Below are 56,858 nucleotides of genomic sequence, written 5' to 3'. Positions count from 1 at the left end.
AAAAATTGGCTGCTCTGACGCCAAGGTTGGAAATGATCGGGCGCTTCAAATCCCTTTTCGCGCATTGGAGTCGTCGGCTGAGACGGCAGTTGGCCGGCGAGCGCTATCATCCCGAGCTGCACTATATGCGCGGACCGGGGCCGAAGACGAAGGCCAAGTTGGCGAGTAACAAGAGCATCCGCGGATCATGAGCAGCGGCGCGCCACGCGGCGCCAACTCCGCGCCCTCCCAGCAGCCGCTGTCCGACACGCGCGCGCCGAAGGAGGGCGATGGCGTTGACACCTCGCCGAGCGTCTCCGACCGCATCGCCAAGACCACCTGCTACATGTGCGCCTGCCGCTGCGGCATCGACGTCCATATCAAGGACGGCAAGGTGCGCTACATCAACGGCAACAAGGACCACCCGGTGAACCGCGGCGTGATCTGCGGCAAGGGCAGCGCCGGCATCATGCAGCACTATAGCCCGGCGCGGCTGAGGAAGCCGTTGCTGCGCACCGGCCCGCGCGGCTCCGGCGAGTTCCGCGAGATCGAATGGGACGAGGCGTTTGCCATCGCCACCGAACGGCTGTCGGCGATCCGCCGCGCCGATCCGAAAAAGCTCGCCTTCTTCACTGGGCGCGACCAGTCGCAATCGCTGACGGGTTGGTGGGCAAGCCAGTTCGGCACGCCGAATTTCGCCGCCCATGGCGGCTTCTGCTCGGTCAATATGGCGGCCGGCGGCCTCTACACGATCGGCGGCTCGTTCTGGGAGTTCGGCGAGCCCGATTGGGATAATACGAAGTACTTCATGCTGTTCGGCGTCGCCGAGGACCATGATTCCAACCCGATCAAGATCGGCCTCGGCAAGCTCAAGGCGCGCGGCGCCAAGGTGGTGTCGATCAATCCGTGCCGCACCGGCTACAACGCCATCGCCGACGATTGGATCGGCATCCGCCCGGGCACGGACGGATTGTTCGTGCTGGCGCTTGTCCATGAATTGCTCAAGGCCGGCCGCGTCGATCTCGACTATCTGCTGCGCTACACCAACGCGCCGGTGCTGGTCGTGCAGGAGCCCGGGTCCGCCGATGACGGACTGTTCATGCGCGACGACGCCGGCAAGCTGCTGGCTTGGGACAGGGTGTCGAAAGTTTCTGTCGACGCAGCCGACCCCGAAGCGAAGCCGACGCTGACCGGCAGCTACATCGTCAATGGCCGCCGCTGCATGCCGGTGTTCCAGCTCATCGCCGAGCGTTACCTGCATGACAGCTATTCGCCGGATGTTGTTGCGGGGCGCTGCGGGGTGGGCGCCGATACGATCCGCCGCATCGCGGCGGAACTGGCGCATGTCGCCTTCGAGCAGACGATAGAACTGCCGGTTGCGTGGACCGACTGGGCGGGCCGGCGGCACGAGACGATCAAGGGACGGCCCGTCTCGATGCATGCCATGCGCGGCATCTCGGCCCATTCCAACGGTTTCCACACCTGCCGCGCTATCCATCTGCTGCAGGTGCTGCTCGGCACCGTGGATGTGCCCGGCGGCTTCCGTTTCAAGCCGCCCTATCCGCGTTGCGCGCCTCCGGGCCCGAAGCCCGCCGGCAAAAGCGTCCGGCCAATGACGCCGCTCGAGGGCATGCCACTCGGCTTCGTCTCGGGGCCTGACGATCTGCTCGTCGACGATGCCGGCCGGCCGACCCGCATCGACAAGGCCTATTCCTGGGAGGCGCCTTTGGCGGCGCACGGCCTGATGCATAGCGTCATCCGCAATGCCTGGGCCGGCGATCCTTATCCGATCGACACACTGATGATGTACATGTCGAACATGGCGTGGAACTCCTCGATGAACACCGTCGAGACCATTGCCATGCTGACCGACAAGGATCCGTCGGGCGCCTACAAGATCCCCTTCATCATCTATTCCGACGCCTATTATTCCGAGACCGTGCCGTTCGCCGATCTGGTGCTGCCCGACACCACCTATCTCGAGCGGCATGACTGCATCAGCCTGCTCGACCGGCCGATCAGCCATGCCGACGGGCCGGGCGACGCCATCCGCCATCCGGTGGTGCAGCCGGACCGCGACGTGCGGCCGTTCCAGTCGGTGCTGATCGAGCTAGGCGCGCGGCTCAGACTGCCCGGCTTCGTCACCGATGACGGCTCGGCGAAGTACCGCGACTATGCCGACTACATCGTCAACCACGAGCGCGCGCCCGGCGTCGGCCCGCTCGCCGGGTGGCGCGGCAAAAACGGCGGCGCGATCGGCAAGGGCGAGGTCAATCCGGACCAGTTGCAGCGCTACATCGACAATGGCGGCTTCTGGCACCACGATTTTTCCAACGACCAGCGCTACTACAAGATGGGCAATCGCGCCTATCTCGACTTTGCGGTGCAGATGGGATTCATCCCCAAGGCCGAACGAACCGTCTTCCAGCTTTACTCCGAGCCGATGCAGCGCTTTCGCCTCGCCGCACGCGGCCATGGACAGCCGCAGCCGCCGGAGGCCGAGCGCGGCCGCATCGAAGCCTATATGGATCCGCTGCCCTTCTGGTACGCGCCCTTCGAGGAAGAGAGCATCGACCTCCAAAAATATCCGCTGCATGCGCTGACGCAGCGGCCGATGCACATGTACCATTCCTGGGGTTCGCAGAATGCGTGGCTGCGGCAGATCACAAACCAGAACCGGCTGTTCGTGCACAACGAAACGGCCGGTAAGCTCGGCCTTGCCGACGACGACTGGGTGTGGATCGAAAGCGTCAACGGCAAGGTGAAGGGGCAGATCAAGCTGATCGACGGCGTGAACCCGGACACGGTGTGGACCTGGAACGCCATCGGCAAGCGGCGCGGCAGCTGGGGCCTGAAGGACGATGCCGCAGAGAGCAATCGCGGCTTCCTGCTCAACCACATCATCGGGGACCAGACGGCAGCCGACGCCAACGGCAAGCGTTATTCGAATTCCGATCCGGTCACGGGACAGGCGGCGTGGTTCGACATGCGTGTGCGCCTCGTCAAATGCGCACCCGAGGAAGCCGGCTTCAGCGAGCCGCAATTCGAGCGCTTCCGGCAGCCGCCGAATGTCGAGACGCCGCCCGACGTGCTTCGCTTCGGCGCGGCGTTTCGCATGAAGAGGGAAGCCGCCGAATGACCTGCCTTCCCGCTCAAACCGAGAAGAAACTCGGCCTCGTCATCGACCTCGACACTTGCGTCGGCTGCCAGGCCTGCGTCACCGCATGCAAGGAGTGGAACACCGGCGGCCATATGGCGCCGCTGACCGACACCGACCCTTATGGCGGGCATGTCGACGGCGTCTGGTTCAACCGCGTGCACACTTACGAGCACACGACCGAAATGGGCGGCCGCACGGTGAATTTCCCGCGCTCCTGCCTGCACTGCGGGCAGCCCGCCTGCGTCACGGTCTGCCCGACCGGCGCCTCCTACAAGCGCGCCTCGGACGGCATCGTGCTGGTCGACGAGGACAAATGCATCGGCTGCAAGCTGTGCAGTTGGGCTTGCCCCTATGGCGCGCGCGAGTTCGACACCGATGTCGGCGTGATGAAGAAATGCACGCTCTGCGTTGATCGCATCTACAACGATAATCTGGCCGAGGAAGATCGCGTGCCGGCCTGCGTGGCCGCCTGCCCGACCAGCGCCCGGCATTTTGGTGATCTTGGCGATCCGGCCTCGGCCATCTCGCGGCTGGTGGAGGAGCGCGGCGGCGTCGACCTGATGCCCGAGCTTGGCTACAAGCCGACCAACAAATATCTGCCGCCGCGCGCCCGAAGCCAACGCGCGGCGAAGGTCGATGTGCCGGCGCTGGAGCCGATCCGGGCGGAGGGCGGTTTCCTCGGCTGGATCGATCGCATGCTTTCGAATTAGCTTCGCCCCATCATGCATCCCGCTTTCTCGGTCGTCTTCTTCACCACCGCCACCGGCGCCGGCTACGGCCTGCTGGCGCTGCTCGGCGTGCTTGGCGGGCTCGGATTCATCCGGCCTGACCTCTGGCTTGGCCTTGTCGGCATCGCGCTTGCGCTAGGCCTGATCGTCGTCGGCCTGCTCTCCTCCACGGGCCATCTCGGCCGACCCGAGCGCGCCTGGCGCGCCTTCTCGCAGTGGCGCAGTTCCTGGCTGTCGCGCGAAGGGGTGGCGTCGGCCGCGACCTTTATCCCGGCCGGGCTGTTCGGCATCGGCTGGGTGTTCTTCGGCCGAAGCGGCGGCTGGGTTGAGGTTGCTGGCCTGCTGACTTCAGCCGGCGCGATCACCACGGTCGGTACGACGGGCATGATCTACGCCTCGCTGAAGCCGGTCGCGCAGTGGCACAGTCCCTATACGCTGCCGGCCTATCTCATCTTCGCGGGCATGACAGGCGGCGTGCTGCTCAACGCCCTTCTACAGGGTTTCGCCATGGATTCGACGGCGGTGCTGACCGGCGCGCTGCTTGCCACGCTCGCCGGCTGGGCATTGAAGCTCGCGACCTGGCGCTACAACGACCGGCTGAAAATCCCGACCACGGCCAACACGGCGACGGGGCTGGCTGGCGGCACGGTGCGGTCGATCGAATGGCCGCACACCGAAGAAAACTACCTGCTCAAGGAGATGGGTTTCCGCATCGCGCGCAAGCACAGCGCCAAGCTGAGGCGGATCACGCAAGCGCTGGCCTTCGCCGTGCCGGCCATCTTGCTCGTTATCGCCCTCGTGTCACCGCGGCCAGTCGCGGCCATTGCGTCGGTCCTCGCCGCCATTTGCCAACTTGTCGGCATGCTGGTCGAACGCTGGCTGTTCTTCGCAGAGGCGAAGCACACGGTCACGCTCTACTATGGCAGATAGAGCGGCTTTCAGCCGAGCCGCAGCATCGAGCCGGAGATCGCAAAGATGCGCTCGGCGCCGAGCATATAGGCAACGAGCGTTTCCAGGCGGAACAGGCCGGCATAGGCGCGGTCGAGCACGTTGAGCGAGCCGGTATAGGCGCCGAAGGCCGGCATGATCATGCGGCCGCCGTCGCCGGCAAAGCAGCGCCGCCTGACCGAGCGGCCGCGCTGCACGATGCGGGCGCAAGGATGAAGATGGCCGGCGATCTCGCCTTCCACCCGCAGCTTCGAGGGCTCGTGGCGAAAGAGCAGCGAGCCGATGGCGAGTTCCCTCACCGTCTCGCCCGGTAGGTCGGCAGGCGCATCCGGATCGTGGTTGCCGGCGACCCAGAACCAGTCGCGGCCGGCCATCATCGCTTCCAGCCGCTCGCGGAAGCTCAGATGCATGCGCTCGGCGCCGCCGCCGTCGTGAAAGGAGTCGCCGAGGCTGACGACGATCCGCGGCTGATAGTCGGCGATCACCGCCTGCAGTTGGAGCAGGGTGGCGCCCGTATCGTAGGGCGGGATCAGCGCGCCGCGTTTGGCGAAGGACGAGCCCTTTTCGAGATGCAGGTCGGAGACCGCGAGCAGCCTCAGATCGGGGAAATAGAGCACGCCGCGCCGGTCGCAAACCGCGCGCTCGCCGGCGATGCCGACAAGGTCGGCCTCGGCGATCAGCGTTGCGCGCGACAGCGAAAAATTCATCCCCTCTTGGCCCTCTCTCAGCCCGTCACGCTCGGCCGCCCATGGCTTCCTCGACCAGATCGGCGGCTTCCATCAACAGCGTGTCGTTGGCGCCGCCATTAACCGATTCCTTGCCGATCTCCAGCATCACCGGCACCGCCAGCGGCGAGATCCGGTCGAGATGCTTATGCATGATTCGACCGCGCACACGCGAGAGCATCTCCCCAAGTCTGCTGACATCGAGCAATCCGGCCGAAGCGTCGGTGCGCGTCGCCTGCAGCAAGATATGGTCCGGCTCGTGGCTGCGCAGCACGTCGTAGATGAGGTCCGCCGAGACCGTCACCTGGCGCCCGCTCTTTTCCTGGCCGGGATAGCGTTTCTCGATCAAGCCGGCGATGACCGCGCAGGTGCGGAAAGTGCGCTTCAGCATCCAGCTGTCGTTCAGCCAGGCCTCCAGATCGTCGCCCAGCATGTCCTCGTCGAAAAGCGCGGCCAGCGACGGCTTCTTCGCCTTGAACAGCGCCGCCATGTCGTCCAGCGCCCAGACGGCAAGCGAATAGTCGGTGGCGACGAAGCCGAGCGGCCTCGCATGCGCGCGCTCCAGTCGACGCGTGAGCAGCATGCCGAGCGTCTGGTGCGCCAGTCGGCCCTCGAAAGGATAGGCGACCATGTAATGGCGGTTGCCGCGCGGAAAGGTCTCGACCAGAAGGTCGCCGCGCTTCGGCAGCACCGACTTCTCCTTCTGCAGCCGCAGCCAGTCCGCGACCTGCTCGGGCAAGGCTTTCCAGCGGTCGCTGTCGGCCAGCATGCCGCGCACCTGCTCGGCAAGATAGGTCGACAGCGGGAACTTGCCGCCGGCATAGGACGGCACGATGATGTTGGCGCCGGCTCCGTTGGAGACGACGCATTCGTTCTCGCGAATGCCCTCGAAGCGCAGCACCTTTCCGGCGAACAGGAAATTGTCGCCGGGCCGCAGCGTCTCGGCGAAATACTCCTCGATCTTGCCGAGCACCGGCCCGCCGCGACCGGCCATGCCGCGGCCCTGCCGGACATAGCGGATATTGAGCTCCGGCATCTCGACGATGGTGCCGACATTCAGCCGGTATTGCTGAGCGACGCTCGGGTGCGAGATGCGCCAGAGCCCGTCCTTGTTCCTGCGGATGCGGGCATAGCGCTCATAGTTTTTCAGCGCGTAGCCGCCGGTGGCGACGAAGTCGATGACGCGGTCGAAGGTCTCGCGCTCAAGCGCTGCGTAAGGCGCGGCGCCGCGTACTTCCTCGAACAGATGGTCGGCGTCGAACGGGCCGCCGCAGGCGACGCCCAGCACATGCTGCGACAGCACGTCGAGCGCGCCCTTGACCAATGGCGGGGTATCCTGCGCGCCGAGATAATTGGCGTCGAGCGCGGCGCGGCATTCCAGCACCTCGAAACGGTTGGCCGGGATAAGGATCGCCTTCGATGGCTCATCCATGCGGTGGTTGGCGCGGCCGATGCGCTGCGCCAGCCGGCTGGCGCCTTTCGGCGCGCCGACATGCACGACCAGATCGACATCGCCCCAGTCGATGCCGAGGTCGAGGGTGGAGGTGGCGACGATGGCGCGCAGCGCATTGTCGGCCATCGCCTTCTCGACGCGGCGGCGCTGGCCGACATCGAGCGAACCGTGATGCAACGCTATCGGAAGAGAATCCTCGTTCGCCCGCCAAAGCTCCTGGAACAAAAGCTCAGCCTGGCTGCGCGTGTTGACGAAGAGCAGCGTCGTGCGATGCTCTTTGATCGCCTCGTAGATTTCGGGGATGGCATAGCGGGCCGAGTGCCCCGACCACGGCACGCGCTCGCGCGAGTCGAGGATGGAGATGTCGGGCTTGGCGCCGCCAGCGACCGTGATCAGCCCGGCCATGTCGCCTGCAGGATTTTGGCCAACCAGCCAGCGCCGCAATTCGTCCGGCTCGGCGACCGTCGCCGACAGGCCGATGGTCTGCAGCTTGGGAACGAAGCTGCGCAATCGGGCCAGGCCCAGCGCCAAAAGGTGCCCGCGCTTGGAGGTGACGAGCGAATGCAGCTCGTCGAGAACGACGTAGCGCAAGTCTTCGAAGAAGCGCTTGGCGTCGTTCGAGGCGATCAGCAAGGCGAGCTGCTCGGGCGTGGTGAGCAGGATGTCGGGCGGCACGAGCTTCTGCCGCTGGCGCTTGTGCGAGGGCGTGTCGCCGGTGCGCGTCTCGATCGTGACGGGCAGCCCGATCTCATCGACCGGTTTGCCGAGATTGCGCTCGATGTCGACGGCTAAAGCCTTGAGCGGCGAGATGTAGAGCGTGTGGATACCGCGATGCGACTCGCCAGGCTTGCGGCGCGGGCGTTTGGCGAGCTCGGTGAGCGAAGGCAGGAAGCCGGCCAGCGTCTTGCCGGCGCCTGTCGGCGCGATCAGCAGTACCGATTGCCCGGCTTCAGCCTTGGCCAGCAGCTCGAGTTGGTGAACGCGCGGCGACCAACCCTTTGCGGCGAACCACTTGACGAATGGCTCGGGCAGCAGGACGGCGGCATTCTGTTCGGCGAGGCGCGGCTGCTCTGTCACGCGCCAGAGGTAGCGCGACGCAGCGCGCTCGCCAAGAAGAATCGGAACAAAAGGGGATCAAGGCGCGCTTTTCCTTCTCCCCTTGTGGGAGAAGGTGGATTGTCGCGAAGCTGCAAGACGGATGAGGGGTGTTCCAGCGGAGTGGGACGTCGGCATTCCCTGGAACACCCCTCATCCGTCGCCTTCGGCGACACCTTCTCCCACAAGGGGCCCACAAGGGGAGAAGGGAAAGGCTGGCGCTACGGCCTGCGAAACCCCGTGGGGCCGCCATAAAGATAGCCGATGCGCTCGACCGCTTCCTTCAGCCCCTCGCGCGAGACCAGCATGGTGTGGCCGTTGGCGTGGATCATGTCCTTCGCGTCCGTCATGATCGCGACGTGGCCTTTCCAGAAGACGAGGTCGCCGCGCTGGAGCCCGGAGAAGTCGGGGCCTGGTTCGAGCGGCGTGCCGATCGATGCCGCCTGCATGTCGGAATCGCGCAGCACATCCTTGCCGGTCATGCGCATCGCCAGCTGCACGAGGCCGGAACAGTCGATGCCGAAGCCGGAAACACCGCCCCAGAGATAGGGCGTGCCGAGGAAGCTTTCCGCCACCGTGACATAGTCGTCTGCCAGCTCCGCGATCGGTCTGAGATGGCCCGCGATGATCGCCTGGCCGGAAGGCAGCAGCGCGTAATGCGTGCGGCGCGTTTCGGCCGAGCCCGCCACCGTCACCGTCGAGCCCATCGACAGTTGTCCGTCGATCGGAAAGCGCAGGTCGGGGCCTGGATAGAGAAAGGTGCGGGGTACGCACACGATATGGGTCGGGGTTTGCTCACGCGGACCAACCACGTTGTCGGCGACATAGCCGACATAGCCGTCACGCTCGGCCTGCACCCAGGCCCAGCCTTCCGCGTCCTCGAAGACAAGCACATCGTCGCCGAACAGCGCCTGCGTGTTGACGCCGGCATCGGGGCGCGGCGCCTTGCGCAGGTCGGCGATGGCGGCCGTGATCCGCGCCGGGCGGCCGGCGACGAAGCGGTCGGCAGCGACTTCGCCTTTCAGCCTGGCATCGGCAAGGTCGGAACGGAAGGCGTGAAGGCGGGCATCCCTGGCGGTCAAATCGGCAATCCAGTCAACTTTGGTGATCGGTCAAATGGGCAGTTCTTGCGCTTTGGCGACGATACCATCGCCGAAGCGCTCGACAAAGAGCGCGCCTTCGACCGTGCGCCGGATCAGCACATTGCGCTTGTCGGCCTCGTCGCGGTGGCGCGAGACCAGCTTCAGCGCGCCCATCGTGTCGAGCGCCCTGGTGATGACCGGCTTGGTGACGTTGAGTCTGGCGGCCAGGCCGCGCACCGTGTGCGGCGGTGGATCGAGGTAAATGGTGAGCAGGATCGCCGTCTGGCGCATGGTGAGATCGGGCGCGCCGTCGCGCACCTGCGACAGCAACACCTGCTGCCACAGTCGCAAGGCCTGGCTCGGGCGCATCGAAATCGACATCCGCCCAGCATGACGGCAAATTGTTTCGCGTCCGTTTCAGTCCAGGCGTTTTGCCGGCTTTTTCGGCAAGTACCTGTTCTTACGCAATTCCGGACGGAAAACCGCTGCGCACTTTCCCTGGAATTGCTTATCCAAACCGTGTCGCGATGATGCGCTCCAGCGCGCGAATGCCTTGCGCTTCGCCGCCCGTCAGTCCGTGCGGACGATCGGCGGGGTTCCAGGCAAAAATGTCGAAATGCGCCCAGCCGGGCGTTTTTTCCACGAAACGCTTGAGGAAGAGAGCCGCGGTGATCGATCCGGCAAAGCCGTCCGTGGTGACGTTGTTGATGTCGGCGACCTTCGAGGAAAGCTTCGCATCGTAAGGACGCCACAGGGGCATGCGCCACAGCGGATCCTCGGCAGCAAGCGAAGCCGCCGCCAGATCGGACGCCAGCGCCTCGTCGCCGGTGTAGAAGGGTGGCAGGTCAGGGCCAAGCGCGACGCGCGCCGCTCCGGTCAGCGTCGCCATGTCGATCAGCAGGGACGGCTTCTCCTCGTCGGCGAGCGCCAGCGCGTCGGCCAGGACCAGCCGGCCTTCCGCATCGGTGTTGCCGATCTCGACCGTGATGCCCTTGCGGCTCCTCAGAACGTCGCCCGGCCGGAAGGCGTTGCCGGCGATCGAATTCTCGACCGCGGGGATCAGCACGCGCAGCCGGACATTCAGTTTCGCCGCCATGACCATGGAAGCGAGACCCAGCACGTTTGCGGCACCGCCCATATCCTTCTTCATCAACAACATGCCGGACGACGGCTTGATGTCGAGGCCGCCGGTATCGAAGCAGACGCCCTTGCCGACCAGCGTCACCTTCGGCGCATCGCCTGGTCCCCAACTCATGTCGATCAGCCGCGGCGCGCCGGCCGAGGCGCGGCCGACGGCATGGATCATCGGGAAATTCCGCGCCAGAAGATCGTCGCCCTTGACGACAGAGATGTCGGCGCCATGCGCGGCGGCCAAGGTCTGGACGGCCTCCTCCAGCTCACCCGGCCCCATGTCGCTGGTCGGCGTGTTGACGAGGTCGCGCGTCAGGAACACGCCGTCGGCGATGCGGCGGACATGTGCGGCGTCGGCGCCCGGCGGCAGCGCGAAGCGCAATGCCTTGCCGGGCTTCTTGCCGTAACGAGTGAAGACGTAGCCGCCGAGGACGAGCGCAAGCGCCGCAAGATCGGGCGCAGGCAGGTCCTGGGCAAGATACCATTCGCCCTCTGGCAGCGACCGCGCCAAGGCGCCGACGGCAAGCTGGCTCTCGCCGTCGCCGGTGCCGAACAGCGCGCCGGCGAGAGCGCCACCCTCACCGGGCAGGATCAACGTCCGGCCAGCCTCGCCGGAAAAGCCATTGGCTCGCGCCCAAGCGATGACGGACGGCGGAAGGCCCGCGCCGTCGAGACCGTCCTTTCCCAGCAGATAGACTGGCAGGGCGGCTTCCGGCTTCTGGTCAACGAGTTCGACAGGCATTCGATGGTCTCCGAATAGATAAAGCACGTCGCGCAGAAACGGATTTCAGGCGACGCGCTTTAAGCCTTTGTTTTGATGCACGTCGTTGTCCCAGAACCGCTGCACACTTCTGGGCGACCTGCAATGGCGAGTCAGCTTCTTAACGGTCCGTTAGGGTTAACAGAATATTTCTGCGGGAGGGAAGACGGCCAGCCAACGGCCGCACAGGATGGAGACCAGGTGCAAATGCCGATCAATGCGCCGAACGTGAAAAACAAGCGTCTGATGACCACGGCATTAGTGGTGGCGCTGGCGGCCGGCATCGCGGGCTGCAGCAGCACCAGCAAGTTCACCACCGGCTCCATTTCCCGCTCCGACGGCAGGCCGCTGGAAACGATGTCGGCCGGCGAATTGCACAGCGCTACGACCAGACTTGGTGAGTCCTACGCCAGGAACCCGAACGACAAACGCATCGCCACGAATTACGCGGCGGCGCTGCAGATGGATGGCGACGCCGACCAGTCGCTGGCAGTGATGCGCAAGCTCGCCATCGCCTACCCCAAGGACCGGGACGTGCTTGCCGCCTACGGCAAGGCGCTTGCCGCAAACGGGCAGTTCGAGCCGGCGCTCGATGCGGTACGCCGCGCGCAAACGCCGGAATATCCGGACTGGCGCCTGGTGTCGGCGGAAGCCGCCATCCTCGACCAGATGGGACAGCGGGACGAGGCGCGTCAGGATTACCGAAAGGCGCTCGACCTCAAGCCGAACGAACCTTCCATCCTCTCCAATCTCGGCATGTCCTACGTGCTCGAGGGCGATCTGCGCACAGCCGAAACCTATATGCGCTCGGCCGCGCAGCAGCCGAACGCCGACAGCCGCGTGCGGCAGAACCTGGCGCTGGTCGTCGGCCTGCAAGGCCGCTTCGACGAAGCCGAGAAGATTGCCTCGCAGGAGCTTTCGCCGGAACAGGCGCAGGCCAATATCGCTTATCTGCGCCAGATGCTGGCCCAGCAGAATGCCTGGAGCCAGCTCAAGGCTCAGGACAAGGACAAGGCGAAAGTCGCGACCAATTGACCGCGCTGCGCCGCGTCAAGCGCCGCGCCAGACAAGGAAAAGCCGCGCGGCGCCCGCCACGCGGCTTTGTCCTGACCTCGACAGGTCCGCCTATTGACCGCTGGAGCTGTGCTGGTCGCCGAAGATGCCGCGTTGGCTGACCTGGATGCCGGCCGGACCCAGGATGATGGCGAACAGAACCGGCAGGAAGAACAGGATCATCGGCACGGTGAGCTTCGGCGGCAGCGCGGCGGCCTTCTTCTCTGCAGCGTTCATGCGCATGTCGCGGCTTTCCGAGGCCAGCACGCGCAGCGCATGCGCCACAGGCGTGCCATAGCGTTCCGCCTGAACCAGGGCCTGGGATACCGACTTCACCGATTCCAGGCCGGTCCGGCTCGCCAGGTTCTCGTAGGCTACCTTGCGATCCTGCAGATAGGAGAGTTCGGCATTGGTGAGAACGAATTCCTCGGCGAGCGCCACGGACTGGGCGCCGATCTCGTCGGCGACCTTGCGAAGCGCCGCCTCCACTGACATGCCGGACTCCACGCAGATCAGCAACAGGTCGAGCGCGTCCGGCCATGCCAGTTGGATCGACTGCTTGCGCTTGGTCGCGCGGTTGTTGACGTAGAGGATCGGCGCATAGAAGCCGCCATAGGCGACAAGAACGCAGACGAACAGCTTGATGAAAGCCGGCTGCTGCGCCAGACCGCCGAGCAGGAACAGGTAGATCGCCGCAAGTGCAAATCCGATGAAGGGCAGGATCAGGCGGAAGAACAGGAAGCGCGTCAGCGGGTTCTGGCCGCGGAAGCCCGCCACCTTGAGCTTCTGCAGCGTGCCTTCGTCGGCAAGCGCGCGCTTGAGATCCAGTCGCTCGACGATGTTGCGCATGCCGATCGACTGCTCCTCGCGCAGCCCCTTGCGGCGGTCGGCCTCGTTGGCAAGACGCGCACGCTGCTTCGAGCGCAGCTCGTCGCGTTCGAGCGCCACGGTTTTCATGCGCGCCTTGAGCTGATCGCCGCCGAGCGCGGGCATGAGCGTGAAGACGGTCGCAAAAACCGCGATGCCGACCAGGAGCGCGATAAGGAATGAAGGATCGGTTAGCGTCTTGACGACCTGGTCTGTCATTGGATCCGCGTCCCTACACTTCGAAATTCATCATCTTGCGCATCACCACGATGCCGATCGACATCCACACGCCGGAACAGCCGAGGATCAGATTGCCGACACTGGTCGTGAACAGCGGCATGATGTAGTTCGGGCTCGAAAGATAGACGAGAAAGGCGACGACGAACGGCAAGGCGCCGATGATGACGGCGGACGCTTTCGCTTCCATCGACAGCGCCTGCACCTTGGCCTTCATCTTCTTGCGATCGCGCAGCACACGCGAAAGGTTGCCAAGCGCCTCGGAGAGATTGCCGCCTGCCTGCGACTGGATCTGGATGACGATGCCGAAGAAGCCGGCCTCGGTGCATGGCATGGTCTCGGACATGCGCAGCGTGGCATCCGGGATCGAAAGGCCCATCTGCTGGGAATCGACGATGCGGCGGAACTCGGAGCGGACCGGCTCCGGAGATTCGTTGGCGATCAGGCGGATCGCATCGTTCAGCGGCAGACCGGACTTCACCGCGCGCACAATGATGTCGAGTGCGTTCGGGAACTCCTCCAGGAAGGCCTTCACCCGGCGCGTGCGGCGAAACGAAACGAACCAGCGCGGCAGGCCGAATGCCCCGGCCAAGAGCGCGCCGGGCAGGACGAGCCACGGCGCACCGGCGAGATAGGCAAGCAAGGTCAGTGCGATGCCGCAGATCACCGAGTAGATGTAGAAGCGCTCGATAGGAACCGTCATGCCGGCCTGGCGGATCTGGGCCTTCAGCGGCGGCTTCTTGATGTTGCGGTCGCTGGTTTTCTGCTTCTCGTCGAGCTGCTTGAGCGAATCCTGAAGGGTCTTGCGCCGCCTGACCGCTTCCGCGGCCCGGTCGCGCGAAGCCTTCACCACCGACCGGTCGGTCTCTGCCGTCTTGATTGTTTCAAGCCGCTTGCCGGCCTGCTTTTCGTTGTCGATGCGGGTGAACAGGAAAGCATAGGCCATCGCGCCGGCGCTGAGGCCGGCAAGCACGACGAAAGCCAGAACCGTGGTGTCAATTCCGAACATCAACCTTGGCCCCTACGCCTCCAGATGCACTAGAGCGGTTCAGCTTTCGTAGAATCGCTGACCCGCTCTAACTATTTGTTTTGACGCAATTCCGGACGGAAAACCGCGACGCACTTTTCCTGGAATTGCTTTAGTCAGCACGTTTCTCCATGGCCTCGAGCGCATTGGCGAGACGCTGCTCCTCGCCGTAGTAGCGGGCACGATCCCAGAAATGCGGCCGGCCGATGCCGGTGGAGACATGTTCGCCGATCAGACGGCCGTTCGCGTCTTCGCCCTTGATGTTGTAGAGGACGAGATCCTGGGTGATGATGACGTCGCCTTCCATGCCGATCACCTCTGTGATGTGGGTGATGCGGCGCGAGCCGTCGCGCAGGCGAGCCGCCTGGATGATGACATCGACCGAGCCGACGACGATCTCGCGCACCGTTCTCTGCGGAAGCGAATAGCCGCCCATGGCGATCATCGATTCAATACGGTTCAAGCATTCGCGCGGACTGTTGGAGTGGATGGTTCCCATCGAACCGTCATGGCCGGTGTTCATCGCCTGCAGCAGGTCGAACACTTCCGGCCCGCGCACCTCGCCGACGATGATCCGTTCGGGCCGCATGCGCAGGCAGTTCTTGACGAGGTCGCGCATGGTCACCTCGCCCTCGCCTTCGAGATTGGGCGGCCTGGTTTCCAAACGAACCACGTGCGGCTGCTGCAGCTGCAACTCGGCCGAGTCCTCGCAGGTGATGACCCGTTCCTCGCGATCGATGTAGTTGGTCAGGCAGTTGAGCAGCGTCGTCTTGCCCGAGCCGGTGCCGCCCGAGATGACGACATTGCAACGGACGCGGCCGATGATCTTGAGGATCTCGGCGCCTTGTGGCGAGATGGCGCCGAACTTGACCAATTGGTCGAGCGTCAGCTTGTCCTTCTTGAACTTGCGGATGGTGAGCGCGGTGCCGTCGAGCGAGAGCGGCGGCGCGATCACATTGACGCGCGAGCCGTCGGGAAGGCGCGCGTCGCAGATCGGGCTCGATTCGTCGACGCGGCGGCCGACCTGACTGACGATGCGCTGGCAGATGTTGAGCAGCTGCTGGTTATCGCGGAAGCGGATGCTGGTCGGTTCGACCTTGCCGTTGACCTCGATGTAGACGTTCTTGGAGCCGTTGACCATGATGTCAGCGATGTCGTCGCGGGCGAGCAGCGGTTCCAGCGGTCCGTAGCCGAGCACGTCGTTGCAGATGTCCTCGAGCAGCTCTTCCTGCTCGGAGATCGACATCACGAAATTCTTGATCGCGATGATGTCGTTGACGATGTCGCGGATTTCCTCGCGCGCGCTTTCCGGATCGAGCTTGGCGAGCTGCGACAGGTCGATGGTGTCGATCAGCGCGGAAAACACCTGGCTCTTGGTGTCGTAGTAGGTTTCGCTGCGCTCGCGCTGGATCCTTCTCGGCGGCTCGGGCGCCATCGGCGGCGCCTCCACCGGACGGCGGGCCGGCGACGGGGCAGGCATGCCGGGCACCGACGCGGCCGACCGATCGAGAGCCATCGTCCCGGTCGGACCGGGAGCGGCGGGAGGAGGTGCTGGCGGACGGAATTCGGGAGCTACCCGGCTGCCGTCGTCTGTGCCTCGTTTACCAAACATGATCGACTACCCGATGCCGCTCTGCCAGCGTCACTTCTTGTTGCGCGAAAGCTTGCCGAGGATGGAGCCCAGGCCTGCCCTCTTCTTCGCCTTGATCTCGCTGCGCCCGGTCAGCACATGCGCGATTTCATTGATCGTGCCCACGATCGGACTCTTGGCGTCCATCTCGCCAAGCATGCGGCCGTTGTTGGCCGCGTTGCCGAACAGCAGCGGCTCGAAATTGATCACCGCCATCGGCGTGATGCCGAGCGGTTCGGAAAAATCCGATGCGGCGATCTCCGGCCGTTTCGGAACGCCTGCCTGGTTGATGATCAGCTTCGGCGGCGAGTCGTTCGGACGCAGCCGCTTCAGCATGTCCACCATATTCTTGGTGTTGCGAAGATTTGCCAGCTCGGGCGTGGCCGTGATGACGATCTCGTCGGCCTTGATCAGCGTGCTCTTCGTCCAACCGCTCCAGATATGCGGAACGTCGAGCACGAGCAAAGGTGCGCTGCGCTGCGCCGTTTCGATGACCTGGGAGAAAGCGTCCGGATCGAAATCGTAGACGCGCTCGAGCGTGGAGGGTGCCGCCAGCAGGGACAAATGCTCGGCGCACTGTGCGAGCAGGCGGTCGAGATAGACTTCGTCGACGCGCTCGGGCGAAAACACCGCCTCGGCGATACCCTGAGCGGGGTCCTGGTCGAAATTGATGTTGGCGGTGCCGAAGGCGAGGTCGAGATCGGCGACCACGACCTCCGATTTGAACAGTGACGATATCGCCCAGGCGACATTGTGGGCGATCGTCGAGGAGCCGACGCCGCCCTTGGCGCCGATGAAGGCGATGGAGCGGCCGATCGGATCGGACTCGGGATCGACGAAGATCGACGACACGACGCTGACAATGTCGGTCATCGATACAGGCGCGATGACATATTCGGAAATGCCGGAGCGGATAAGCTCACGGTAGAGGCCGACATCGTTGTAATGGCCGATGACCACGACCTTCGAGGAAGGATCGCAATACTCCGCGAGCTGAGTGAGCTGCTCGAGCAGCTGTTTCGGCTCACTGCGCGATTCCAGCATGATCAGGTTGGGTGTCGGCGCCGACTGGTAGAATTCGATCGCGGTGGCGATACCGCCCATATGGACCTTGAGATGGGCCTTGGCCATGCGGCGATCCTCGCCGGCACGCTCGATGGGATTGGCGACACCGTCGGTCTCGCAGAAGGCCTGGATCGAAATGCGCGGCACCGGGCGCAGCGCCTGCATGGCGGCGATGTCTTGTTGCGAGAGATCGCCGGTATCCGAGGGCGTGTCGTAGGCAAGATTGCTCATCGTCATGCTCTTTCCGCCATCCGGCGCGGCTCAGTACGTCACTTCCGAATTGCCGAGGAACTCGTCCGAAATGCCTCTGGCGCGATAGACGTCGATCACATTGCTGCGATTTTCGGCGTCGATGTCGGACTGCTTGCGCGGCCCCAGCAGATCGTTGGGATTGGCCATCTGGGCGGCAAGGTTGTTCTGATAGGAACAGCCGAAATCGGCGTAATGCTTGTTCTCCGACGTTTCCGTTAGGTCGTTCGGCCAACGCCCGCATTTGTCGGTCTGAGCTTGCACGGCGACGAAGGCGACGCGGACAGGCGCCGAGGCTTCAGGCACGGCCGACTGGTAAGACGTCATGACGATCCGGTTGCGCTTCACACCGGCAGCCATGGCAAGCCGGGCAAAGTCGCGGCTGGCCGCCTGGGCGGCAAGCTGGTTGGCAGATCCGACCGGAACCGCAATCGTCAGTGCCGGGGCAGCGCTCCTGTCGTAACCGTCGAGGAAGCCGAGCAGCGCGTCGCGTTGCGAACCGGTCATGCCGCGATCGCCGGCGCCGACCGGAAGGTCGATCTTCTGGTTCTTCTCGGCGATGACGATCGGATGATTGGTGCGGTAGTCGTCGGGAATGGAGCCCACCGTAATGCTGTCGCGATGGAAGTTGGCGCATCCGGCGAGCGATGCCGCAAGGGCGATCGCCAGGACAGGGGCCGCCCGACGGAAACGTCCGCGGCCAGATGTTGCCGCCGCGATCGTCATGGCCTTCGATGCTGACTGAGACATGTCCGCTTTCCCGCTCATTTGTAGATGAAGCCGACGACGCCGTGGTAACGGCCGGCCGGCCTGTCTGTCTGCATGGTGCCGTAGACGCGATTGACGCGGCCGAGGAACATGCCGGCGCCGTCGCTCGGCGGATTGAAATTGTCGTCGGGCTTGGCCAATTCATTGCGTGCCACCGGCCGCGCCAGATAGGGCGTGATGATGATGACGAGCTCGCTCTCGTTGCGCACGAAGTCGCGGCTGCGGAACAGAGTGCCGAGCACGGGAATTTTCGTTAGCCCCGGCAGACCATCTACCGCCTGTCTGATGTCGTCCCGGACGAGGCCGGCGATCATCATGGATCCGCCAGAGGGCAGTTCCACTGTGGTGTCAGCCAAGCGCTTGCGGAGTGACAATATATTCGTGTCGCCCAGCGCGAACGATCCTTCGGTTGTCGGCTCGGAAACTGATGTCCTGACCTTTAGGCTAATACGACCTGGCGACAATACCACGGGCTGGAACTCAAGACCGATGCCGTATTCGATCTTCTCGGCCGACCAAAGCCTGTCGGCGTTCTGATTGTCACTCGACTTTGCGTTCGAGACATTGCTCACCATGTTGTATTCGCCGCCGACTTTGAAGGTCGCCTTCTCGCCCGAGACGGCTGTCAATGTCGGCTCAGCCAGCGTTTTCATGACGCCCGACTGCTCCATTGCGTTGACATAACCCCGCAAAGTCGAAGTGGCGAAGTTGACGCCCGAGTCAGACAACGGTTTGCCCAGACCTGGATAGGTCTGACTGGTCGCGCTGAAAGAAATACCGTCGCTGCCGCCGCTGCCGACCATGTTGACGCCAAGCTGCTTCATCACCGAGCGGCTGACTTCGGCCACGGTCACCTTCAGCGTGACCTGATCGTCGCCGATGATCTGCAGCAGATTGACGATCTTAGAGACCCGGCGCTCCTGGTCGGGGTTGTTGATGTCGACACCGCCATTGACCGATCCGCCGGCGGCCGTCTGCGAATATTGGCCGGTGGTGGCTTCACCGCCCGAGACGAAGATGGTCGCAAGATCGACGGCGCGCTTGGCGTCGAGCGGCGTGTCCACCGTGCCGGTGAGGATAACGTTGTCGTTCAGCAGCTCGACCTTGATTTCCGATGTCGGCAGGAAGCGCTTGAGATAGTCTTCCAGTCCGGCGACGTCGCGCTCGACCGCCAGGTCGAGGCTGGCGATCTGCTCGCCGTTGGGGCCGAAGACGAAGATGTTGGTCTCGCCGACCGCCTTGCCGAACAGATAGATGCGGCGCGCCGTGCGCGTCACCGCGTCGGCGACCGCGGGATTGGCGACGAGGATGTCGTAGGCGTCGTTCGGCAGATCGATGACCACCGACTTGTTGAGACCGAGCTTGACGCGCTGCGTGGCAACCGAGGCCGTCACGCCCGCCGCCCTATTCGCGGCCTTGGCCTCGACGAGGCCTGGCGCATTGGTGCCGAGCAGGAGCAGGCCTATTGCCGCTGCCGCCAAGAAGGGCAGTTTGCCGTTTAGCCTCATTTCCTTGCTCCCACTTCGGAAACTTCGCCCGACTTGATCAGCCGTACCGTGCCGCGCCGGCCGTTGCCGTTCACCAGATAGTCGGCCTCGCCCAGGTTCTTCTCATTCGTGTCCACGATCGGACGCAGCGCCAATGTCAGGCGGTCCGCCATCTGCTGCGCCACCGTGATGATTTCCGCCTGCTGCGGCGTCAGTTCCAGCGTCGCGGTCTGGCCGACCCTGGTCTTCTTGCCTTCTTCGTCTTCCTGGATGGTCTGGTCGATGGCCAGGACGCGGATGTTCTTGAGGATGGTCTCGGTGTTGAAGCCGCTGCCGCCGTTACCGGTGTCGGCGCGCCGGGTCATGATGACGTCGACGAAATCATTGGGCAGGATGAAGCCGCCCGCCGACGTGTCGGCCGATATGGCGGTCGCGACGGCGCGCATGCCGGACGGCAGGATCGACGACATGAAGCTCTGCCCTTCGCCGACCAGCTTGGAGCGCCGCAACGGCTCGCCGGTATACATGGCCACGCGCGCCACCGAGCCCTTGAGCTTTTCGGCCGCGTCAGGTTCGGCGGCACGGGTGATGAAATTGGCGTTGACGCCGCTGGCCGGCCACTGCTCCCAGTTGATGTTGTCGCCGAGCTGGCTGCCCATCGCGACATCGCCGGAAAGCACCAAGACGTCCTGAAGCGCGATCGCCGGTTGCTTGGGAGCGTCGACAACGACCCGAGGCGGCGGCGCCACCACCATGTTCTTTGCGACATAACCCGCGCCGCCCGCCGCGGCCACTGCCACGCCCAGAATAATCAGTCGGGATGCTGGCATTCGTCCGAACCCTTCGCCTCAAGGCAAACCACCTCGCCAGGCCGGACTTTGCAGCCGCAATCGTCAAAACAAGGTTAATGTAATGCTTACGATCGTGATTAATTTAAGGTTTACTCAAATTAGACGGAACCGCCTGCCGTTAACGAAAAAGGCGGGCCAAGCCGCCTCGAAAAGCGCGCTTAAGCGCGTCGCGCTGAAACGGCGACGCGCTTTAAATCCTTGTTTTGATGCATGTCTCCCAAACCGCTGCGACATGCATTAATCAAGAAATGAGTTATGTGGTGAGCCTATCCAGCGCCCAGACCATCAGCGGAGAATCCGGGAAGGTGAGAAGCCCGCCGAGACCAAGTGCCACGCCATAGGGAATGCCTGCGCGCTCGTCTGCGAAATGGCGCAGGAAACGGTTATGGCCGGTGTAGGCCGCGAGCGGCGATTTCCGGTAAGCCAGAATGGCAATCGTCAGCAGGCCGCCGATCAACGTCGAGGTTACCAGGTAGCCGATGAGATTGATGTTGAGCCCCATCCATACCGCGGTCGCCGCCAGCAGCTTGGCGTCGCCGCCGCCCATGCCGCCGAGCGCGAACAAACCGAAAGTCACCGCCAGAACCAGGGCACCGGCCGCGAAATGCCCGCCATAGGTTGCCCAGTCCATCCCGGTCAACGGAGCCACCAGAGCGAACGTCGCCAGAAGCAGGACAGGCACGCGGTTGGCGATCGTCATGGACAGCGTGTCGGAGATCGCCGCAAACAGCATGCAGAAAGGAAAGACGACGAAGATCGCGGCTTCAAGCATGGACGACGGACCCGCACGAAAATCGACGCCAGCCTAGACTCGGCGAATTAACGATTGATGAGACCGGACACTCAAATCGTCCGGCTGCATAGAAAAGGGCCGCCCAAGGGCAGCCCTTTTTCCTTTCGAAACGCGCGATTTTATCAACCACGCGACTTGCCAGCGTCTTAGTTGCCGGCGCCTTCAAGCTTGTTTGCAATGGCGATGAACTTGCTGTTCAGGGCACTGCCGAGCTGGCCGGCGCCGACCATGATGGCGAGCGCGATGAGAGCGGCGATCAGACCGTATTCGATGGCGGTCGCGCCGGATTCGTCCTTCGCGAAACGTGCAATGAGGTTAGACATTCGAGAGCTCCTACTCCACGTGTTACAGCACTTCCGTCAACTTCTCTTGCCGGTTGATCGGATGTTGCGAATTTAGGGAGAAGCCCTTTCAATCGGCTTAATAAATACCCTTACCGATTCCTTTCCGGGGGCGAACCCGTTGCTTGGTTAACCGTGACCTAAGCGTCGAAAGGCGGACCGACGGGAAGGAAAAGCGCGGAGATCCGGCCACGCGCTGCTTTGCTAAAACAGCATATGCTGCTGGCTCATGGCTCTCGAGTCGACCAATCCTTATCGCAGCCATGCAGCGTTTAACCGTCGGTTCACCAATTTCGTTCATGTTCCGTTGAACAGTCTGCCGCTCCGGAGCGCCTCAATGACCTTGTCGAGATCGCCATTTCCAGTCGTCGCGCTGCTGGCAGTTGCCGCTTTCGTCGTGCCGGCCAAGGCCGGCGCCGGCATCGAGGTCACCATGAACCAGGCAAAGATCGTCAAGTTGTCGCGCGCCGCCGATACGATCGTCATAGGCAATCCGGCAATCGCCGACGCCGCAGTTCAAGACGCCTCGACGGTCGTCCTCACCGGCAAGGGTTTCGGCGTCACCAATCTGGTCGTGCTCGACTCCGATGGCAGCCCGATCATCGACGAGCAGGTGACGGTCGTGCGGCAAGCCGCGTCATCGGTGCGCATCTACAGGCGTGCCGAAGTCCAGACAATGTCCTGCACGCCCTATTGTGAAAGCTCGTACAAGAGCGAGGCTGAGAAAACATCCGAAACCGAAATGAACGCCGGCCATTGAGGGCCGACGCCGACAAGCGCCGCGACGTTAATGGCGGGTTAAAGGTCGTCCGGCGAATTTAACGCTCATCCAAACCGGGCCTCAATGGGTTTTTCGCTATGTTGCCGCCGGCATTGCAAGGGATCGGCAGGAACGGGACATGAGCAAGGATCCGACACCCGAGGGCGGCATGGACGGCAAGGTGCGGGCAAAGTCCCGCCATGGCTTTTTCAGCGACAGGCGCGGCAGCACAGTCATAGAATTCGCGCTGCTTGCCATGCCGTTCGCCCTGCTAGTCTTCGCCATCCTCGAAAGCTGCATCTCGTTCGCCGGCCAGGAGGTGATGGCCAACATCACCGATGACGTCGCGCGCCAGCTCAGGACCGGGCAGCTCAAGAAGGCAAATGTGACCGAAGCCTCGATCAAGCAGCTGATCTGCGACGGGATGGCCATCATCGTCACCGGCAACTGTCTTGAACGCCTGCAGGTGGACCTGCGCGAATATCCGACCTTTGCCGACGCCGCTACGGCGAGCTTCAAGATCGTGAACGGCCAGATCGTGCTGACGCAAGGCACGAACTCAATGCCTTTCGGGGTGTCACCCGGGCTGGCGGAAACGAAGAACATGCTGCGTGTCTTCTACAAATGGCCGGTCATGACCGATTTCCTGGCAAAGCAGATGGCCAATATAGACGGCGACACGCTGCATTTCGCGTCCGTGACCTGGCAGAACGAACCATTCGACAATTGAGACTGCTCGGCGGCTGAGACTGCGGCGGGTGGAGGTAAAATGTACCGTGCGGGGGCACACTGGGGAATTTGGGCCATTGCGGCGCGGTTTTGCCGCGATCGCCGCGGCGTCGCGGCAATCGAGTTTGCGTTCATCGCGCCGGTGCTGCTCATCATGTATTTCATCACGATGGAAGCCTCGCAGGCGATCGAGACCAGCAAGAAGGTCAGTCGCATCGGCAGCATGGTGGCGGACCTGGTCACGCAGCAGACAACGGTCGCGAAAGCGGATCTCGATGCGATCATGAAGATCGGCACCTCGACGCTGCAGCCCTACAACCGCTCGACGCCGACGATCATCATCACCGGCATCCAGATCAGCGACGAGGCCTCGCCCAAGGCGACGGTGGCATGGTCGCGCAAGCTGGTGGGCACTACCTATAGCGCCGACGCGGCGAAGAACAGCATCACCACCGTTCCGTCGACGCTGAATATCCGCAACACCTTCCTCGTGCGGGTGGAAAGCGACCTCGGCTACGAGGCGATGATCACCTGGTCGGCCGACGAATCGAAGGCGCTTGGATTGACCTCGGTCTTCAACCACATACCGATGGGCGAGACATACTATCTGCGACCGCGCCGCAGCCCCACTGTCCCCTGCAGCGACTGCTGAGGGAACTAATCCCGGCCAGCTTCCCGTCGCACGATGGCCAGTGCCGTTGCATAGTCCTTCGACACGGCCAGCTCGAATCCGCCGGAATGCGTCGATTCCAAAAGATCGTAGACGTCCGGCGTCAGCGACTTGAGATTGGTCAGGAACACGGCGAGCCGACGCTTCGCTTCGGCATCGAGATCGTGGCGCACGGCGTGAGGTCCGTATCGCAGCGGAGCCGAGGTCCATAACACCCGAAGCGATGTCTTCGGAACGCCGGCGGCCTCGAGGCGCATGATGGTGCCGCCCGTGTTGGTGGGCTGGCCGTCGGCGCCGACAGGTTCCCAACCGAACAGGCCGTCGGCTTCACCGTCGCCGAGCATCGCCTCGGCCGCGGTTGCCGAAGGAGCGCGCGCCAGGAAGGGTGAGTCCTCCGCAATCTTCGCGCCTTGGCCTGAGAGCCCGGTCAGCGGCAGCAGGGAACCGCCGATATTGTCGGCGGGCGCGATCGCGATCCGGTGCGAGGCCATCGCCGCGAGGTCCGGCACTTTGCCGTCGCGCGTCAGCAGCACAGAACGAATGCCGACGGCACCATCGGTGTCGACCGGCGCCACCAGCGGCTCGACACAACCGCAGCGCTCCGAAGCCGCGGCATAGGCGAGCGCCGAATAGACCGCATATTGCACGCGGCCACTCGCCTGCGCCTGGATCAGCGCCGCATAGTCGCGGGCAACCACGAACTCCACCTTCATGCCGAGAGCGTTCGTATAGGCATCCGTCAAACGTGCCAGACCGGGAACCGTGTTGCCGCCTCCGGGCTCGGCGACGATGCCTATGCGAAACGTGCCGATGTCGTCGCGCCAGTCGGCGCGCGCCGGCAAGGTCCCCGAGAGCACCGCGAGAGCCGCCGCGCACGTCCTCAACGCCCGGCTTGCCGCGGATTTCCCAGCCTTGCCCATGCCTGCCGCTCTCCTGCCGGCGCTTCGCCCGATTTGCATGACTATGGCGCCAAGCCGTTGCGGTTTGGTTTCCGATTTGCCAACGCCGCCGCGGAACCTTATGTCTGGCTGCCGGAGCATGATCGCGAAAAGTTGCAGACTTTTCGGAGACGATCATGCTTCAAAAGCAAATCCTAGGGTGAGATGGCACTTCATGGCGCGGGCTTTCCTGTTCGTTCTCGATTCCTTCGGCATCGGCGGAGCGGCTGATGCAGAACGCTATGGCGATGCCGGCGCCAACACGTTCGGACATATCGCCCAGGTCTGCGCGGACGGCCGCGCCAATCGTGAAGGCTTGCGCAGCGGGCCGCTCGCCGTGCCCAACATGATCTCGCTCGGGCTTGCTCGCGCGGCGCATACGGCAACCGGACTGCAGCTCGACGCCGACACGCCGCTGCTTGGCTCGTCCTTCCATGGCGCTGCCCAGGAGGTTTCGAGCGGCAAGGACACGCCGTCGGGCCACTGGGAGATTGCCGGCCTGCCCGTGCGTTTCGACTGGGGCTATTTTCCCGACACCTTGCCGGCCTTCCCGGCAGGGCTGACCGACGCGATCGTCCGCGAAGGCAAGGTGCCGGGCATCCTCGGCAACTGTCACGCGCCCGGAACCGAGATCATCGAGCGCTTCGGCGAGGAGCACATCCGTACCGGCGAGCCGATCTGCTACACCTCGGTGGACTCCGTGTTGCAGATCGCCGCGCACGAGACGCATTTCGGCCTGCAGCGACTCTACGAGCTTTGCCTGACGGTGCGCCGTCTGGTCGATCCGCTCAAGATCGGGCGGGTGATCGCGCGACCCTTCGTCGGCGAGACAAGGGCCACCTTCCAGCGTACCCACAACCGCCGCGACTATGCCGTGCCGCCGCCGGAGCCGACCCTGCTCGACCGGCTGACGGAGCGAGGCAGCAGGGTCATCGCCGTCGGCAAGATCGGCGATATCTTCGCCCATCGCGGCATCTCGGAAGTGCGCAAGGCAGGCGGCAACATGGCCATGTTCGACAAGGCGCTAGGCGCGATGGACGACACCGGCGAAGGCGACCTGGTCTTTGCCAATTTCGTCGATTTCGACACCGAGTTCGGCCACCGACGCGATGTTGCCGGCTATGCCTGGGCGCTCGAGGCCTTCGACCGCCGGCTGCCGGAAGCGCTGTCCCGCATCGAGCCGGGCGACCTGCTCATCCTCACCGCCGACCACGGCAATGATCCGACCTGGCGCGGCACCGATCACACGCGCGAACGCGTTCCTGTGATCGGCATCGGGCCCGGGCTGAAGGGCGGCGACATCGGGCTCAGGCTGACCTTCGCCGATATCGGCGAAACCGTCGCGGATCACCTCGGCCTTGCGCCCGGCCGCCACGGCACCTCTTTCCTTGCAACGATAGGCGGCCATGCCAGAACTGCCTGAGGTCGAGACGGTCCGGCGCGGCCTGCAACCGGTTCTGGAAGGGGCGCGGCTCGTCAGCGTCGAGGCGCGCAGGCCCGACCTTCGCTTTCCTTTTCCAGAGCGGTTTTCGGAGAGGCTTGCCGGCAAGACCGTGACGGCGCTTGGCAGGCGCGCCAAATATCTGACGATGCATATCGAGAACGGTCCGATCCTGATCTGCCATCTCGGCATGTCGGGATCGTTCCGCGTCGAAACCGCCGAGGGCAGCGGCACCCCCGGCACCTTCCATCACGAGCGCTCGAAGAACGGCGCGCACGACCATGTCGTGTTCGATGTCCAGTCGCCGAAGGGCGAGCGGTCGCGCGTGATCTTCAACGACCCGCGCCGTTTCGGCTTCATGCTGTTTGCCGAAGGGGCGCCGGACACGCATCCGATGCTGGCCGGGCTGGGCATCGAGCCTACCGGCAATGCGCTCGACGGCCCCCTGCTCGCCTCGCTGCTCAAGGGCCGCAGGTCGCCGCTCAAAGCAGCACTGCTCGACCAGCGGCTGATCGCCGGGCTCGGCAATATATATGTGTCGGAGGCGCTGTGGCGCGCCGGCCTGTCGCCGTTGCGCGAAGCCGGTACCATCGCCGGCTCCGGCAAGAAAGCGAAAGAGCAGTGCGAACGCCTGGCCGAGGCGATTCGCTCGGTCATCGCCGACGCGATCGCCGCCGGCGGATCCTCGCTGCGCGACTATGTCCAGACAGACGGGTCGCTTGGCTATTTCCAGCATTCCTTCGCGGTCTATGACCGTGAAAGCGAGCCATGTCCGAAACCGCGCTGCAGCGGCCATATCGAGCGCACCGTGCAAAGCGGCCGCTCGACCTTCTATTGCCGGACCTGTCAACGGTGAGCTAGACCGGTCTCCGCAACCGAAGCGAGGAGACGATGCCATGGCCTATGAAACCATTCTCGTGGAAACACGCGGCAAGGTCGGGCTGATCACGCTGAACCGGCCGAAGGCGCTGAACGCGCTGAATTCGCAGGTGTTGGCGGAGATCGTGGCCGCGGTGAACGCGTTCGACGCCGATGCCGGTATCGGCGCGATGGTCCTTACAGGCTCGGAGAAGGCCTTCGCGGCCGGTGCCGACATCAAGGAAATGCAGGCGATCTCCTTCGTCGACGCTTATACGCAGGATTTCTTCGCCGGCTGGGAGGAATTCACGCGTGCGCGCAAACCGATCATCGCGGCGGTGGCCGGCTATGCGCTTGGCGGCGGCTGCGAGCTGGCGATGATGTGCGACTTCATCATCGCAGCCGACAATGCAAAATTCGGCCAGCCCGAAATCACGCTCGGCGTCATGCCGGGCATGGGCGGATCGCAGCGGCTGACCCGCTTCGTCGGCAAGTCGAAGGCGATGGACATGTGCCTGACCGGGCGCATGATGGATGCCGCCGAAGCCGAGCGCTGCGGACTGGTTTCACGGGTGGTGCCGGCCGCCGAGCTCGTCGAGGAAGCGCTAACGGCGGCGGCGAAGATCGCCGAGTTTTCACTGCCATCCGTGATGATGACAAAGGAAGCCGTCAATCGGGCCTATGAAACGACACTTACCGAAGGACTGCGCTTCGAGCGCCGACTGTTCCATTCGCTGTTTGCGCTCGACGACCAGAAGGAAGGCATGGCCGCCTTCGTCGAGAAGCGGAAGCCGAATTTCACCAACCGCTGATGCGTGTCCCCCCAAGATGCGTGGGCGGTTGGGAAACGACATGTATAAGACAAGGCCCCAGAGAGCGTCGTGCGTTTCGACGCGACGCGCTCCAGGCCGCCAAAAAGACCGCGAAGCGGCGTTGACGCGCCGGAAAAGCTGAATTATAAGCCGCACCAACCGAGGCGGCCCCGTGGCTGCCCGTTTGTTTTTTTGCGCCCTGTGGCACCCCGCTGGCGCCCACCAGATCAGAAGAGAGGCATCATGGCCAATACGTCTTCGGCCAAAAAGGCAACGCGCAAGATCGCCCGCCGCGCGGCGATCAACAAGAACCGCCGGTCGCGCGTCCGCACCTATGTCCGCCAGGTCGAAGAGGCGCTCGCCGCCGGCGACAAGGCCGCGGCACTGGAGGCCTTCAAGGCCGCGGAGCCGGAATTGATGCGCGCCGCAACCAAGGGCGTCATCCACAAGAACACGGCTTCCCGCAAGGTTTCGCGGCTGGCCCAGCGGGTCAAGGTGCTGTCGGCCTGACCGACTTCCATTTAGAACCGTTATCCTTGAACCCGGCCGCACAGGCCGGGTTTTTTCGTTTGCCGGCAAGTACTTAAAAAGAACGCGTGTACAACGACGCTCAGGCCGAATTTCGAAGTTGCGAATGTTTTGCCGGCATATACATAATCGCTGATATCGACGCCCGCTGAATGCGGCTATCGCCGTAAATTAGCCTGTCAAAAATTCCTGATATCTTTCAATAAGTTACAGACAGTCATCCACAGCTTGTTCAAGCCGCGGAGGGGCGGCGGGGGACAAGTAGCTGTCAAGAGAATTATTTCAGAAAATTTCCGAAGGTGTGGCCTTTTTCACATTCGCCGGAAAAGGGTTTGAATCACAATGGCTTTATCAAAATGTGCCGCGACGGCACCTGCTTCGAACACGTCTCCGGTAACCAGATTCGTTAAAAATCAGTTAGACGTGGCCTTGCCCTATCCACAGCGATTTCGGTAATGTCCATTCATCGAAGGGACGGGCACTTGCCCTTGACCCAGCCTGAATCGGCCAGCAAAAAATGGCGGAATTCATGACGCGGAGCAATTCCGCGTGCGGCTTGGTTTGTCTCTTCGGTGGGTAGGGGACTGGCGTAATTGTACATGGCAGTCGACGTTGGGCCGGCATTTTCGCCGGACGGTGCTCTATTGCCTTGGCATGATCAAGCCGGCTTGCAAGAGCCAGCATAGGTCCCTTGCGCAACGTCGCGACGATATCGCCGGCGGCGGCGATGAAGACGCGGCGGAAAACGTCGCCGGACCCAGGGTGCAGGAGGCGCACTCCCGGCGGAAAAGGGTACGAGAAGACAAGGAACTTGATCATGCAGAGCGGCATCGAAAGGGAGATAGCGGGCGAACTCCCATTCCCAGCAACTATCGTCGGAGGGGACGGCATGGCGGCATCCAGCGACGCTGAACAGAAGTTCGAGCGGGTCAAGGCCCAGTTGAAGGCGCGTCTGGGAGCCGAGGTCTATTCGAGCTGGTTCGGCCGCATGAAGGTTGCCGAGGCGTCACGCGGCATTGTCCGTATCTCCGTGCCCACAGCCTTCCTGCGGTCGTGGATCAACGGCCACTATCTCGACCTCATCGCCGAACTCTGGAGGCATGAGGATTCCGACGTTCTCAAGATCGAGATCGTCGTGCGGACCGCCACGCGGCAGGGTCGCAACAACGTCGAGCCGGAGATCGCACCGGCGCGCAAGATGACCAAGCAGACGCAGACCGCGCTTGCCGCCGGCATCGCGAACGCCGGCCGGGTGGAGCGGGCGCCGGCGCCTCGCCAAGGCGTACCGGCGGAGACCGAGTTCCGCCACAACGTGCTGGGGTCGCCGCTCGACCCGCGCTACACTTTCGCTTCCTTCATCGAAGGGCCCTCGAACCGGGTGGCGTTCGCGGCGGCCAAGGCGGTGGCGGAATCGCAGTCGAGCGCGGTGCGCTTCAACCCGCTCTTCCTTCATGCGACCGTCGGATTGGGCAAGACGCACCTGTTGCAGGCGATCGCGGCGGAATCGCTGCGCCACAACCCGAAATCGCGCGTGGTCTATCTGACGGCGGAATATTTCATGTGGCGCTTCGCCACCGCGATCCGCGACAACAATGCACTCACCCTCAAGGAGCAACTGCGCGACATCGATCTTCTGATCATCGACGACATGCAGTTCCTGCAGGGCAAGTCTATCCAGCATGAATTCTGCCATCTCATCAACATGCTGCTCGACAGCGCCAAGCAGGTGGTGGTCGCCGCCGACCGGCCGCCGTCGGAACTGGAATCGCTGGAGCCGCGCGTGCGGTCGCGCCTCAATGGCGGCGTGGCGCTCGAAATGTCGGCGCCGGATTTCGCCATGCGCCTCGGCATGTTGAAGCTGCGCCTTGCCACGGCCAAGATCGACGATGCCTCGCTCGACATCTCGGACGAGATTCTCGACCACGTTGCCCGTACGGTGACCGGCAGCGGACGCGAACTCGAAGGCGCCTTCAACCAACTTCTCTTCCGCCAGTCCTTCGAGCCGCAGATCACTCTCGACCGCATCGACGAGATCCTCGGCCACATCTACCGCTCGGGCGAGCCGAAGCGGGTGCGCATCGAGGACATCCAGCGCATCGTGGCGCGCCACTACAACGTGTCGAAGACGGAGCTGCTCTCCAACCGACGCACGCGAACCATCGTCAAGCCGCGGCAGGTGGCGATGTACCTGTCGAAGGTGATGACGCCGCGCTCGCTGCCGGAGATCGGACGGCGTTTCGGCGGCCGCGACCACACGACGGTGCTGCATGCCGTGCGCAAGATCGAGGACCTTTCCGGTGCCGACAACACGCTGGCGCAGGAGCTCGAACTGCTCAGAAGGCTGATCAACGAGCAGGCCTGAGCGCTTCACCGGCTTTATCCCCAGAAAGCCCGCGCAACCGGCCGGAACCGGTGCCGCGGGCTTGCGTTTGCAGGGTTTTTACTGTCAGCTTACATAGATTCTGAGCTTTTCGGAGCTTTCGCGGGACGCCGCTCCCTGGTGACCCGCTCATTCATTGAAGCGAGCCTGTTTCGTCATGCGTGTTATCCTGGAACGGTCCAACCTCCTGAAGTCCCTCAACCACGTTCATCGCGTGGTGGAGCGGCGCAACACCATACCGATCCTGTCGAATGTGCTGCTCAGCGCCGAAGGCGCCAGCCTCGAAATGAAAGCGACCGACCTCGACCTCGAAGTGACGGAAGCCACGCCCGCTAAGGTCGAGCGCGGCGGCGCGACGACGGTCCCGGCGCACCTGCTCTACGACATCGTGCGCAAGCTCGCCGACGGCGCCGAGGTGATGCTGAAGACCGACGAGGACGGCAATGCCATGACGGTGACGTCGGGTCGGTCCAGCTTCCGCCTGCAGTGCCTGCCGCAGTCGGACTTCCCGGAGCTTTCGGCCGGTTCCTTCTCGCACATCTTCCGGCTCGATTCGGTGGCGCTCAAGGGCCTGATCGAGAAGACCCAGTTCGCCATTTCGACCGAAGAGACGCGCTACTATCTCAACGGCATCTTCCTGCACACGCATGAAGCTGGCGGCAAGCTGAAGCTGCGCTCGGTCGCGACCGACGGGCACCGCCTGGCGCGCGCCGAGATCGACGCGCCGGCGGGCTCCGAAGGCATGCCCGGCATCATCATCCCGCGCAAGACTGTGAGCGAGTTGCAGAAGCTGGTCGACGATCCGGATGTGGCGGTGACGACGGAGCTGTCGGATACCAAGATCCGCTTCACCATCGGCAGCGTCATCCTGACCTCGAAGCTGATCGACGGCACCTTCCCCGACTATCAGCGCGTCATCCCGACCGGCAACGACAAGAAGCTGATCATCGACCGTCAGAGCTTCGCCGCCGCCGTCGACCGCGTCTCGACCATTTCGTCTGAGCGCGGCCGCGCGGTGAAAATGTCGATCAACGACGGCCAGCTCACGCTCGCCGTCAACAATCCGGATTCGGGCAGCGCCACCGAGGAGCTCGCGGCCGACTATTCGTCGGACCCGATCGAGATCGGCTTCAACGCCAAGTACCTGCTCGATGTCGCGGCCCAGCTCACCGGCTCGGAAGCGAAGTTCATGCTGGCGGATGCCGGGTCCCCGACGCTGATCCACGACATGGCCGACGAGACCGCGCTCTATGTGCTGATGCCTATGCGGGTCTAGGGTTTATGTTCTGACGCAATTCCGGACGGAAAACCGCCATGCACTTTTCCTGGAATTGCTCTAGAGCGTTTCATCGTTTCACGGAAACGCTGAACCGCTCTAACTATTTGTTTTTAGGCAATTCCGGGCGGAGAACCGCTACACACTTTTCCTGGAATTGCTCTAACGAGCCTGACATGTCGCCGTGACCGAGGATGCCAGACAGCTTCGGCAGCAAAGCTATATAAGTAAGCTGACACTTACAAATTTCCGCAACTATGCAGGACTTTCGCTCGAGCTCGGCCCCGGCGCCGTGGTGCTGTCGGGCGACAACGGTGCCGGCAAGACCAATCTGCTCGAAGCCATCTCGCTGCTGACGCCGGGACGCGGGCTTCGCCGTGCGCCCTATGCTGACGTGGCGCGCGAAGGCGGCGATGGCGGCTTTGCCTTGCATGCCCGCGTCGAGGGACCGCAAGGCCAAGTCGAAATCGGCACCGGCATTTCCGGCGGCGACGCTGCTGGAGAAGGCGGCAGACGCGTTCGCATCAACGGCGCGCCGGCAAAGTCGGCGGAGGATATGCTGGAATGGCTGAGGGTCATCTGGCTGACACCGGCGATGGACGGCTTGTTTCCAGGACCGGCCGCCGACCGCCGCCGCTTTCTCGACCGGCTTGTGCTGGCGATCGACCCCAGCCACGGCCAGCGGGCGCTGGATTATGAAAAGGCGATGCGCGGCCGTAACCGTTTGCTTACGGATGGTTCTCGCGACCGCGGTTGGTTCGACGCGATCGAGACGCAGATGGCCGAAACTGGGGTGGCGATCGCGGCGGCGCGGGCGGAACTGGTGCGGCTGCTTGCCGCCATGATCGAAAAGCTGCCCGGCAGCGGCCCGTTTCCGCAGGCCGACATAAGCCTCTCCGGCGACTTGGAGACCGAAATCGCCGTCGCGCCGGCGGTCGACGTCGAGGAGCGGTTCCGGGCGATGCTCGCCAATGGCCGCGAGCGCGACCGCGCCGCCGGCCGCACGCTCGACGGACCGCATCGCTCGGACCTCGTGGTCCGGCACAGGCCGAAGTCGACGCCGGCCGAATTGTGCTCGACCGGCGAGCAGAAGGCGCTGCTGGTCGGCATCGTGCTGTCACACGCAAGGCTGACCGGCGAGATGTCGGGACTGACGCCGATCCTGCTGCTCGACGAGATCGCCGCGCATCTCGACGGCGGACGGCGCGCTGCGCTGTTTTCCATCCTCGAGGAGTTGAACTGCCAGGCCTTCATGACCGGCACCGACGCGGCGCTGTTTTCCAGCCTCGCCGGACGGGCGCAATTCCTGACGGTCGATCACGGCAGCGTCAGGCCGACCGGCTGACCTTGAAGGACCCAACGGGCGTCGGCGCCGGCCTTCGGGACAAGGCATCGCTTTGCGCGTGCTTGCCCTGCGGGACAAGGCTTCGCCTCGCCCGTACATGACAAGGCTTTGCACCAGCTATAAGGTCCGGCCATGACCAATGCCGCCCTGACCGACGAAGAACTCGAACGCTATGCCCGCCACATCGTGCTGCCCGAAATCGGCGGCGCCGGCCAGCAGAAGCTGAAGCGGGCGCGAGTGCTGGTGATCGGCGCCGGCGGATTGGGGGCGCCTGTGCTCGAATATCTTGCCGCAGCCGGCGTCGGCACGCTTGGCATCGTCGACGACGACACGGTCTCGCTTTCCAACCTGCAGCGGCAGGTGATCCATGATACCGACACGATCGGCATGGCGAAGACCGACAGCGCCTCGGCCGCGATCATGCGCATCAACCCCAATGTCGCGGTGGAACCGCATCGCCTCAGGCTGACGGAGCAAAACGCCACTGCCCTCGTCGCGCACTACGATGTCGTCGTCGACGGTTCCGACAATTTCGAGACACGCTATGCGCTCGCCGATGCGTGCGCCGTGGAAAAGAAACCGCTGGTCACCGCCGCCGTCGGCCGCTTCGACGGCTCGGTGACGGTGCTGAAGCCGTACGAAACGGGCGCCGACGGCAAGCGCAACCCAAGTTACCGCGACCTTTTCCCGGAAGCGCCACCCGAAGGGCTGGTGCCATCCTGCGCCGTTGCCGGCATCGTCGGCGCGCTGACGGGCGTCGTCGGTACCCTGGAGGCGATGGAAGCGATAAAGCTGATCGCCGGGATCGGTGAGCCATTGGTCGGCCGACTGCTGCTTTACGACGGCCTCACCGCCCGCTTCGACACAGTCCGCTACAAGACGGCCTGAACCGATGGACCAGCCCGCCGCTCTCCTCGTCACCGAGCTTCCGCCGGATTTCGCGCGGTGGGACGAATTGCTGGCGCTGATCCTGCGCGCCTTCGCCTATATGGACGACGCGATCGATCCGCCGTCCTCGGCGCATCTGCTGACGCCGGAGGGCCTCAGGCGCAAGGCGGGGCAGGAGACGGCGTTCCTGGCCGTGGAGAACGGCCATATCGTCGGTTGCGTGTTCGCGCTGGAGCGGGCGAAGGATTTCTATGTCGGCAAGCTTGCCGTCGAGCCCAGCCTTCAAGGGCGGGGCATAGGGGGACGGCTGATGCAGGCCGTGGAGGATCTTGCCCGCCGGCACGGCAAATACGCCATCGAGCTGCAGACCCGCATCGAGCTCATCGCAAACCAGGCGGCATTCGCCCGGCTCGGCTTTCGCGAGACCGGGCGCACGGCGCATGCGGGATACGACAGGCCAACCTCGATCACCATGCGCAAGGTGCTGTCTTGAGCCTCGCTCTCAGCCCCGAGGAACAGGCAATAGCCGCCGGCAAGGACGGCGCGGGAACGGCGATGCGCATCGTTGCCGAGAGCGCGCGGCTGCTCGGGGCGCAGCGGCTGATCCCAATCGCTTCGGCACATATCGACGGCGCGCTCTATCACGGCGATTCCGGCACGCTGTTCGCCGAGCGGCTGGTCGAAGGCGGCGCCAGGGTCGCGGTGCGCTCGACGCTCAATGTCGGAGCGCTCGACCTGATGGGCTGCTCGCGCATTCGCCTGGAGGAGCCGCAACGCGGCATGGCGCGACGGATGATGGACGCCTATCGCAAGCTCGGCTGCGAGCAGAGCTGGACCTGCGCGCCCTACCAAGCCGGACACAGACCGGCGCAGGGCAGCGATGTCGCCTGGGGCGAATCCAATGCGGTGGTGTTCTGCAACTCGGTGCTGGGCGCCCGCACGAACCGCTACGGCGACTTCCTCGACATTGCCTGCGCCATCACCGGCCGGGCGCCGGACTATGGCCTGCACAGGCCGGAGAACCGCAGGGCGCGGCTGGTGTTCGACGTCTCCGGCCTTTCCCCTTCCTTCCTCGCTTCTGAGATTGCCTGGCCGGTGCTGGGCAGCCTCTACGGCCGCGAGGTCGGCAATGCGATCGGCGTCGTCGCCGGTATCGCCAATCACCCCGGCGAGGACGCGCTGAAAGCCTTCGGCGCGGCGACCGCGTCATCCGGCGCGGTCGGGTTGTTCCACATTGCAGGCGTCACGCCCGAGGCGCCTGATGTCGGAGCCATTCTGGCCGAACCGAAGCCGGACGCGATTATCCGCGTCACATCCGAGATGGTGGCGAAAGCGCGCGCCGGCCTGTCGACCGCAGCGGCAGCCAGGACGATCGACGCGGTCGCGATCGGCAGCCCGCACCTGTCGGATACCGAGTTCGCCATGCTGGAGCGGCTGATCGCAGGAAGACGGCTCGCCGTGCCGATCTACGCCTGCACCGGCCGGCATGTTCTCGCCTCGCTGGAACAGGGCGGGCGACGGAAGCGGCTCGAAGCTAGCGGGGTCGTCATCGTCGCCGACACTTGCGTGGTGGTGACGCCGATCATGCCGGAGCTGGCAGGCGGCGTGCTGATGACCAATTCGGGCAAGTTCGCGCACTACGCTCCGGGCAATACCGGCTATGCGGTGCTCTATGCCTCGCTCGCCGATTGCGTCGAAAGCGCGATCGCCGGCAAGCCGCGCTTCACGGATATCGCCGCATGAGCGCCGCCGCCGAAATCCTAGTGCCGGGCAAGGCCGGCGAAGGCGAAGCGCTGGTGCTGACGGCGCCGATCAGTTTCTGGGGCGGTGTCGACCCGAAGACCGGCCGCATCGCCGATGTCCGCCACCCGCAGCATGGCGAGGTGATTTCCGGCCGCGTGCTGTTCCTACCGGGAACGATCGGCTCGTCATCCGCTTCGGCGGTGCTGATGGAACTGGTCCACAATGGCCGCGCGCCGGCGGCCCTGGTGCTGCACGAGCCGGACGCCATCCTCCTGCTCGGCCTGATCGTCGCCCGGGAAATGGGCTGGGCGACGCCGATGGCGGTACGGCTCGGACGTGCTGTGTTCGACACCTATCGCGGAGCCATGATGAAAGTCGCCGGAGACGGCGCCGTTATCGTCGCCGCCTGATCAGCCGCGACGACTTAAAGCACGTCGCGCTGAAATGGATTCAGGCGACGCGCTTTAAGCCTTTGTCTTCACGCATATCGTTTTCCCAAAACCGCTGGACACTTTTGGGCAACATGCGTCAGGTCCTTAGCGGCAGCACGCGGTCCGGCGGGCGGTGGCCGTCGAAGAAGGCGCGGATGTTGATGATCACCTTCTCGCCCATGTCTATGCGGCCTTCGAGCGTGGCCGAGCCCATATGCGGCAGAAGAACGACCTTGCCCCTGGTGGCGAGTTTCAGGAGCTTGCTGTTCAGCGCCGGCTCATGCTCGTAGACGTCAAGGCCGGCGCCGGCGATCTTGCCGTCCTGGATCAGCTTGACCAGCGATTCCTCGTCGATGATGTCGCCGCGCGCGGTGTTGACGATGTAGGCCGAGGGCTGCATCAGCGCCAGGCGCCGGGCGGACAAGAGATGGAAGGTCGCCGGCGTCGATGGGCAGTTGACCGAGATGATGTCCATGCGGGCGAGCATCTGGTCGAGGCTTTCCCAATAGGTCGCTTCCAGCTCTTCCTCGACCGCAGGCAGCACGCGGTGGCGATTGTGGTAGTGGATGGACAGGCCGAAGGCCTTGGCGCGCCTTGCAACCGCCGTGCCAATGCGGCCCATGCCAACGATGCCGAGGCGTTTGCCCCAGATGCGGCGGCCGAGCATCCAGGTCGGCGACCAGCCGGCCCATTTCTTCTCGCCGGTGAGCACATTGGCGCCTTCGGCCAGTCGCCGCGGCACGGCAAGCATCAGCGCCATGGTCATGTCGGCGGTGTCTTCGGTAAGCACATTCGGCGTGTTGGTGACGGTGATGCCTTTCTTGGCCGCGGCGGCGACATCGATCTTGTCGACGCCGTTGCCGAAATTGGCGATCAGCTTGAGGTTCTCGCCGGCCTGGGCGATCAACGCGGCATCGATATGGTCGGTGATGGTCGGGACCAGCACGTCGGCTTCCTTCACCGCCGCGACCAGTTCCGGCTGGGTCATCGGCCGGTCCTCGACATTGAGGCGCGCGTCGAACAGCTCGCGCATGCGGGTTTCGACCGGATCGGGCAGCTTGCGCGTGATGACGACGAGGGGCCGTTTTTTGCCTGCCATTGTATCCCCGAAGCTTCCTCGAAACCGATCTCGTTGAGACCTCTTTAACCAAGACCGGCGAAACTTGTAGCCGATCGCGGTATCAGCCCACTCCTGTAACAAGCGGTGCCGCCGAAGACAAAGAAAAAGGGGCGCTCATCCCGACGGACGGGCGCCGAAAGGAATGAAAGTGTCTGGTTTCGCGTCGCTTCGCTTGGCTTTCAGCGCAGCCGTTCTCGGCGCCCTGCTTGGTGCTCCGCAGGCATCCGCGCAGAGCGCGGCGGCACCGGCGCAAACGGTGACGCTCGGGCCAAGCGGCCTGCCGCTGCCGCGCTTCGTCAGCCTTAAGCCAGCTCGCGTCAACTCGCGCGTCGGCCCCGGCGCCAACTATTCCGTCAACTGGATGTACATGAAGGCCGGGCTGCCGATGGAAGTCATCCAGGAATTCGACACCTGGCGCCGCGTGCGCGATGCCGACGGCTCGGAGGGCTGGATCAACCAGTCGCTGTTGTCGGGCCGCCGCACGGCGATCGTCGCCCCCTGGCAGCGCGGCAAGGGCGGGCGAATCAATTTGCTCGACGATCCCAACAAGGATGCCAACGTCATCGCCATCATCGAGCCGGGGGTGATCGGCTCGATCAAGAAATGCGACGGCCAATGGTGCGAAATGACCTTTGACGGCCATACCGGCTGGATGGCCCAGTCGCAGGTCTGGGGCGCCTATCCGGGCGAGAAGTTCAAGAATTGACCTGAGCGCGTCACCGGGAGCCAGGCCCCGCCGAAGGCAGCCCATGTCTGCGATCACAACAATCCAGAGTGCGTGCGCTAAACTTGCCGTTCCGCCTTCGATCCGGGACTGCTTTGCCCCAGGCGAGGCTCTGTCCCGTCCAGCAGGCGCTGAATATTGGCGCGATGGCGCACAATCACGTAGATGCCACCAGCAATCACCAGCAACCGGTAGGGCAGCGGTTGTTCCAGGCCGCAGACGAGAGCGATCGCGGTCAACGCCGCCAGCATCGAACCAAGCGAAACAATCCGGGAAATAGCCAGCACAACGGCAAAAACCGTGGCAGCACCCAAGCCTACCGGCCAAGACATTGCCAGCAACACGCCGAGCCCTGTCGCGGCGGATTTGCCGCCTGTGAAATTCAGCCAGATCGAACGGCCATGGCCCAACAACACGGCAAGCCCGGCCAGGCAGACAGCCCAAGGCACAAAGGTTTGCAGGTCAAGCGCTTGCGATGGCGTGACGGCCGGCAATGCGTAGAGCCAAGGATAAAACCAGCGGGCAAAGACGATCGCTGCCACACCTTTGAGCACATCTACCAGAAGCACCGCTGAAGCGGGCAATTTCCCCAGGGTTCGCAACACGTTCGTCGCGCCGGTGGACTTGGACCCATGCTCGCGGACATCGATACCCTTGAGCAGTTTCCCCGCCAGATAACCCGTAGGCGTAGAGCCGAGGAGATAAGCGACCGCTAGTCCAATCGCGCTCGCTATCCAGAAAGCCATGGAACTGACCTCGAGACTCTAGCCGGCCGCGCCGCTCTGGTCGCGCCCGATGCGGCCGAGATGCGTGTCCTGAAAGCCGGTGGACAGTTTCAGGCCGTAGCCCAGGGCGCGGTCGATGGCGATGTGTGCGATCCAGATGAGCGCCACCGCAGTTGCGATGGGACCGGCAAACAGCACGCCCGCAAGCACCAGCACGAGCGGAGCTATCAGGATGTGCAGAGCGTTATAGGCGACGGCGCCGACCCGCGGCCCGGCGAGATAGCCCAGCATCGACAGGTCCGGCGCCAGGATGAGCAGCGCAAACAGCCACCAGGACACGCCCGTCATTGCGTAGACGATGACTGCCGCCACTGCGGCCGCGGCCCATTCCAGGCGGATCGCGAGATCGACGGGCCGCATCGCCAGGGATCAATCAACGCGCTTTGGGCGCAGCCTCACGACGATGTCGACATTGGCGATCTCCATGCCTTCCGGAGGCTCCGGCAGGTTGGATACGCTCACAGGGCCGCTGGCGATGTCGAAGATCCGGTTCTCGCCTTCGACATAGAAGTGATGGTGATCCGAGGTGTTGGTGTCGAAATAGGTTTTGGAGCCCTCGACCGCGAGGATGCGCAACAGCCCGGCCTCGGTGAACTGGTGCAGCGCATTGTAGACGGTCGCCAGCGAAACCGGCACGCCGGCAGCGATCGCCTCTTCATGCAGTTCCTCGGCCGAGAGATGACGGTCGCCCTTGGCGAAAAGCAGATCGGCCAGCGCGATGCGCTGGCGCGTCGGCCTCAGGCCGGCTTCGCGAACCCGCTTGTCCACAGCGACACTTTCCTTCCGGCAGTCCGAATCCATCTATCCCGTCGAAGCTCGTGGCTCAGCCCCATAGACAGGTCCAGAATGGCAAAAAGACGTCATCGCCAAAAACTGGACACCTCCCGACATATATTCTGTCGTCCAAATGCGATCAATAGCGCGCATTGACCCAGGCAGGCGCACGGGTTAAGCGCAAACGCCGGTTTCCGGCCACAAACAGAGTGTGTTAGGAAACCAACGACCGAGGGCGCCCTGCCGCCCGGAACGAAAACGGGGACGGAAGTTTATGGCGGGTCAAAAGTCCAGCTACGATTACGAGGAACTGCTTGCCTGCGCCCGCGGCGAGCTGTTCGGACCGGGAAACGCCCAGCTGCCCTATCCGCCGATGCTGATGTTCGACCGGATCACCGAGATCAGCGAGACCGGCGGCGCCTTCGATAAGGGTTTCATCCGCGCCGAATTCGACATCAAGCCGGATCTTTGGTTTTTCGCCTGCCATTTCATCGGCAATCCGATCATGCCTGGCTGCCTCGGCCTCGACGCCATGTGGCAATTGACCGGATTCTATCTCGGCTGGCTCGGCGAGCCCGGCAAGGGCATGGCGCTGTCGACCGGCGAGGTGAAGTTCAAGGGCATGGTGACGCCGTCGGTCAAGAAGGTCGAATATGGCGTCGACTTCAAGCGCGTGATGCGCGGCCGCCTCGTGCTCGGCATCGCCGATGGCTGGCTCAAGGCGGATGGCGAACCCATATACGCGGCAACGGATCTGAAGGTCGGCCTGTCCAAGCAGTCGGCCGCCTGATCGCCATCGCCACGGGGCCTCGCGCGTCCGCCGGATGCGCAAGGACACCGCGGCAGTTTATTTTGCGTATGATCAAAGGCGAAAACCGGCTAGGTTTTTCGCCAAAATACGCCGGAAGGAGTTGCGAATGAGACGTGTCGTAGTGACAGGCCTCGGCATTGTGTCGTCGATCGGCAACAATGCCAATGAGGTGCAGGCCTCGCTTTACGATGCCAAGTCCGGCATCAGCTTTTCCAATTCCTTCGCAGAGCATGGCTTCCGCTGCCAGGTGTGGGGCGCGCCGACGCTCGACCCCTCGGCAATGATCGACCGCCGCGCCATGCGTTTCCTGAGCCAAGGTGCAGCCTGGAACCATGTCGCCATGGATCAGGCGATCGCGGACGCCGGCTTGAGCGAAAGCGACATCACCAACGAGCGGACCGGCATCGTCATGGGCTCGGGCGGACCGTCGACCAGGACCATCGTGGAAGCCGCCGAAACCACGCTCAAGAACGGCAGCCCGAAGCGCATCGGCCCGTTCGCGGTGCCGAAGGCGATGTCGTCGACTGCTTCGGCCACTCTTGCCACCTGGTTCAAGATCCATGGCGTCAACTACTCGATCTCTTCGGCCTGCTCGACTTCGGCGCACTGCATCGGCAATGCCTATGAGCTGATCCAGTGGGGCAAGCAGGACATGATGTTCGCCGGCGGCCACGAGGATCTCGACTGGACCATGTCGGACCTGTTCGACGCCATGGGCGCCATGTCGTCGAAATTCAACGACAAAGCATCGACCGCTTCCCGCGCTTATGACGTCAACCGCGACGGCTTCGTCATCGCCGGCGGCGCGGGCGTGCTGGTGCTGGAAGAGCTGGAGCACGCCAAGGCGCGCGGCGCCAAGATCTATGCCGAGGTCGTCGGATACGGCGCGACTTCCGACGGCTACGACATGGTTGCTCCTTCGGGAGAAGGCGCGGTGCGCTGCATGCGGCAGGCGCTTGCCACGATCACGACGCCGGTCGACTACATCAACACGCACGGCACCTCGACGCCGGTCGGCGATTCCAAGGAAATGGGCGCCATCCGCGAGGTGTTCGGCGACAAGATGCCTTACATCACCTCGACCAAGTCCCTCACCGGCCATTCGCTCGGTGCAGCCGGTGTCCAGGAATCGATCTACTCGATCCTGATGTTGCAGGGCGGCTTCATCGGCGAGAGCGCCCATATCGAGGAGCTCGATCCGGAATTCGAGGGCATGCCGATCGTGCGCAAGCGCATCGACAACGCCAAGATCGACACCGTTTTGTCCAACTCCTTCGGCTTCGGTGGCACCAACGCAACGCTGATTTTCCAGCGCTATTCCGCATAAGGATTGCCTGATATGGACGGGCTGATGAAGGGCAAGCGCGGGCTTGTCATGGGTGTCGCCAACGATCATTCGATCGCCTGGGGCATCGCCAGGAAATTGTCCGAGCACGGAGCGGAGCTTGCTTTCACCTACCAGGGCGATGCCTTTGGGCGGCGAGTCAAGCCGCTTGCCGAAAAGCTCGGCGCTCCGCTGGTCGTGCCTTGCGACGTCGAGGACAGCGCCTCCGTCACCGCCACCTTCGAGACGCTTCGCGAAGCCTGGGGCGGGCTGGATTTCGTCGTCCACGCCATCGGCTTCTCCGACAAGAACGAACTCAAGGGCCTCTACGCCGACACCAGCCGCGACAATTTCGTCCGCACCATGGTGATCTCATGCTATTCCTTCACCGAGATCGCCCGCAATGCCGCCGCCCTGATGACGAACGGCGGCTCGATGATCACGCTGACCTATGCCGGGTCGGTGCGGGTCATGCCCAACTACAACGTCATGGGCGTCGCCAAGGCCGGCCTCGAGGCAAGCGTGCGCTATCTCGCAAACGACTACGGCCCGCGCGGCATCCGCGTGAACGGCATCTCGGCGGGGCCGGTGCGGACGCTCGCCGGTTCCGGCGTGTCCGATGCGCGCCATATGTTCTCCTATCAGCAGCGCAATTCGCCGCTGCGCCGCACGGTGACCATAGACGAGGTCGGCGGCTCGGCGCTCTACCTGCTGTCGGATCTGTCTTCGGGGGTCACCGGCGAAATCCACTATGTCGATTCCGGCTACCACATCGTGTCCATGCCGGCGCTCGAGGAACTGAAGCAGAACGACGGCGGCCGCGAATAATTCGCTAACGCAAAAAGTACTTCCAGTAAAATTGGATGCATTGGCGGAAACCCATTTTAAGGAGGTATCCGCTAAAAGGCCCTGCAGTTCAGGGACCTTGCATGTCTACAGTCCGCAACCCGAAGCGAACACCGCTGTTCCGGCTTATCACCATCGCCAGCTCGGGCATGGGCAGTTTCATCCTCGGGCTCTGGGGACTGCGGTTCGGCTTTGGCGATGGCCTGGCCGGCATGCCTGCGGAGACGATGGCGGGTATCATCGCCGCGCTCTGCGCCCTTTCCGCCGGTGGCGCCGCCCTGTCCTTCTTCGCGGGCGTCGATGAATCGGCCGAATACGTCTTCAAGGAAACGCATTTCGACAAGATGACCGGCCTGCTGTCGCGCCCGGCCATCGTCGGCAAGGTCGCAGCCGCCGCGTCGGAAACGATCGAGACCGGCGAACCGGTCTATCTGATCGATATCGACATCGACCGCTTCAAACAGATCAACGATGCCATAGGCTACAGCCATGGCGACGAGCTGATCCGCGCCTTCACCAAAAGGCTGAAGGAAACCATGCCGGAAGTTGCCGTGATCGGACGGCTCGGCGCCGGCGAATTCGCCGTGCTCTTGCCCGACCGCGAGATCCGAGGATCGCTCGAACGGTTCCTCGAAGCGTTTATCAACCGGATGTTGGAACCCTACCAGCTGCAGACACACCTGCAGTCGGTCAGCATGTCCGTCGGTATAGTGGCGATGCCGAAGGACGGCGTCGATCCTGTGCTCGTCCTTCGCCGCTCGAACCTGGCGCTGCAGAATGCGCGCGCAAGCGGCGTCGGCAACTGGTCGGTCTTCCACGCCGATATGGGACGGGTGGCGGACTACCGGCAATGGATCGAATCCGAGCTGAAGACCGCGTTCGACCGCGGCGACTTCAGCCTCCACTATCAGCCGCAATTCGACATGCCGACCGGCCGCGTGGTCGGTTACGAGGCGCTGATCCGCTGGAAGCATCCGGAGCGCGGCATGATCCCGCCGATGGAGTTCATTCCGATCGCCGAGGAGACCGGCATGATCAATCCGATCGGCGAATGGGTGCTGCGCAAGGCCTGCAGCGACGCTCAATATCTGCCGGAGGATTGCTTCGTCGCCGTCAACATCTCGCCGGTCCAGTTCATGACCAAGGACTTTGTCGGCATCGTGCGCGAGACCATGGCATCGACCGGCATCAAGCCGTCGCGGCTTGAGCTCGAAGTCACCGAGACGGCGATGATGCAGGACCGTGACCGTGCGGCCGTCATCCTGCAGCAGCTCGCCGACATGGGTATCTCGGTGGCCGTCGATGATTTCGGCACCGGTTATTCCAATCTGAGCTACCTGATCGACTTCTCGTTCGGCAAGCTCAAGATCGACCGCTCCTTCGTCAGCCGCATCGACACCGATTCCAGTTCGGGTGCAGTCGTCTCGACCATCGTCGGACTGTCGCGGGCGCTCGGCGTCGGCATCATCGCCGAAGGCGTCGAGACCGAGAACCAGGCAACGCTGCTGAGGGCCGCCGGCTGCGAGGTGGTGCAGGGCTATCTGTACGGCCGGCCAGCGCCGCTCAAGATCGAGCTCGGCCAGGCGCGGCCCGTCTTTAGCACGCGCGAGCCGGCACGCATCGTCAGCCTGCAGTAGCGCGCGGATCGCGTTGGCGCGGTACGCTGAACCGCTCCAACTATTTGTTTTAGGCAATTCCGAACGGAAACCGCTGCGCAGTTTTCCTGGAATTGCTCTTTTTCTTTGTCGCAAATCCGAACGGAAAACCGCTGCGCACTTTTCCTGAAATTGCTCTTTTTCTTTGTCGCAATTCCGAACGGAAAACCGCTGCGCACTTTTCCTGGAATTGCTCTTACCGTCGCGCTGAAAACACCTTGAACATGCCATCGCTCGCGACCTCGGCGTGGCTGGAGAAGGTGGCCGCCAGCATCTGCTCGTAAGGAAGCTGGCGATTGGCGACCATGAACAGGCGTCCACCTGGTTTCAGCGCCTTCGATGCCGCCCGGATCATGCCGGCGCCGATGCCCGGCTCCGCCGCCCGGCCGGTGTGGAAAGGCGGGTTCATGACGATCGCGTCATAGCGTCGTTCGACCGTTTCGGTCAGCAGATCGGTCCAGAAGAAACGTGGCTCGACGGCACCGCGGACATTGAGCCTGGCTGCTTCCAGGGCTTCGAAATCCGCTTCGTAGAGATCCAGAGCGGAGAGCCCCGTCGAGCGTTCCGCCACTTTCGCCGCCAGGTAGCCCCAGCCGGCGCAGAAATCGGCGGCGTTGCCCGCAAGACCCTGCGGCAGGCTATCCAGCAGAAGCTTCGACCCCGCGTCGACGCGATCGAAGGAGAACATGCCCGGCGCGGTACGAAAGCGGCCTTCCACAACCAGATCGGGGTTGGAGATACGAAGCGCCTCGGCCGCCTCCGCTCCGGCCCGGCGGAACCAGAAGGCGACGCCGTGATGTTTCGGCAGATGCGCTTCGAGCGGGACCAGCCCATCGATGCGTTTGCGCAGGCTGTCGACGCCGTCCTCCTTGCCGCCCGCGACGACAATCAGCCCGCCCGGAGACACGCGCTCGATCGCCTCGGCGATGCGCAGCTCGTTCTGGCCGCGATGCCGGCCACAGAGCACCAGGGCGGCGTCGAAGGCAGAACCTTCCGCCCGCGGCGTGACCGTGTAGCCTGACGCCTGCAGGGCGCGGAAATGCGGCCGGAAGCCTTGCACGAGATGCAGCGCCGCATCGAAGCCGTCGGGCAGCCGGAAGCCCGGCTCCGCGCCCAGGAACAGAACGTGGGCCTGTTTTTGCGGCAAAGGCAGCGCCTCGGCCTCAAAGGGATGAAACAGGGTCTTCAGCGGCTCGGCGGCCATCGCCTTCAAACTCTAAACAAAAACGGGCGCGACCTCGCGGCGCGCCCGTCCTGATTATCAGGTCCAGCCGATCAGGCGGCGTCTTCCTCGCCTTCCGGCTTCTTCTTCTCCTGAACGATTTCCTTGCCGGTCGCCTGGTCGACGACCTTCATCGACAGGCGGACCTTGCCGCGCTCGTCGAAGCCCATCAGCTTGACCCAAACCTTGTCGCCTTCCTTGACGACGTCGGAGGTCTTGGCGACGCGCTCATTGGCGAGCTGCGAGATGTGGACGAGGCCGTCGCGCGGGCCGAAGAAGTTGACGAAGGCGCCGAAGTCGGCCGTCTTCACGACCGTGCCTTCGTAGATCTCGCCGACTTCCGGCTCGGCAACGATGGTGTGGATCCACTTGCGCGCCGCCTCGATCTCCTTGGCGTTGGCCGAAGCGATCTTGACCGTGCCGTCGTCCTCGATGTTGATCTTGGCGCCGGTCTTCTCGACGATCTCGCGGATCACCTTGCCGCCCGAGCCGATGACGTCGCGGATCTTGTCGGTCGGGATGTGCATGACCTCGATGCGCGGCGCGAACTCGCCAAGCTCGGCGCGCGAAGACGAGATTGCATGCGCCATCTCGCCGAGGATGTGCAGGCGGCCGTCCTTGGCCTGGCCGAGCGCGATGCCCATGATCTCCTCGGTGATGCCGTCGATCTTGATGTCCATCTGCAGCGAGGTGACGCCATTGGCGGTGCCGGCGACCTTGAAGTCCATGTCACCGAGGTGGTCCTCGTCGCCGAGGATGTCGGAAAGCACCGCGAAGCGTTCGCCTTCCTTGATCAGGCCCATGGCGATGCCGGCGACGGGCTTGGCGATCGGCACGCCGGCATCCATCAGCGCCAGCGAGGTGCCGCAGACGGTCGCCATCGAGGACGAGCCGTTGGACTCGGTGATCTCGGAGACGACGCGCAGCGTGTAGGGGAACTGGTCGGCGGAGGGCAGCATCGGGCGGATGGCGCGCCACGCCAGCTTGCCGTGGCCGATCTCGCGACGGCCCGGCGAGCCCATGCGGCCGGTTTCACCGACCGAATAGGGCGGGAAGTTGTAGTGGAGGAGGAACTTCTCCTTGTACATGCCGGTGAGCGAGTCGACATACTGCTCGTCCTCGCCGGTGCCGAGCGTGGCCACGACCAGCGCCTGGGTCTCGCCGCGGGTGAACAGCGCCGAACCATGGGTACGCGGCAGGACGCCGACCTCGGAGACGATCTTGCGGACGGTCTTCAGGTCACGGCCGTCGATGCGCGAACCGGTATCGAGGATGTTCCAGCGCACGACCTTGGCCTGGAGCTCCTTGAAGACGGTGCCGATCTGCTCGGAGGCGTACTTGGCCTCCTCGCCCTCAGCCGGAGCGAACGCTGCCTTGACCTTCGCCTTGACGGCGTCGACGGCGGCGTAACGCGACTGCTTGTCAGTGATCTTGTAAGCCTCGCGCAACTCGTCGCCGACGATCTTCAGCATCTCGGCCTCGAGCTCGGAATAGTCCGGAGCGGTGAAGTCGCGCGGCTCCTTGGCGGCGACCTCGGCCAGCTTGATGATCGCGTCGATCACCGGCTGGAAGCTCTTGTGGCCGAACATGACGGCGCCGAGCATCAGGTCTTCCGAGAGCTCCTTGGCCTCGGATTCGACCATCAGCACGGCGTCGGCTGTGCCGGCGACGACGAGGTCGAGCTTCGATTCCTCCATCTCGTCGAGATGCGGGTTGAGCACGTACTCGCCGTTGATATAGCCGACGCGTGCGCCGCCGATCGGGCCCATGAAAGGCACGCCGGAGAGCGTGAGCGCGGCCGAGGTGGCGACGATCGACAGGATGTCCGGATCGTTCTCGAGGTCATGCTGGACGACGGTGACGACGATCTGGGTGTCGTTCTTGTAGCCGTCGGCGAAGAGCGGACGGATCGGGCGGTCGATCAGGCGGGAAACCAGCGTTTCCTTCTCGCTCGGACGGCCCTCGCGCTTGAAGTAGCCGCCCGGGATCTTGCCGGCGGCATAGGTCTTTTCCTGGTAGTTGACGGTGAGCGGGAAGAAATCGAGGCCGGGCTTCGGTTCCTTCATCGAAACGACGGTGGCAAGCACCACGGTCTCGCCATAGGTGGCGAGCACCGCGCCGTCGGCCTGGCGGGCGATCTTGCCGGTTTCCAGGATGAGCGGACGGCCGCCCCACTCGATTTCCACTTTGTGCTGATTGAACATATCTTGTCCTTCATATGCGGAAAGGGCCGCGCCGTCTCAACGGTCGCATCCCTTCCCTGGCTTCCTTCGGGCAGCCACGGGCAAGACAACGGGAAGCTCGATAAGTCCGACCCCACAAGCCGAGCGAGCATCCTGCAATCCTGCCCCATGACCGTCCACGGGCGGTTCCGAATGGCCCTTTGCACTTCCGGAACCGGTCTGGCCGACCGGTCGGCCAGCCTTGCGCGTGACGTCGAAAACCCCTGTTTCCGAGACGCGCCACGCGCGAAGTTCCCGGAGCGTATTCGCTCCATTTCAGCATCGAAACACCGGACCATCCGATGCGCCAATGCGCGACCGGCGGACTCTCCGGAGAGAGCCCGCCGGTCAATTCGTCAACGACGCAGACCGAGCTTGTCGATCAACGTCTGATAGCGCGCGTCGTCCTTGCGCTTGAGGTAATCAAGCAAGCTGCGGCGCTGGGAAACGAGAGCAAGCAGGCCACGGCGGGAATGGTTATCCTTCTTGTGGTCCTTGAAGTGCTCCGTCAGGTTCTTAATGCGCTCGGAAAGGATGGCAACCTGGACTTCCGGGGATCCGGTATCGCCCTTCGCGGTTGCGAATTCAGTCATCAGTTCCTTCTTGCGCTCGGCAGTAATCGACATCGTGTTTTTCCTTATCTGTTCGAGGAAACGGGACGCCCACAGCCGGGATGTCGTCCAGCAGGGGCCGGTGCAAGCAACGCGTCAGGGCGCGAAGCTGCGGCGCATATAGTGCAATTCCGGGCAAAACACCAGCCCAATTGTCAGGCCGGCTTGTCGCAGGTTCTTGCCGCAAAAACATAGGGTTCAGCCGCTACAGCCACTTCTTCCATTTGAAGAAGGCAACGAGCCCGACAGCGACGATCAACATGAACACCAGTGCTGCCGGGTAGCCGTAGTAAGCCTTCAGCTCCGGCATGTTCCAGGGCGAGCTTTCCGGCTCGAAGTTCATGCCCCAGACACCGACGAGGAAAGTGAGCGGCATGAAGATAACCGACACGATCGTCAGATAGGAGATGACATCGTTGGTGCGAGCCTGGGTCAGCGACAGGTGCATCTCTATCAGGCCGGTCAGCATGTCGCGCTGGTTTTCGACCAGCTCGATCAGCCGCAGCGAATGGTCGAGCGTGTCGTTGAAGAAGATCTTGGTCTCGGCCTTCACAAAGGGCACGTCGTTGCGGATCAGCGTCGCCAGCGCATCGCGCATCGGCCACAACACGCCCTTCAGCACGTTGGCATCGCGCCGCAACTCATGCAACTGCCGCATCTGATGCTTGTGCGGCGTGTTCAGCATCTGATCCTCGATGCCGTCGACCAATTCGCTCGCCGTTTCGATCGGCGGGAAATAGCTGTCGACGATGGCATCGATCAGCGCATAGGCAAGGTAGTCGGCGCCGCGCGAGCGCAGGCGATTGGGCATGGCCGCCGCGATACGCTTGCGCACAGGGTCGAACGGATCGCCCTCACGTTCCTGGAAGGTGACGACGAAGTTCCTGCCGAAGAACACCGCGATCTGCTCGTAGCGATGGGCGGTGACATCGTCGATCATGCGCATGACGACGAAGGCGTGATCCTCGAAGAAATCCACCTTGGGTCGCTGGCCGGTGTTGACGACATCCTCCAGCGCCAGCGGGTGCAGATTGAAAATCCGCCCGATCTCCTCGATCAGTTGGATGTTGGCGAGGCCGGTGCAGTCCAGCCAGACGACCGGCCAGCGGTCGCAATGGGTATTGAGCTCGTCGATGCTGGCATTGTCGATGGTCTTGAATTTCTCGGGCGAGATCAGTGTCAGCCGAAGCTCGCTGCGCCGCGCCGCCGGATCGGCGATGAGCGTGCCCGGCGACGCCCCGACCGGCGGTCGGCGGATGTTGAGCGGCGCCCGTTTCCTGACGGTATCAGCCTTTGCCATGAGCTCCTCGGGCGCGAAATCGAAACCGAAACTACTTTACGCAATTCCAGGCCGAGAACCGTACGCGCTTTTCCTGGAATTGATCCAGCCGAGCGCCGTCAACCGGTAAAGACCCGCTTGGGCTTGAACATGCCCTGCTCGATGGCGCCGATGGCGACGAGCTTGCCGCGCGCCGTGGCGCATGCCTCGTCGGCCTCGACCGGCGCATCGCGGCCGCGAATGATGACGGGATTGCCGAGGCGGATCTTGGTCGCCGCGTCGTCGCTGACGGCGACCTGGGGCAGGCAATCGAGCGCGACAGCGGTATCGACCAGCAACGCGTCGATGGCGCTGAAATCGATCGGCGCCCCGGCCTCGTCCTGGCCTTCATCAGTTTTGCCGCTGAAGCGCGCCGCTTCGAGCTCGGCGACGGTGACGAAATCCTCCGCCGTGAACGGCTCGACCTCGACGCGGCGCAATTCGGCTATATGGCCGAAGCAGCCCAGATCGCGGCCCATGTCGCGCGCCAGCGAGCGTACGTAAGTGCCCTTGCCGCATTCGACCTCGAAGACGCTGCGGTCGCCACCATGCTCGACGAGATCGAGACGTCCGATCTCGATCTCGCGCGCAGGGATATCGACCGTCTCGCCGTCGCGGGCGAGGTCGTAGGCGCGTTCGCCGGCGATCTTGATGGCCGAGAATTGCGGCGGCGTCTGCATGATGACACCCGTGTATTTCGGCAGCAGCGCTCTCACCTCGGCCTCGGCCGGGCGCTGGCCGGAACTGTTCGTCACCGGGCCTTCGAGGTCGTCGGTCGAGCGTTCCTCGCCCCATGCAACGGTGAAGCGGTAGACCTTGGCACCGTCCTGAACGTAAGGCACGGTCTTCGTCGCCTCGCCGAGCGCGATCGGCAGCATGCCGGAGGCCAGCGGATCGAGCGTGCCGGCATGGCCGGCCTTCTCCGCCTGGAACAGCCATTTGATCTTCGAGACCGCCTCGGTCGAGCCCATGCCGACCGGCTTGTCCAGCACCACCCAGCCGGAAACCGGCCGGCCCTTCCTCTTGCCGCGACGCGCCACTTAGCCCTCGTCCTTGTCGTTGTTCTCATTCTGGTCATCGAGATCGCGCGCGACTTCGGGCGACTTCAGCAACTCGTTGATCCTGGCGAAATTGTCGAAGGAAGTATCGAGCCGGAAGCGGATCTCCGGCATGTACTTCATCTGCCGCAGCGCGCCGGTGATGCGGCCGCGGATGAATTTCGCATGCTTGTTGAGGGCGCCCACCACGGAATCGGCGTCACCGACGCCCAGCGGTGAAACGAAGGCGGTAGCGATCTTGAGGTCGGGCGACATGCGCACCTCGGAGACCGAGACGACGGTGTTCTCGATCACCGGGTCGATGATCTCGCCGCGCTGCAAGGTCTCGGAGAGGGCATGGCGCACCTGCTCGCCGACGCGCAGCATGCGCTGGGAGGGGCCTGATGTTGTTGGACGGGACATTTCTTCAATCCTGAAATCGTGAAGCGCGGGATGGGACCGCGCCACATGTCTCAAATACGAATAAGGTCTGGGCGGCAGCCTTTCGGCCGCCGCCCGGGTCATTCCGGCTAGTATATCCGAATTTAGAGCGTCCTGCTCACCATCTCGACGCGGAAGCACTCGATGACGTCACCGACACGCATGTCCTCGTAGTTCTGGAAGGCCATGCCGCATTCCTGGCCGACCGGCACTTCCGGAACCTCGTCCTTGAAGCGCTTGAGTGTCTTCAACGTGCCTTCGTGGACGACGACGTTGTCGCGGATCAGGCGGACGCCCGCGCCACGTTCGACCTTGCCTTCGGTGACGCGGCAGCCGGCGATCTTGCCGACCTTCGAGATGTCGAAGATCTCGAGGATCTCGGCATTGCCGATGAAGGTCTCGCGCCGCTCCGGCGAGAGCATGCCGGAGAGCGCCGCCTTCACATCGTCGACCAGGTTGTAGATGATCGAGTAGTAGCGGATCTCGATGCCCGCGGCGGTCGCCGCGGCACGCGCCTGCGCATTGGCTCGGACGTTGAAGCCGATGATCGCGGCACCCGAGGTTTCGGCCAGCGACACGTCGCTTTCGGTGATGCCGCCAGCGCCGGCGTGCACGATGCGCGCGCGCACCTCGTCGTTGCCGAGCTTTTCGAGCGCGGCATTGATCGCCTCGATCGAGCCCTGCACGTCGCCCTTGATGACCAGCGGGAATTCCTTAAGCCCGCTCGTCTGCAACTGCGACATCATCTGCTCGAGCGAACCGCGCTGGCCGGCGTGCTTGGCCACCGCCTTCTCGCGCGCCAGGCGCTGACGGTACTCGGTGATTTCACGCGCGCGCGCCTCGTTGTTGACGACGGCGAAGCGGTCGCCCGCCTGCGGCGTGCCCTGCAGGCCGAGCACCTCGACCGGCATCGCCGGCGGCGCTTCCGGCACATGCTCGCCGCGATCGTTGACGAGTGCGCGGACACGGCCCCATTCGTTGCCGGCGACGAGAATGTCGCCCGGCATCAGCGTGCCGGTCTGGACCAGAACGGTGGCAACGGGACCACGACCCTTGTCGAGCTTGGCCTCGATGACCGCGCCTTCGGCGGTGCGGTCGGGGTTGGCCTTGAGGTCGAGGATTTCGGCCTGCAGCAGGATCGCCTCGAGCAGCTTGTCGATGTTGGTGCCCTTGGTCGCCGACACTTCGACGTCCAGCACTTCGCCGCCCATCGATTCGACGAACACTTCATGGCGCAGGAGTTCGGCGCGCACCTTTTGCGGGTCGGCGTCGCGCTTGTCGATCTTGTTGATCGCCACGATGATCGGGACGCCGGCTGCCTTGGCGTGATTGATCGATTCGATCGTCTGCGGCATCACGCTGTCGTCGGCCGCCACCACCAGCACGGCGATGTCTGTGACCTGGGCGCCGCGGGCGCGCATGGCCGTGAAGGCGGCGTGGCCGGGCGTGTCGATGAAGGTGATCTTCTGACCATTCTTCTCGACCTGATAGGCGCCGATGTGCTGGGTGATGCCGCCGGCCTCGCCGGAAACGACATTGGCGTTGCGGATTGCATCGAGCAACGAGGTCTTGCCGTGGTCGACATGGCCCATGATCGTCACGACGGGCGGACGCGACACCAGGTCTTCCGGACGGTCGGCGATGTTGAACAGGCCTTCCTCGATGTCGGACTCGGCAACGCGGCGAACCGTGTGGCCGAATTCCGAAGCAACCAGTTCGGCCGTGTCGGCGTCGATGACGTCGCCCGGCTTCAAGATCTGGCCCTGCTTCATGAAGAACTTGACCACGTCCACGGCGCGCTCGGACATGCGCTGCGCCAGTTCCTGGATGGTGATGGTTTCGGGCAGGATCACTTCACGCATGACTTTCTCGCGCGGCTCGTTGTGCAGCGCGCGTTTGAACTTCTCCTGGCGGCGTCGCATCGACGACAGCGAACGGCCGCGCGCATCCTCGTCGGAAAGCGCCGAATTCAGCGTCAGCTTGCCGCGGCGGCGGTCTTCCTCGCCCTTAGTGGGCTTGGCCGGACGCGCCACCTCGGGCGTGGCGAGACGGCGAGCGGGCGCACCGGCACCACCGCCGCCAGCACCGGCACGCCTCGGCTTGACCTCCTCGTCGTCATCGGCCGTGGCAACGTCCGCGGCCTGCGGCGCGCGGCGGCGGGCCTCTTCCTCGGCACGACGGCGGGACTCGGCCTCGGCCTGGAGACGCGCCTCTTCCTCGGCCTGACGGCGCGCGGATTCCTCGCGCTCGCGCTTGCGGCGTTCTTCTTCCTCGGCGCGGCGCTTGGCCTCTTCCTGAGCGCGCTGGCGGTCCTCGATCTCGCGGGCCTTGGAGCCTTCGAGCGCCCTGCGGCGCGCTTCCATCTCGCCACGCGACAACTCATTCAGCACCATGCCCGAGCGTTCCGGCTGCGGCGGCGCCTTCGGCGCTTCCTGCACGGCAGGTGCCGGCGCCGCTGCAGCTGTGGGCTTGGGCGTGAAGACGGACGGCGCCACCGGCTCCGGCTTGTCGCCAGGCAGCGAGAACTTGCGCTTCTTGGTCTCGACCACGACCGACTTGGTGCGGCCGTGCGAGAAATTCTGGCGCACGGTGCCCTGCTCGAGGCCGGGGCGCTTCAGCGTCAAGGTCTTCTTCGGCGTAACGCTCAACGTCTTGTCGTCGCCCGATTTCGTATCACTCATTCCATATCCTCTGCGGCATCATCTTCGTCGGCAACGGCCGCAAGCATTGCCAAATCGTCCGGGGTCCCGCCCCGATACCGGTCGAGCGCGACCATGCGCTTCTCGACCGCTTTTCCTGCGTCCTGCGCGAGGACGGCAGCATGTATCACATTTGTGCCCCCCAATGCCAAGCTCAACTCGGCCTCGGGGAAAAGTTTGTAGGCAAGGATGGCGGGGCCGCCGAGATGAACGGTTGCCCGCCGTGCCTGGCTGATCTTGCGGACGCCGTCGTCCGAGGCCTCAGCCGCGTGCAGCACGAAGAGTGCCTGCCCGTCACGCACGGCAGCCTCTACCTTGGCGGCGCCGAGAACGACCGCTCCAGCCTTGCGAGCAAGACCCAGCATGCCCAGGGCGGATCGGGAAAGCAGCCCGTCGACCATGTCGCCGAGATCGGCCGGAACCGCGACCTGCGCCTTGAAGGCGCGGCCAAACAGGTTCTTCGCCGCTGCCTTCTCGATATGTAGGCGATCAGCGGTGACCCAGCAACCGCGGCCGGGCAGATTTCTCTTGATGTCCGGAACGACGGCCGAATCCGGGCCGACGACGAAGCGGATCAGCTCATCCGCTTCGGCCTGCCTGCGCGTAACGATGCAGGTGCGATCGTTCATCTCGTCCACGGGCCTTGCGACTGGTGGTCACCTCACGCACCGACGGTTTCGCCGGCCGATTCTTCCTCAGCGGCCAGTTCTTCCTCGGATATCCAGCCGGCCTTCTTGCGCGCGGCCAGCACCATCTGCTCGGCATCGGCGCGCGAGACGCCGTGATCGGCGAGCACGCCGGGATAGACCTTGGTCTCGCCGTCCTTGCGCTCCTTCCAGCCGATCAGATCATCGGCGGCGTAGCCGGCGAAGTCCTCGATCGTCTTCACGCCATCCTCGCCAAGCGTCACCATCATGGCCGTAGTGATGCCGGGAATCTCGCGCAACTCGTCCTGGACGCCGAGCGCCTTGCGCTTCTCGTCGTGCTCGGCCTCGATCTTCTCCAGATATTCGCGGGCGCGCGACTGGATTTCCGACGCGGTGTCCTCGTCGAAGCCGTCGATCGAGGAGATCTCACCTGAGTCGACATAGGCGACTTCCTCGACGCTGGTGAAGCCTTCGGAGGCGAGCACCTGGCCGACCATCTCGTCGACGTCGAGGGCTTCCATGAAGAGTGCCGAGCGCTCGACGAATTCCTTCTGGCGACGCTCGCTCTCTTCCTGCTCGGTCAGGATGTCGATGTCCCAGCCGGTGAGCTGCGAGGCGAGGCGCACGTTCTGACCGCGGCGGCCGATGGCCAGCGACAGCTGGTCGTCCGGCACCACCACCTCGATGCGCTCGGCATCCTCGTCGAGCACCACCTTGGCGACCTCCGCCGGCTGCAAGGCGTTGACGATGAAGGAAGCGGCCGAAGGCGACCACGGAATGATGTCGATCTTCTCGCCCTGCAATTCGCCGACCACCGCCTGGACGCGGCTGCCGCGCATGCCGACGCAGGCGCCGACCGGATCGATCGAAGAATCGCGCGAGATGACTGCGATCTTGGCACGCGAGCCCGGATCGCGGGCGACCGACTTGATCTCGATGATGCCGTCGTAGATTTCCGGCACTTCCATGGTGAAGAGCTTGGCCATGAACTGCGGATGGGTACGCGACAGGAATATCTGCGGACCGCGCTGCTCGCGGCGCACGTCGTAGACATAGGCGCGGACGCGGTCGCCGTACTTGTAGTTCTCGCGCGGGATCAGCTCGTCGCGGCGGATGATCGCCTCGCCGCGGCCAAGGTCGACGATGACGTTGCCGTATTCGACGCGCTTGACGGTGCCGTTGACGATCTCGCCGATGCGGTCCTTGTACTCGTCATACTGACGATCACGCTCGGCCTCTCGCACCTTCTGCACGATGACCTGCTTGGCCGACTGGGCGGCGATGCGGCCGAAATCCATCGGCGGCAGCTGCTCGGCGATGAAATCGCCGATCTGGGCATCGGGATTGCGCTCGCGCGCCGTGGAAAGTGCGATCTGCGTCGCGTAGTCCTCGACTTTCTCGACCACCTCCATCAGCCGCTGGAGCTTCATCTCGCCCGTATTGGGATTGATGTCGGCGCGGATGTTGGTTTCCTGACCGTAGCGCGAGCGCGCCGCCTTCTGGATCGCATCGGCCATGGCGGCGATGACGATCTGCTTGTCGATCGACTTTTCACGCGCGACCGCATCGGCGATCTGCAGCAGTTCGAGCCTGTTGGCGCTTACAACCATTGTCTTTCTCCCGACTTCGCACCGGGCACACGGCCCGAAAGCTCAATCAACTTTCCTGTTCTGTTTCGTTTCCTTCGCCGGCGACGGCATCTTCCGCTTCACCCCGGCGTTTCTTTGCTTCCTTGCGGGCCCGGTTGTCCTTCGACAGGGCCTCGCGGATGAGGTCGTCGGTCAGCACGAGCCGCGCCTCGGAAATCGCATCAAAGGGCACGCGCACCGTCGGCTCTTCGCCGTAGGCCGCCTTATCGCGCTCCAGCAGGATGCCGTCGGCGTCCGCCTCGGCGATCTTGCCCTTGAAGCGCTTGCGGTCGCCAATGAGGACCGAGGTCTCCATCTTGACCAGATGGCCGGTCCAGGTGGCGAAATCCGACTTGCGCACCAGCGGCCGGTCGATGCCGGGCGATGACACTTCGAGATGATACGCCTTTTCGATCGGATCCTCGACATCAAGTGCGGGCGAAACCGCGCGGCTGACCTCTTCGCAATCCTCGACGGTCATGGTGCCGTCCTCGCGCTCGGCCATGATCTGCAGCGTCAGCCCGTTCTGTCCGGTCAGTTGCACCCGCACCAGGCGAAAGCCGATGGCTTTGAGCACCGGCTGCACGATCAGCGCAATGCGCGCATCAATGCCGCTTTCGCGGATGATACGGTCGTCGGCTTCGCTTGCCGCTGCGGTCATTGGATCCCTGTCGCTTTGTCGCTCCGGCCGGCAGGTAATAAAAAAGAGCGGGACCGGGTGGACCCACTCTTCGTCATACCGACCAAGAATTTGAAGCCGATATAG

General features: G+C 63.8%; 52 protein-coding genes. 23 read left to right on the top strand and 29 right to left on the bottom strand.

Annotation, left to right across the window (positions count from 1 at the left end):
* Window positions 1–187: 187 nt before the first annotated feature.
* Genes P9236_RS19670 through P9236_RS19660 form a run of 3 tightly spaced genes read left to right on the top strand, consistent with a single transcriptional unit; the run spans window position 188 to window position 4,797 of the window.
* On the top strand, window positions 188–3,118 hold the full coding sequence (locus P9236_RS19670) for a molybdopterin oxidoreductase family protein (RefSeq protein WP_278076144.1): 2,931 nt from the start codon (window positions 188–190) through the stop codon (window positions 3,116–3,118).
* A complete protein-coding gene (locus tag P9236_RS19665; protein WP_278076143.1) occupies window positions 3,115–3,849 on the top strand; it encodes a 4Fe-4S dicluster domain-containing protein in 735 nt (244 codons plus the stop codon). Before P9236_RS19670 ends, P9236_RS19665 begins: the two co-directional genes overlap by 4 nt.
* Before the next feature lie 12 nt (window positions 3,850–3,861).
* Window positions 3,862–4,797 (top strand): DmsC/YnfH family molybdoenzyme membrane anchor subunit, encoded by a 936-nt coding sequence (locus P9236_RS19660; RefSeq protein WP_278076142.1) that lies wholly within the window; start codon window positions 3,862–3,864, stop codon window positions 4,795–4,797.
* A gap of 8 nt (window positions 4,798–4,805) precedes the next feature.
* On the opposite strand, the gene pdeM is transcribed toward P9236_RS19660, so the two are convergent.
* From pdeM to P9236_RS19635, 5 genes are all read right to left on the bottom strand, one after another.
* Window positions 4,806–5,522 carry a ligase-associated DNA damage response endonuclease PdeM gene (gene pdeM / locus P9236_RS19655; RefSeq protein WP_278076141.1) on the bottom strand — a complete coding sequence of 239 codons (717 nt, stop codon included), beginning with the start codon at window positions 5,520–5,522 and terminating at the stop codon, window positions 4,806–4,808.
* Between the two features lie 25 nt (window positions 5,523–5,547).
* Window positions 5,548–8,070 carry a ligase-associated DNA damage response DEXH box helicase gene (locus tag P9236_RS19650; protein ID WP_278076140.1) on the bottom strand — a complete coding sequence of 841 codons (2,523 nt, stop codon included), beginning with the start codon at window positions 8,068–8,070 and terminating at the stop codon, window positions 5,548–5,550.
* A 239-nt stretch (window positions 8,071–8,309) separates the two neighbouring features.
* Complete coding sequence (locus tag P9236_RS19645) at window positions 8,310–9,170, bottom strand: NlpC/P60 family protein (protein ID WP_278076139.1); 861 nt, start codon at window positions 9,168–9,170, stop codon at window positions 8,310–8,312.
* Window positions 9,171–9,200: 30 nt separating this feature from the next.
* Window positions 9,201–9,551, bottom strand: coding sequence for a MarR family winged helix-turn-helix transcriptional regulator (locus tag P9236_RS19640; protein ID WP_278076138.1), 351 nt, complete (start codon window positions 9,549–9,551; stop codon window positions 9,201–9,203).
* A gap of 127 nt (window positions 9,552–9,678) precedes the next feature.
* The gene (locus P9236_RS19635) at window positions 9,679–11,043 is read right to left on the bottom strand and encodes a leucyl aminopeptidase family protein (RefSeq protein WP_278076137.1); all 1,365 of its coding nucleotides are present in this window, start codon (window positions 11,041–11,043) and stop codon (window positions 9,679–9,681) included.
* A gap of 264 nt (window positions 11,044–11,307) precedes the next feature.
* Between P9236_RS19635 and P9236_RS19630 the strand changes: the two genes are divergently transcribed.
* Window positions 11,308–12,096, top strand: coding sequence for a tetratricopeptide repeat protein (locus P9236_RS19630; protein WP_278076136.1), 789 nt, complete (start codon window positions 11,308–11,310; stop codon window positions 12,094–12,096).
* A 90-nt stretch (window positions 12,097–12,186) separates the two neighbouring features.
* Here P9236_RS19630 and P9236_RS19625 read toward each other — a convergent pair whose 3' ends face one another.
* The 9 genes from P9236_RS19625 to P9236_RS19585 form a co-directional block, all read right to left on the bottom strand.
* Complete coding sequence (locus tag P9236_RS19625) at window positions 12,187–13,200, bottom strand: type II secretion system F family protein (protein ID WP_278076135.1); 1,014 nt, start codon at window positions 13,198–13,200, stop codon at window positions 12,187–12,189.
* A 13-nt stretch (window positions 13,201–13,213) separates the two neighbouring features.
* Window positions 13,214–14,227, bottom strand: a complete 1,014-nt coding sequence (locus P9236_RS19620) for a type II secretion system F family protein (RefSeq protein WP_278076134.1) — start codon at window positions 14,225–14,227, stop codon at window positions 13,214–13,216.
* Between the two features lie 130 nt (window positions 14,228–14,357).
* A complete protein-coding gene (locus P9236_RS19615) occupies window positions 14,358–15,857 on the bottom strand; it encodes a CpaF family protein (RefSeq protein ID WP_278076133.1) in 1,500 nt (499 codons plus the stop codon).
* Window positions 15,858–15,887: 30 nt separating this feature from the next.
* Window positions 15,888–17,171 carry a CpaE family protein gene (locus P9236_RS19610; protein WP_278076132.1) on the bottom strand — a complete coding sequence of 428 codons (1,284 nt, stop codon included), beginning with the start codon at window positions 17,169–17,171 and terminating at the stop codon, window positions 15,888–15,890.
* Window positions 17,172–17,201: 30 nt separating this feature from the next.
* The gene (locus P9236_RS19605) at window positions 17,202–17,939 is read right to left on the bottom strand and encodes a CpaD family pilus assembly protein (protein ID WP_278076131.1); all 738 of its coding nucleotides are present in this window, start codon (window positions 17,937–17,939) and stop codon (window positions 17,202–17,204) included.
* Window positions 17,940–17,953: 14 nt separating this feature from the next.
* Window positions 17,954–19,465, bottom strand: a complete 1,512-nt coding sequence (locus P9236_RS19600) for a type II and III secretion system protein family protein (protein WP_278076130.1) — start codon at window positions 19,463–19,465, stop codon at window positions 17,954–17,956.
* Window positions 19,462–20,274: a Flp pilus assembly protein CpaB gene (cpaB, locus tag P9236_RS19595; RefSeq protein WP_278076129.1), complete on the bottom strand. Its 813-nt coding sequence runs from the start codon at window positions 20,272–20,274 to the stop codon at window positions 19,462–19,464. The genes P9236_RS19600 and cpaB overlap by 4 nt, the downstream gene beginning before the upstream one ends.
* 274 nt (window positions 20,275–20,548) lie before the next feature.
* Window positions 20,549–21,067, bottom strand: coding sequence for a prepilin peptidase (locus P9236_RS19590; RefSeq protein WP_278076128.1), 519 nt, complete (start codon window positions 21,065–21,067; stop codon window positions 20,549–20,551).
* A 167-nt stretch (window positions 21,068–21,234) separates the two neighbouring features.
* Window positions 21,235–21,411, bottom strand: a complete 177-nt coding sequence (locus P9236_RS19585; RefSeq protein WP_278076127.1) for a Flp family type IVb pilin — start codon at window positions 21,409–21,411, stop codon at window positions 21,235–21,237.
* A gap of 355 nt (window positions 21,412–21,766) precedes the next feature.
* Here P9236_RS19585 and P9236_RS19580 point away from each other — a divergent pair, with 355 nt between their 5' ends.
* The 3 genes from P9236_RS19580 to P9236_RS19570 all read left to right on the top strand — a co-directional run bounded on the left by P9236_RS19580 (window position 21,767) and on the right by P9236_RS19570 (window position 23,570).
* Complete coding sequence (locus P9236_RS19580; protein ID WP_278076126.1) at window positions 21,767–22,189, top strand: pilus assembly protein N-terminal domain-containing protein; 423 nt, start codon at window positions 21,767–21,769, stop codon at window positions 22,187–22,189.
* Between the two features lie 139 nt (window positions 22,190–22,328).
* The gene (locus P9236_RS19575) at window positions 22,329–22,919 is read left to right on the top strand and encodes a TadE/TadG family type IV pilus assembly protein (RefSeq protein ID WP_278076125.1); all 591 of its coding nucleotides are present in this window, start codon (window positions 22,329–22,331) and stop codon (window positions 22,917–22,919) included.
* Between the two features lie 39 nt (window positions 22,920–22,958).
* Window positions 22,959–23,570, top strand: a complete 612-nt coding sequence (locus P9236_RS19570; protein ID WP_278076124.1) for a TadE/TadG family type IV pilus assembly protein — start codon at window positions 22,959–22,961, stop codon at window positions 23,568–23,570.
* A gap of 5 nt (window positions 23,571–23,575) precedes the next feature.
* Here the strand turns inward: P9236_RS19570 and P9236_RS19565 are convergent, their stop codons facing one another.
* Window positions 23,576–24,508 (bottom strand): PhnD/SsuA/transferrin family substrate-binding protein, encoded by a 933-nt coding sequence (locus P9236_RS19565; protein WP_278076123.1) that lies wholly within the window; start codon window positions 24,506–24,508, stop codon window positions 23,576–23,578.
* Window positions 24,509–24,701: 193 nt separating this feature from the next.
* Here P9236_RS19565 and P9236_RS19560 point away from each other — a divergent pair, with 193 nt between their 5' ends.
* The 11 genes from P9236_RS19560 (at window position 24,702) to P9236_RS19510 (ending at window position 36,207) form a co-directional block, all read left to right on the top strand.
* Window positions 24,702–25,949 carry a phosphopentomutase gene (locus P9236_RS19560; protein WP_278076122.1) on the top strand — a complete coding sequence of 416 codons (1,248 nt, stop codon included), beginning with the start codon at window positions 24,702–24,704 and terminating at the stop codon, window positions 25,947–25,949.
* Window positions 25,933–26,823 (top strand): bifunctional DNA-formamidopyrimidine glycosylase/DNA-(apurinic or apyrimidinic site) lyase, encoded by an 891-nt coding sequence (mutM, locus tag P9236_RS19555; protein WP_278076121.1) that lies wholly within the window; start codon window positions 25,933–25,935, stop codon window positions 26,821–26,823. Before P9236_RS19560 ends, mutM begins: the two co-directional genes overlap by 17 nt.
* A 40-nt stretch (window positions 26,824–26,863) precedes the next feature.
* Complete coding sequence (locus P9236_RS19550) at window positions 26,864–27,637, top strand: enoyl-CoA hydratase (RefSeq protein ID WP_278076120.1); 774 nt, start codon at window positions 26,864–26,866, stop codon at window positions 27,635–27,637.
* 243 nt (window positions 27,638–27,880) lie between these two features.
* Window positions 27,881–28,147, top strand: coding sequence for a 30S ribosomal protein S20 (rpsT, locus tag P9236_RS19545; protein ID WP_124996039.1), 267 nt, complete (start codon window positions 27,881–27,883; stop codon window positions 28,145–28,147).
* 907 nt (window positions 28,148–29,054) lie between these two features.
* Window positions 29,055–30,527, top strand: coding sequence for a chromosomal replication initiator protein DnaA (gene dnaA / locus P9236_RS19540; RefSeq protein WP_278076119.1), 1,473 nt, complete (start codon window positions 29,055–29,057; stop codon window positions 30,525–30,527).
* A 175-nt stretch (window positions 30,528–30,702) separates the two neighbouring features.
* Window positions 30,703–31,821, top strand: a complete 1,119-nt coding sequence (gene dnaN / locus P9236_RS19535; protein ID WP_278076118.1) for a DNA polymerase III subunit beta — start codon at window positions 30,703–30,705, stop codon at window positions 31,819–31,821.
* A gap of 184 nt (window positions 31,822–32,005) precedes the next feature.
* Complete coding sequence (recF, locus tag P9236_RS19530; protein WP_278076117.1) at window positions 32,006–33,166, top strand: DNA replication/repair protein RecF; 1,161 nt, start codon at window positions 32,006–32,008, stop codon at window positions 33,164–33,166.
* A gap of 132 nt (window positions 33,167–33,298) precedes the next feature.
* Complete coding sequence (locus tag P9236_RS19525) at window positions 33,299–34,054, top strand: molybdopterin-synthase adenylyltransferase MoeB (protein WP_278076116.1); 756 nt, start codon at window positions 33,299–33,301, stop codon at window positions 34,052–34,054.
* A gap of 4 nt (window positions 34,055–34,058) precedes the next feature.
* Window positions 34,059–34,547, top strand: coding sequence for a GNAT family N-acetyltransferase (locus P9236_RS19520; RefSeq protein WP_278076115.1), 489 nt, complete (start codon window positions 34,059–34,061; stop codon window positions 34,545–34,547).
* Window positions 34,544–35,797: an aconitase X catalytic domain-containing protein gene (locus P9236_RS19515; protein WP_278076114.1), complete on the top strand. Its 1,254-nt coding sequence runs from the start codon at window positions 34,544–34,546 to the stop codon at window positions 35,795–35,797. Before P9236_RS19520 ends, P9236_RS19515 begins: the two co-directional genes overlap by 4 nt.
* Entirely contained in the window at window positions 35,794–36,207 is a 414-nt protein-coding gene (locus P9236_RS19510; protein WP_278076113.1) for a DUF126 domain-containing protein, read from the top strand. Before P9236_RS19515 ends, P9236_RS19510 begins: the two co-directional genes overlap by 4 nt.
* A gap of 118 nt (window positions 36,208–36,325) precedes the next feature.
* Here P9236_RS19510 and P9236_RS19505 read toward each other — a convergent pair whose 3' ends face one another.
* Window positions 36,326–37,327, bottom strand: a complete 1,002-nt coding sequence (locus P9236_RS19505) for a D-glycerate dehydrogenase (RefSeq protein WP_278076112.1) — start codon at window positions 37,325–37,327, stop codon at window positions 36,326–36,328.
* A 169-nt stretch (window positions 37,328–37,496) separates the two neighbouring features.
* Between P9236_RS19505 and P9236_RS19500 the strand changes: the two genes are divergently transcribed.
* Window positions 37,497–38,054: an SH3 domain-containing protein gene (locus tag P9236_RS19500; RefSeq protein ID WP_278076111.1), complete on the top strand. Its 558-nt coding sequence runs from the start codon at window positions 37,497–37,499 to the stop codon at window positions 38,052–38,054.
* A 77-nt stretch (window positions 38,055–38,131) separates the two neighbouring features.
* On the opposite strand, the gene plsY is transcribed toward P9236_RS19500, so the two are convergent.
* The 3 genes from plsY to irrA are packed head-to-tail and all read right to left on the bottom strand — an operon-like array spanning window position 38,132 to window position 39,658.
* Window positions 38,132–38,818, bottom strand: coding sequence for a glycerol-3-phosphate 1-O-acyltransferase PlsY (plsY, locus tag P9236_RS19495; protein WP_278076110.1), 687 nt, complete (start codon window positions 38,816–38,818; stop codon window positions 38,132–38,134).
* An 18-nt stretch (window positions 38,819–38,836) separates the two neighbouring features.
* A complete protein-coding gene (locus tag P9236_RS19490; RefSeq protein ID WP_278076109.1) occupies window positions 38,837–39,217 on the bottom strand; it encodes a DUF4260 domain-containing protein in 381 nt (126 codons plus the stop codon).
* A gap of 9 nt (window positions 39,218–39,226) precedes the next feature.
* Entirely contained in the window at window positions 39,227–39,658 is a 432-nt protein-coding gene (gene irrA, locus P9236_RS19485) for an iron response transcriptional regulator IrrA (protein ID WP_278076108.1), read from the bottom strand.
* A 247-nt stretch (window positions 39,659–39,905) separates the two neighbouring features.
* On the opposite strand from irrA, the gene fabA reads away from it, so the two are divergent.
* The 4 genes from fabA (at window position 39,906) to P9236_RS19465 (ending at window position 44,249) form a co-directional block, all read left to right on the top strand.
* Window positions 39,906–40,421: a 3-hydroxyacyl-[acyl-carrier-protein] dehydratase FabA gene (fabA, locus tag P9236_RS19480; RefSeq protein ID WP_027165888.1), complete on the top strand. Its 516-nt coding sequence runs from the start codon at window positions 39,906–39,908 to the stop codon at window positions 40,419–40,421.
* 127 nt (window positions 40,422–40,548) lie between these two features.
* The gene (gene fabB, locus P9236_RS19475) at window positions 40,549–41,769 is read left to right on the top strand and encodes a beta-ketoacyl-ACP synthase I (RefSeq protein WP_278076107.1); all 1,221 of its coding nucleotides are present in this window, start codon (window positions 40,549–40,551) and stop codon (window positions 41,767–41,769) included.
* Window positions 41,770–41,781: 12 nt separating this feature from the next.
* Window positions 41,782–42,594 carry an enoyl-ACP reductase FabI gene (fabI, locus tag P9236_RS19470; RefSeq protein ID WP_278076106.1) on the top strand — a complete coding sequence of 271 codons (813 nt, stop codon included), beginning with the start codon at window positions 41,782–41,784 and terminating at the stop codon, window positions 42,592–42,594.
* A 101-nt stretch (window positions 42,595–42,695) separates the two neighbouring features.
* Window positions 42,696–44,249 carry a bifunctional diguanylate cyclase/phosphodiesterase gene (locus P9236_RS19465; RefSeq protein WP_278076105.1) on the top strand — a complete coding sequence of 518 codons (1,554 nt, stop codon included), beginning with the start codon at window positions 42,696–42,698 and terminating at the stop codon, window positions 44,247–44,249.
* A gap of 214 nt (window positions 44,250–44,463) precedes the next feature.
* Here P9236_RS19465 and P9236_RS19460 read toward each other — a convergent pair whose 3' ends face one another.
* From P9236_RS19460 to rimP, 10 genes are all read right to left on the bottom strand, one after another.
* Entirely contained in the window at window positions 44,464–45,471 is a 1,008-nt protein-coding gene (locus P9236_RS19460) for a class I SAM-dependent methyltransferase (protein WP_278076104.1), read from the bottom strand.
* A gap of 71 nt (window positions 45,472–45,542) precedes the next feature.
* On the bottom strand, window positions 45,543–47,693 hold the full coding sequence (gene pnp / locus P9236_RS19455) for a polyribonucleotide nucleotidyltransferase (protein WP_278076103.1): 2,151 nt from the start codon (window positions 47,691–47,693) through the stop codon (window positions 45,543–45,545).
* 374 nt (window positions 47,694–48,067) lie between these two features.
* A complete protein-coding gene (rpsO, locus tag P9236_RS19450; protein ID WP_347405196.1) occupies window positions 48,068–48,379 on the bottom strand; it encodes a 30S ribosomal protein S15 in 312 nt (103 codons plus the stop codon).
* Window positions 48,380–48,527: 148 nt separating this feature from the next.
* A complete protein-coding gene (corA, locus tag P9236_RS19445) occupies window positions 48,528–49,622 on the bottom strand; it encodes a magnesium/cobalt transporter CorA (protein WP_278076102.1) in 1,095 nt (364 codons plus the stop codon).
* Window positions 49,623–49,720: 98 nt separating this feature from the next.
* Complete coding sequence (truB, locus tag P9236_RS19440; protein ID WP_278076101.1) at window positions 49,721–50,680, bottom strand: tRNA pseudouridine(55) synthase TruB; 960 nt, start codon at window positions 50,678–50,680, stop codon at window positions 49,721–49,723.
* On the bottom strand, window positions 50,681–51,100 hold the full coding sequence (gene rbfA / locus P9236_RS19435) for a 30S ribosome-binding factor RbfA (RefSeq protein ID WP_278076100.1): 420 nt from the start codon (window positions 51,098–51,100) through the stop codon (window positions 50,681–50,683). It lies immediately after the preceding gene.
* Window positions 51,101–51,222: 122 nt separating this feature from the next.
* A complete protein-coding gene (gene infB, locus P9236_RS19430) occupies window positions 51,223–53,799 on the bottom strand; it encodes a translation initiation factor IF-2 (RefSeq protein WP_278076099.1) in 2,577 nt (858 codons plus the stop codon).
* Window positions 53,796–54,446 (bottom strand): RNA-binding protein, encoded by a 651-nt coding sequence (locus P9236_RS19425; protein WP_278076098.1) that lies wholly within the window; start codon window positions 54,444–54,446, stop codon window positions 53,796–53,798. The genes infB and P9236_RS19425 overlap by 4 nt, the downstream gene beginning before the upstream one ends.
* A gap of 32 nt (window positions 54,447–54,478) precedes the next feature.
* A complete protein-coding gene (nusA, locus tag P9236_RS19420; RefSeq protein WP_278076097.1) occupies window positions 54,479–56,074 on the bottom strand; it encodes a transcription termination factor NusA in 1,596 nt (531 codons plus the stop codon).
* A gap of 46 nt (window positions 56,075–56,120) precedes the next feature.
* Window positions 56,121–56,753: a ribosome maturation factor RimP gene (rimP, locus tag P9236_RS19415; protein ID WP_278076096.1), complete on the bottom strand. Its 633-nt coding sequence runs from the start codon at window positions 56,751–56,753 to the stop codon at window positions 56,121–56,123.
* Window positions 56,754–56,858: the final 105 nt, after the last annotated feature.

This window comes from Mesorhizobium sp. WSM4884 (genome assembly GCF_029625675.1).
In the GTDB taxonomy this organism is placed as follows: Bacteria; Pseudomonadota; Alphaproteobacteria; order Rhizobiales; family Rhizobiaceae; genus Mesorhizobium.
This window is presented reverse-complemented; position numbering and strand designations above follow the sequence as displayed.

Excerpts from the sequence above, each read along its gene's own strand:
- fabA (WP_027165888.1), top strand. The coding sequence starts at position 39,906 with ATGGCGGGTCAAAAGTCCAGCTACGATTACGAGGAACTGCTTGCCTGC.
- dnaA (WP_278076119.1), top strand. The coding sequence starts at position 29,055 with ATGGCGGCATCCAGCGACGCTGAACAGAAGTTCGAGCGGGTCAAGGCC.
- fabI (WP_278076106.1), top strand. The coding sequence starts at position 41,782 with ATGGACGGGCTGATGAAGGGCAAGCGCGGGCTTGTCATGGGTGTCGCC.
- P9236_RS19510 (WP_278076113.1), top strand. The coding sequence starts at position 35,794 with ATGAGCGCCGCCGCCGAAATCCTAGTGCCGGGCAAGGCCGGCGAAGGC.
- fabB (WP_278076107.1), top strand. The coding sequence starts at position 40,549 with ATGAGACGTGTCGTAGTGACAGGCCTCGGCATTGTGTCGTCGATCGGC.
- P9236_RS19560 (WP_278076122.1), top strand. The coding sequence starts at position 24,702 with ATGGCGCGGGCTTTCCTGTTCGTTCTCGATTCCTTCGGCATCGGCGGA.
- P9236_RS19490 (WP_278076109.1), bottom strand. The coding sequence starts at position 39,217 with ATGCGGCCCGTCGATCTCGCGATCCGCCTGGAATGGGCCGCGGCCGCA.
- cpaB (WP_278076129.1), bottom strand. The coding sequence starts at position 20,274 with ATGCCAGCATCCCGACTGATTATTCTGGGCGTGGCAGTGGCCGCGGCG.
- P9236_RS19630 (WP_278076136.1), top strand. The coding sequence starts at position 11,308 with ATGACCACGGCATTAGTGGTGGCGCTGGCGGCCGGCATCGCGGGCTGC.
- P9236_RS19570 (WP_278076124.1), top strand. The coding sequence starts at position 22,959 with ATGTACCGTGCGGGGGCACACTGGGGAATTTGGGCCATTGCGGCGCGG.
- P9236_RS19465 (WP_278076105.1), top strand. The coding sequence starts at position 42,696 with ATGTCTACAGTCCGCAACCCGAAGCGAACACCGCTGTTCCGGCTTATC.
- pnp (WP_278076103.1), bottom strand. The coding sequence starts at position 47,693 with ATGTTCAATCAGCACAAAGTGGAAATCGAGTGGGGCGGCCGTCCGCTC.
- P9236_RS19575 (WP_278076125.1), top strand. The coding sequence starts at position 22,329 with ATGAGCAAGGATCCGACACCCGAGGGCGGCATGGACGGCAAGGTGCGG.
- corA (WP_278076102.1), bottom strand. The coding sequence starts at position 49,622 with ATGGCAAAGGCTGATACCGTCAGGAAACGGGCGCCGCTCAACATCCGC.
- rpsT (WP_124996039.1), top strand. The coding sequence starts at position 27,881 with ATGGCCAATACGTCTTCGGCCAAAAAGGCAACGCGCAAGATCGCCCGC.
- irrA (WP_278076108.1), bottom strand. The coding sequence starts at position 39,658 with ATGGATTCGGACTGCCGGAAGGAAAGTGTCGCTGTGGACAAGCGGGTT.
- P9236_RS19600 (WP_278076130.1), bottom strand. The coding sequence starts at position 19,465 with ATGAGGCTAAACGGCAAACTGCCCTTCTTGGCGGCAGCGGCAATAGGC.
- P9236_RS19590 (WP_278076128.1), bottom strand. The coding sequence starts at position 21,067 with ATGCTTGAAGCCGCGATCTTCGTCGTCTTTCCTTTCTGCATGCTGTTT.
- P9236_RS19605 (WP_278076131.1), bottom strand. The coding sequence starts at position 17,939 with ATGTCTCAGTCAGCATCGAAGGCCATGACGATCGCGGCGGCAACATCT.
- P9236_RS19565 (WP_278076123.1), bottom strand. The coding sequence starts at position 24,508 with ATGGGCAAGGCTGGGAAATCCGCGGCAAGCCGGGCGTTGAGGACGTGC.
- rbfA (WP_278076100.1), bottom strand. The coding sequence starts at position 51,100 with ATGTCCCGTCCAACAACATCAGGCCCCTCCCAGCGCATGCTGCGCGTC.
- plsY (WP_278076110.1), bottom strand. The coding sequence starts at position 38,818 with ATGGCTTTCTGGATAGCGAGCGCGATTGGACTAGCGGTCGCTTATCTC.
- P9236_RS19670 (WP_278076144.1), top strand. The coding sequence starts at position 188 with ATGAGCAGCGGCGCGCCACGCGGCGCCAACTCCGCGCCCTCCCAGCAG.
- P9236_RS19665 (WP_278076143.1), top strand. The coding sequence starts at position 3,115 with ATGACCTGCCTTCCCGCTCAAACCGAGAAGAAACTCGGCCTCGTCATC.
- P9236_RS19525 (WP_278076116.1), top strand. The coding sequence starts at position 33,299 with ATGACCAATGCCGCCCTGACCGACGAAGAACTCGAACGCTATGCCCGC.
- P9236_RS19520 (WP_278076115.1), top strand. The coding sequence starts at position 34,059 with ATGGACCAGCCCGCCGCTCTCCTCGTCACCGAGCTTCCGCCGGATTTC.
- P9236_RS19615 (WP_278076133.1), bottom strand. The coding sequence starts at position 15,857 with ATGTTTGGTAAACGAGGCACAGACGACGGCAGCCGGGTAGCTCCCGAA.
- P9236_RS19580 (WP_278076126.1), top strand. The coding sequence starts at position 21,767 with ATGACCTTGTCGAGATCGCCATTTCCAGTCGTCGCGCTGCTGGCAGTT.
- P9236_RS19610 (WP_278076132.1), bottom strand. The coding sequence starts at position 17,171 with ATGAGCAATCTTGCCTACGACACGCCCTCGGATACCGGCGATCTCTCG.
- nusA (WP_278076097.1), bottom strand. The coding sequence starts at position 56,074 with ATGGTTGTAAGCGCCAACAGGCTCGAACTGCTGCAGATCGCCGATGCG.
- P9236_RS19660 (WP_278076142.1), top strand. The coding sequence starts at position 3,862 with ATGCATCCCGCTTTCTCGGTCGTCTTCTTCACCACCGCCACCGGCGCC.
- P9236_RS19460 (WP_278076104.1), bottom strand. The coding sequence starts at position 45,471 with ATGGCCGCCGAGCCGCTGAAGACCCTGTTTCATCCCTTTGAGGCCGAG.
- dnaN (WP_278076118.1), top strand. The coding sequence starts at position 30,703 with ATGCGTGTTATCCTGGAACGGTCCAACCTCCTGAAGTCCCTCAACCAC.
- infB (WP_278076099.1), bottom strand. The coding sequence starts at position 53,799 with ATGAGTGATACGAAATCGGGCGACGACAAGACGTTGAGCGTTACGCCG.
- mutM (WP_278076121.1), top strand. The coding sequence starts at position 25,933 with ATGCCAGAACTGCCTGAGGTCGAGACGGTCCGGCGCGGCCTGCAACCG.
- P9236_RS19425 (WP_278076098.1), bottom strand. The coding sequence starts at position 54,446 with ATGAACGATCGCACCTGCATCGTTACGCGCAGGCAGGCCGAAGCGGAT.
- P9236_RS19640 (WP_278076138.1), bottom strand. The coding sequence starts at position 9,551 with ATGTCGATTTCGATGCGCCCGAGCCAGGCCTTGCGACTGTGGCAGCAG.
- P9236_RS19635 (WP_278076137.1), bottom strand. The coding sequence starts at position 11,043 with ATGCCTGTCGAACTCGTTGACCAGAAGCCGGAAGCCGCCCTGCCAGTC.
- P9236_RS19550 (WP_278076120.1), top strand. The coding sequence starts at position 26,864 with ATGGCCTATGAAACCATTCTCGTGGAAACACGCGGCAAGGTCGGGCTG.
- P9236_RS19505 (WP_278076112.1), bottom strand. The coding sequence starts at position 37,327 with ATGGCAGGCAAAAAACGGCCCCTCGTCGTCATCACGCGCAAGCTGCCC.
- P9236_RS19625 (WP_278076135.1), bottom strand. The coding sequence starts at position 13,200 with ATGACAGACCAGGTCGTCAAGACGCTAACCGATCCTTCATTCCTTATC.
- pdeM (WP_278076141.1), bottom strand. The coding sequence starts at position 5,522 with ATGAATTTTTCGCTGTCGCGCGCAACGCTGATCGCCGAGGCCGACCTT.
- rimP (WP_278076096.1), bottom strand. The coding sequence starts at position 56,753 with ATGACCGCAGCGGCAAGCGAAGCCGACGACCGTATCATCCGCGAAAGC.
- P9236_RS19620 (WP_278076134.1), bottom strand. The coding sequence starts at position 14,227 with ATGTTCGGAATTGACACCACGGTTCTGGCTTTCGTCGTGCTTGCCGGC.
- P9236_RS19585 (WP_278076127.1), bottom strand. The coding sequence starts at position 21,411 with ATGTCTAACCTCATTGCACGTTTCGCGAAGGACGAATCCGGCGCGACC.